The organism is Neobittarella massiliensis (ex Bilen et al. 2018) (genome assembly GCF_014269355.1).
GTDB lineage: Bacteria > Bacillota > Clostridia > Oscillospirales > Ruminococcaceae > Neobittarella > Neobittarella massiliensis.
The window spans coordinates 1-57,671 of the sequence record NZ_JACOGI010000002.1 but is presented as its reverse complement, the minus strand read 5'-3'; the positions used below and the strand labels follow the sequence as shown (position 1 = coordinate 57,671).

Below are 57,671 nucleotides of genomic sequence, written 5' to 3'. Positions count from 1 at the left end.
AGCTGCTGGTCGTCGACGCTTTCCTCGCCGGCGTCTTCCTCTTCCTCGCGCTCGGCTCTGGCCACGGTGACCACCTTTTCGTCCTCGGCCACCCGCATGACCCGCACGCCTTGGGCGTAGCGGGACTGGATGCTGATGTCGGAGACGTTCATGCGGATGATGACCCCGTTGGAGGAGATGATGATGAGATCGTCGTCCTCATCGACCACCTTGATGCCGCAGACGTCGCCGCCCTGACCGCTGACTTTGTAGTTGGTGATGCCTTTGCCGCCGCGGTTTTGCAGGCGGTACTGGTCGAGATCGGTACGGCGGCCCAGACCGTGCTCGGTGACGGTGGCCAGTGTGGCCCCTTCGCGCACCCGGGCCATCCCCACCACCTCGTCGCCGTCTTGCAGCGTGATGGCCTTTACGCCGTGGGCGGTACGGCCCAGGGGACGGGCGTCGTTTTCGTCGAAGCGCAGCGCGCGGCCCTTTTTGGTGGCCACGATGAGCTGGTGGTGGCCGTTTGTCTGCCGCACCCAGGCCAGCTCGTCGCCGTCTTCCAGCGAGATGCAGATGATGCCGCCACGGCGCCTGGTCTGGTATTCGCTGAGCGGGGTGCGCTTGACGATGCCGTGCTTGGTTACCATGACCAGGTATTCGTCGTCTTTAAACTCGGACACGCGGATCATGGAGTTGACCTTTTCTCCCTCCTCCAGCGGCAGGAGGTTGACGATGTTGATACCCTTAGAGGTGCGGGAGCCCTCGGGGATCTGGTAGCACTTCTGGCGGTACATACGGCCCTTGTTGGTCATGAACAGCACATAGTCGTGAGAGGAGCAGATAAACAGCTCGTCGACGAAATCCTCGTCGCGGCGGGTCATGCCGGCAATGCCGCGGCCGCCGCGCTTTTGCGCCTTGTAGGTGCTGACCGGCTGGCGCTTGATGTAGCCGAAACGGGTGAGGGTGAGCACGCACTGCTCGACCGGGATGAGGTCCTCGATATCCACCTCGCCGCTGACGGCGGCGATCTCGGTGCGGCGGTCGTCGCCGTACTTCTCGCGGATGGCGTTGGCCTCATCTTTGATCTTCTGCATGAGCAGGCTCTCGTCGCCCAAAATGGCCTCTAACTCGCCGATGAGGGTCATGAGACCAGCCAACTCTTCCTCGATCTTTTCGCGCTCTAAGCCGGTGAGCTGGCCCAGGCGCATAGCGACGATGGCCGATGCCTGCACGTCGTCGAAGCCAAAGCGCTCCATGAGCCGCTCTTTGCCCTCGGCAATCGACTTGGAGGAGCGCAGGATATCGATGACCTCGTCGATATAGTCGAGCGCGGTGTGCAGCGCCTCGAGGATATGGGCCCGCTCCTGGGCCTTGCGCAGGTCGTACTTGGTGCGGCGGGTGACCACGTCTTTTTGAAACTCGATGTAGTTTTCGAGCATCTCTTTTAAAGTGAGCACCTTGGGCTCTCCCTTACACATGGCCAGCATGATGACGCCCACCGTATCCTGCAACTGGGTGTAGGAGTACAGCTGGTTTAAGATGACCTGGGGGATGGCGTCTTTTTTGAGCTCCACCACGATCTTGATACCGGCCATGTTGGACTGGTCGCGCAGGCCGGAGATGCCCTCGACCCGCTTTTCTTTGACCAGGTTGGCGATGCTCTCGACCAGGCGGGACTTGTTGACCATGTAGGGGATCTCGGTGATGATGATCTGGCTGCGGCCGTTTTTGCCCTCTACGATCTCGGCCCGGCCCCGCAGAGTGATCTTGCCGCGGCCGGTGGCGTAGGCCGCGCGGATACCGGAGTAGCCCATGATGATGCCGCCGGTGGGAAAGTCGGGGCCCTTGATGTAGTCCATCAGCTCGGCCACCGAGGCATCGGGGTGGTCGATGAGGAAGTCCATGCCGTCGATGACTTCGCGCATGTTGTGGGGCGGGATGTTGGTGGCCATACCCACGGCGATACCGGTAGAGCCGTTTACCAGCAGGTTGGGAAAGCGGGAGGGCAGTACCTCCGGCTCCTGCAGGCGGTCGTCGTAGTTGGGTTTAAAGTCGACCGTCTCTTTTTCGATATCGGTGAGCATGAACTCGGCCATCTTGGCCATCTTGGCCTCGGTATAACGGTAGGCGGCCGGGGGATCGCCGTCGATGGAACCGAAGTTGCCCTGACCGTTGACCAGCGGATAGCGCAGCGAGAAATCCTGTGCCAGGCGCACCAGCGCATCGTACACGGCGGCGTCGCCGTGGGGGTGGTAGCTGCCCAGCACGGCGCCGACGGTATCGGCGCATTTTCTAAAGCCTTTGGATGCGGTGAGGCCGCGCTCGAACATGGTGTACAGGATGCGGCGGTGCACCGGCTTGAGGCCGTCGCGCACATCGGGCAGCGCGCGGCCCACAATCACGGCCATCGAGTAGTCGAGGTACGACTTTTTCATCTCTTTTTCGATGTCGACTACTATGACCTTGGTCTTATCGTTCTCCATAGTTCTCCCCATTTCTCTAGCGATCCTGCCGGCCGGGCCCCCGGCTGGGGGGTGCGGCCGACCCGTGCGGTGATCGGTGCCGAATGTACATGTATGTGCAAAGACAGGCCCGGGGCGGCCGTTTGGCGCCCGCTAGCGGCCTGTATGGCGCCTGGCGGCGCCCGGTGTTACTTTTTGTCGCGGCTGCGGTCCTCGGTGAGGCCGAATACCTTTTGCATCTCCACCTCTACGTTGGGGCGGCCGTTTTTGATAAACCACTTACCCAGATCCCGGGTCAGGACCCGGGAGAGCGCGGCGAAATCCTCTCTCTTCATGAGCGATTTGGGGATGGGCACATACTCCTGCTTGCCGGTGATGAGCAGGAAGTAGTGGTCGTTCTCGTGGGCCTCGTACAGCTTTTCGTAGTCGAGATAGATCTCTTTGACACGGCTGCTGGGCGTTTGGCCGCGCTCGCTCTGCGCGAGCAGCGCATCGTAGCTGCCGGGACGGGAGGAGACGCTGCGGTAGCGAAAGCTCTCGGCCCCCAGGACGATGGTGTTGTCGGAAAACTGCTGCTCGAGCAGGTCGATCATCTCCTCCCGCCGGCGGCGGGAAAAGGCGTGGTAGAACAGCGCCAGACAGACGCAGACCACGATGACGAAAGCCGAGGACATGATGCTCTGCCAGTCGGCCCCCATAAAGGTGTTTTGGCCGGAGCCCACTTTTGTGCGGGTGGTGATGATATAGAGGATGTTGCACAGAAAGCCAAAGGCCAGAAAGCCAAACATCCAAAAATAGAGTTTTTTCTCTTTTTTGCCGCCCACGATCATATAGATCTCGCGGGTCTGATCGCGGTCGAGCTGATAGTGCAGCTGTATGGGTAATGCCATGGATCTACCTTCCTCGTTAAAAGGGGCGGCGCCGGCCCGTTATTTTTTGATGTGCCCGTCGATGAGCGACTTTACCTGCTCGAGGGTGGCGCGCTCGATCTGGTCGCCGGGCAGGATGTAGCCGCCGGTCTCGGACAGGCTGAGGATGAGGTTCTCGCCCAGCCAGTAGGCGTCTTTGATCTCGCTGTATTGGAGGCTTCCCTCACCGACACAGGAGCGCTCGCTGACTGCATCGCGGTAAAAGGTCAGCTGGACCGGCTCTTTAAAATAGTCGTTTTGCTGGTAATTTTTTTTGACTGCCTTGGCCATCTGCCGCTCGAAAAAGAGCGGATAAAAGAAGATGGAGAACAGGCCCATGGCCAGCATGGATACCGACAGGATCATGAAAAAGGCATTTTGGTCTTTGGTGACGAGATTGGTGACCATAAAGACGATGGCCATGACCACCTCGAGTATGCCGAAGGTGGTGACCTTTTTTTTGCTCTTTTTTATGAGGCCGGCGGTGACGTGCTGGTTAAAGGCGTAAAAGTCGGCCAGAGATACCTGAAACTGTACCTGTAGGAGCGGCTCTTTTTTATCTGGTGTTGGTCGTTGCATGCTGTGAGACCTATCCTCTCTCTTTGGTGGGCAGCACCAATTTATTCATCACCTCGTCGGGGAGCAGCTGGGGGATATGATACTGGGCCTTTTTCTCGTTTAAAAGGGCCCAGAGCTGCTCGAGCTTTTGCGGGAAGATATAGCGCTTGGAGATGATGAGGCGCTGGAAGCCCTGCAGATTTTTTTTGTTGGAGGCGCGGATGCGCAGGATGATGAGGTTGTCGGTCTCCTGGATGTACTCCACGTCCTCCCACTCGAAAAAGCGGCGGTACTCGTCGGTGCGGATGTTGATCTCTCTGTCGCCGAAATCGACGGTGAGTTTCTCGTCGTAGATGTTGACGATGTTGTGGTCGCGCAGGTTCTCGTAGAGCCGTTTCATATTTTTGTAGTCGGCGTCGTAGCCGGAAAAGTACTCGAAAAAAAACTTGATAAAGAACATGGCCGAGGCCACCAGCGAGATCCAGAGGTAGTTTTTATCGATAAAGGGGGCAAAGGTGAACAGCACCGTGAACCCCAGCACGAAAAACATTTGGATCATCAGGCTGCGGGAGGCGTGATCCCGATCGTCGAGACAGCTCCAGTACTGCTCGAACAGCGAGAACTCATACCAGTCGTCCTGGTCGTTGATATAGGTCAGTTGCAGGTTTTCTTGCATAGTGGTACTCCAAACTGTTAGATTTGCCGCGAAAAAAGGCTGCACGCCGGCGGATATCAGATATCCAGGTCGGTGACGTATTTGGCGTTTTTCTCGATGAACTCCTTGCGGGGGGCCACCTTGTCGCCCATCAAGATGGTGAAGATCTCGTCGGCGCGGGCGGCGTCCTCCACCTCCACCTTGATCATGATGCGGTTTTCGGGGTTCATGGTGGTCTCCCACAGCTGCTCGGGGTTCATCTCGCCCAGGCCTTTGTAGCGGGCGATCTCCCATTTGCCCTCGAGATTTGCCATGTAGTCGTCGCGCTCTTTGTCGCTGTAGGCGTAATAGACCTTTTTGCCGCGGAAGATCTTGTAGAGCGGCGGCTGGGCCAGATATACCCGCCCGTCCTCGAGCAGGGGGCGCATGTAGCGGAAAAAGAAGGTGAGCAGCAGGGTGCGGATATGGGAGCCGTCGACATCGGCATCGGCCATGATGACCACTTTACCGTAGCGGATCTTGCTCATGTCGATGTCGTCGCCGATGCCGCAGCCCAGCGCCAGCACGATGGGGGTGAGCTTGTCGTTGCCGTAGACCTTATCCATGCGGGCCTTTTCGACGTTGAGCATTTTGCCCCACAGCGGCAAGATGGCCTGAAAGCTGGAGTCGCGGCCCATTTTGGCCGAGCCGCCGGCCGAGTCGCCCTCCACGATGTAGATCTCGGTGTTTACGTTGTCGGTGTTGGCACAGTCGGCTAGTTTGCCGGGCAGCGCGGCGGTCTCGAGCGCGTTTTTGCGGCGGGTGAGATCGCGGGCGCGGCGGGCCGCCTCGCGGGCGCGGGCAGCGGTGAGGGCCTTGTCGAAGATGAGCTTGACGGTGGCGGGGTTCTCCTCGAAATAGGTGGAGAGCTTGTCGTACACCAGACTGTCGACCATGGAGCGGATCTCGGTGTTGCCCAGGCGGGCCTTGGTCTGGCCCTCGAACTGGGCCTCGGTCACCTTGACGCTGATGATGGTGGTGAGCCCCTCGCGCACGTCTTCGCCGGAGAGATTTTTGTCGGCGTCTTTCAGGATGCCGTTTTTGCGGCCGTACTCGTTGAATACGCGGGTGAGCGCAGCCTTAAAGCCCTGCTCGTGGGTGCCGCCGTCGGTGGTGTGCACGTCGTTGGCAAAAGAGAGCATGACTTCGTTGTAGCTGTCGTTATACTGCAGCGCCACCTCGACCATGGCGTCCTCTTTTTGACCGGACAGGTAGATGACGTCGGGGTGGACCACATCGAGGCCTTTTTTCTTGTGGATGTACTCGACGAAGCTGCGGATGCCGCCCTCGTAGTGCATCACCTCGGTGACCGGATCCTCCTCGTCGCGCTTGTCTTCCAGCACGATTTTGACGCCGGCATTCAGGAAGGACTGCTCGCGCAGCCGGGACGCCAGATCGTCGAACTCGAACTGGATGTCCTCGAATACCTCGCTGTCGGGGTGAAAGAGCACCGTAGTGCCGCTCTCGTCGGCGCCGCAGTCGCCGATGACCGCCAGATCGCCGATCGCGACCCCTTTTTCAAAGCGCTGGTAGTAGATCTTGCCCTCTTTGCGGACCCAGACTTCCAGGTACTCGGACAGGGCGTTGACTACCGATGCGCCCACGCCGTGCAGGCCGGCAGAGACCTTGTACCCGCCGCCGCCGAACTTGCCGCCGGCGTGCAGCACGGTGAACACCACCGTGACTGCCGGGATGCCCATTTTGGGCTGGATGCTGACCGGGATGCCGCGGCCGTTATCGGTGACGCGGATACAGTTGCCCGGCAAGATCTCGACGCCGATGCGGTCGCAGTACCCGGCCATGGCTTCGTCGATGGCGTTGTCGACGATCTCGTACACCAGGTGGTGCAGGCCGCGGCTGCCGGTGGAGCCGATATACATGCCCGGCCGCTTGCGAACTGCCTCCAGCCCCTCGAGCACCTGTATCTGTTCGCCGTCGTAGGCCCGATTCTCCTGCTTGATGTTCTCTGGCATGTTTTCCAAAGTGATCCCTCCGTGTAAAAGTCCGCCCCTGGGGCAGACGGTATTATCGATGTTTGGCGCGCGGGAGCCGCCGCCTGGCCGCCACCCGTTTTTTTAAGGTGGCCGGCGAGATAGGGCTTATATAGGTGATGGGCCCGCCGGGGCCGGTGATGACCACGAACGATTTGGGCAACCCGATATCGAGGATGTCGCCGCTGCCGCACACGTTGCGCACCTGGCCGCGCGTGCCGGATCGTTTGAGATAATTTTTGGTGTCTTTGGAGACCGAGGTGTTGTCGATATCGAAGATGCCGACGATATCGCGGGTGCGCACCACGGTATCCTGCCCCAGATGGATATACACGTCTAGTCCTCCTCGCTGCCGCAGGGCTCGAGATGGCCGCTTTTCATATAGAAGGCGCGGCCGGTGAGCAGCTGCTCGATGGGGGCCCGGTCGCAGCAGGTGATGAATACCTGTGCGTCTTCCAGGTGGTTGAGGATGTAGTTTTGGCGGCTGGGGTCGAGCTCGCTCATCACGTCGTCTAAGAGCATCACCGGCGTTTCGCCGATAAACTCGCGCAGCAGGTAGCCCTCGGCCAATTTGAGGGCCAGCGCCACGCTGCGCTGCTGCCCCTGAGAGCCGTAGAGACGGCAGTCGAGCCCGCCGATGAGAAAGCGCAGGTCGTCGCGGTGCACCCCCACGGTGCTGTAGCCGGCGCGCAGGTCGTCTTTTTTGGCCTCTTGCAGGCGCTGGCTGTAGAGCTGCTGCAGCTGTGGGGCGTCGAGCGCCTGCTCGTCGCCGGAAAAGACGCTGTCGTAGCACAGGGTGAGCGTTTCCCGGCCGCCGGAGAGACCGCTGTAGATCTGGCCGGCCCAGTTAGACAGAGCGGCAAAGTAGCGCCGCCGCATCTGGTATACCCGCACCCCCAGCTGGCAGAGCTTTTCGTCGAACACCGCCAACAGGTCGTAGAGCTCGGCGTTTTTATAGAGGTCTTTGATGAGGGCATTTTTTTGGGCCAGCGCCTGGCGGTACTGGTACAGGGCGGTGATGAACTGGGGGCGTATCTGGCAGATGGCGCCGTCGAGAAAGCGGCGCCGCAATTGGGGGCCGTCTTTGACGATGGAGAGGTGGGCGGGGGAGAACACCACGCAGCAGAAGCTGCCGGCCAGCGCGCTGGCGCTTTTTTTCTCGACCCCGTTGAGCTGCACGCCCCGCTTATCGCCCAGGGTGATGGCGGCGGTCTGATGCCGGTCCTGGGCAAAAAAGGCGCCCTCTACCCGGGCCTGGGCGGCCCCTTTTTGGATGAGGTCGCGCTCGCGGCCGGGGCGAAAGCTCTTGGCCCCGGTGAGCATCCAGATGGCCTCGATCAGGTTCGTCTTGCCCTGGGCGTTGTCCCCAAATACGATGTTTACCCCCACGTGGGGGGTAAATTGCACCTCCTGCAGATTGCGGTAGCCGCACAGCCGGAGACTTTCTAATCGCACGCCGTTACCTCGATCTCGCGGCCCTGGAGACACACTGTGTCGCCGGGGTAGATCTTTTTGCCGCGCTGGGTGCAGACCTGGCCGCCGACGGTCACTTCACCCTGGGTGATGCGGATCTTGGCCTCGCCGCCGGTGGCGCACAGGCCGGCAAATTTGAGCAGTGCATCCAGCTTGATGAACGGGGTGTGGATCGGTATCTCAGTTTTCATTTTTGAGCCTCACCGGCAGCACCAGGAAGAGGAAGCTGTCCCCCTCGGGCGGGGTGATGGTCATGGGGGCCAGCGAGCCGCCGAAGGAGAGCTTGACCTCGTCGCAGTGGGTGTATTTGAGGGCGTCGAGCAGGTATTTGTTGTTGAAGCCGATCTCGACGTCGTCGCCCTGCTTGTTGGCGGTAAAGGCATCTTGCACCTTGCCCAGCGGCGTTTTACACAGCACCGAGACGGTGGAGCCCTCGAAGGTGATCTTGAGGGGATTTTTAAAGCGGTCGCTGATGATGATGGAGGCGCGCTCTACGCTGTCGATAAAATCGCGGGTGGAGCAGAGGACGGTGGTCTCGGACTCTTTGGGGATGGAGTTTTTATAGTCGAGGAAGTTGCCCTCGAGCAGGCGGGAGATGATGTGGTAGCCGTTTACTTTAAAGAGGATGTGTTTGTCGGAGAGGTAGATCTCGGCCACCTCGTCGGAGTCTTTGACCAGCTTGGATATCTCGCTGGCGGCTTTGCCGGGGACGATGAACTGGCAGTTCTGGTGGGTGTCGGCGTGCTCGCGGCGCAGGGCCAGGCGGTAGCCGTCGACAGTGACCAGGGTGAGCATGCCGTCCTCGGCCTCGAATTTGATGCCGGTGTGTACCGGTTTTTGATCGGTCTGGGCCACGGCGTACAGCGTCTGGTCGATCATCGATTTTAAGGTGAGCTGATCCAGCGAGAGGGTGATTTCGCCGTCGAGGTCGGGCATTTCGGGGAACTCGTCGGCGTCGATACCGATGATGGTGAACTCGGTCTGCTGGGTCTTGATGGTGGTGAGCAGCTGGCTGTTGACCTCGACTGAGACTTGTTGGTCGGACAGTTTACGGATAATGTCGGAAAACAGGCGCGCCGATAGGACGATGGTGCCGTGCTCGCTGACCTCGGCCGGGATGCGGGTGGTGATGCCCAGCTCGAGGTCGTAGCCCGACAGCGTGATGCCGTCTTCCTCGGTGCGCACGAGCACGCCTTCGAGGGCGGGGATGTTGGATTTGCCCGGCACGGCTTTTTGTACGTTCAACATCGCTTCGCTGAGAGATTGCCGGTCACAGACGAATTTCATGGAAACGCTCCTTTCTGGTGAGAAGAAAATATATAAGAAATAGTAATAGTAGTAGTGTCGGTGGAATTGTTAGGCGGGGGTGGAAATAGGCCTGTACAGCCCAGTTTTTCACTTTTTTTGGACATGTAGAATGTCTGTTTGTGAAATTGTGGAATATGAGGGGGAAAAGAGGATGTCCACATTTCGGTGGAATATCGGTTGTTAAATGTTAAAGGATGGTGAAAGAAATGGTGGAATGATTATGCGCATAAAATTGCATGGACGGCAGAGGGCGACACGAAATATCGCACCGCGGTATAGGAACACTTTTTCCCCTGCCAGCTTTACTTTTTGATGTTTTTGATGATGTCCTCAATGGTCTCGGCAAACTTCTGGTTGTGCTCGAGTTTTTGTTTGACTTCGCCCAGCGAGTAGACGATGGTGGAGTGGTCGCGGCCGCCCAGCTCGACGCCGATGGCCTTCATGGGCATTTGGGTCACCTCGCGGATGACGTAGATGGCCACCTGACGCGCGCTGGAGATGTTGGCCGATTTCTTTTTGGATTTGATGTCGGCCGGGGAGACGTTAAAGGTGCGCGAGACCTCGTTGATGATGCGCTCGACGGTGACCGGGATGGGCTGGTTGTCGCTGAGGATATCTTTGATGGCGGTGTGAGCCACGGCCACGGTGGGGGAGATGCCCTCGAGCATTTTGTAGGCGTTGAGCTTTTTGACGGCGCCCTCCAGCTGGCGGATGTTGTTTTTGATGCGGTTGGCGATGAACTCGGTCACTTCGGGCGGCAGATTGAGGCCCAGCAGCTCCGCTTTGCGGCGGATGATGGCCACTCTGGTCTCGAAATCGGGCGGCTGGATATCGGCCAGCAGGCCGGACTCGAAGCGGGAGCGCAGCCGGTCCTCCAGTGTTTTGATTTCTTTGGGAGGCCTGTCTGAGGAGAGCACGATCTGCTTGCCGGATAAAAACAGTGTTTCGAAGGTGTGAAAGAACTCCTCCTGGGTGGAGATCTTACCGCCGATGAACTGGATATCGTCGATGAGCAGCACGTCGGCCACCCGGTACTTGTTGCGAAAGTCCATGGTGGTGCCGGCGGCGATGGCGGAGATCATCTCGTTGGTGAACTCCTCACCCTTGACGTAGACCAGATTGGTGGAGGGGTCGTTTTTCTTGATCTCGTTGCAGATGGCAAACAGCAGATGAGTCTTGCCCAGGCCGGAGTCGCCGTAGATGAACAGGGGGTTATACACATTGGAGGGGTTGGCCGCCACCGCCATGGCCGCCGCGTGGGCGAAGTTGTTGGAGGAGCCGACCACGAATGACTCGAAGGTGTAGTCGTAGTCGCCGCCGCCGGTAAACTCTTTGGTAAAGGTGGCCGACGAGGAGCCGGCGGCGATGGAGGGGGCCGCCACTGCCGGAGAGGCCGGGTGCTCCACATGGCCCTCTTTGAGCTTGGCGTCGCAGCTGATCTTTACCTGTACGTCAAAGCCCAGCACGTTTAAAAAGCCCTCTTTGATGATGTCGAGGTATTTTTCCTCGATCAGCTCCTGCTGGAATTTGCTGCGCACATAGAGCAGGGCGGTGTCGCTCTCGAATTTGATGGGTTCGATGCACTTGATCCACAGATCGTACACCATATCGCTGAGTTGGGTCTTGCAGTGGTGCGCCACCAGTTCCCACACGTCGCTAAATGATTCCATAGGTTTTCCATCCTCCAAAAAGGTCATAGTAATTCACTCTCCCATTCTAACACAAAATCCACATAGTTATCAACAATTAAACACCAAAACCCCGCGGTATATATAATAGGAAAAAACAGGGCAAATCGGGCAGATTTTGGCGGGAATGTGGAAAAGACAGCAGGGGGGCATCGGCAGCGGCAACGGGGTGATGGGGAAAAGAAGCGGGGGCAGAAATGCCCGCTGCCCGGTCATCGCTCGACAGCCGCTCGGCCGCCCACCAGAGGTGTGCCAGGCAGACTGCGGGCGCACGGCGGCTGCTAGGCTGCCGCGGGGACCCGGGGCAGCTGGGGCGTGCTGTGGGGAGCTGTGGAAGAGGACGAGCGGCCCCGCCGGGCCAAAACGGGGGCCAAAAGAGACGACAACAGGCGGCCGGACCCCCGAAAAACGCGGTAGTCATCGGTTTTTTTAGAAAAAAAGATTGACAGAACGGTGAGCAGCCTATATACTAATTAAATGCAAGGTTTCGCCTCGAAAGGAGGGTTTACAAGTGCTCAGAACCTATCAACCCAAAAAGAGACAGAGAAAAAAAGAACACGGTTTCCGCAAGAGAATGAGAACCAGCAACGGCCGGAAAGTGCTCGCTCACAGAAGGGCAAAAGGCAGAAAACGTTTAAGCTACTAATCGATGGCCACAATGTGTTGCGTTGTGGCTATTGTTTTTCTGTGCGGAGTATTTTTGTAAGTCGGCCCTGCGCCCCGCTGCCACATAGAGCTGGCATTGGGGCGCAGAGGTGTATTTGCCCCATTTTACCCAGAATAAAGAGAAATACATGGACGGTGTAATGCGCGACAGCGCGCCGGCTGCGGCCGGTGACAGAATAGAAAACACGGCGCCGGGCGGGAAGATCATCACCCTGACCCAGAACTTTGAGTTTTTGCGCACTTACAAGAGGGGACGCTCGGTCGTGCATCCCCTTATTGTCACATATATTTTTAAAAACCGGCTGGGATATACCCGGGTGGGCATCACCACCAGCAAGAAGATCGGCGGGGCGGTGCAGCGCAACCGCGCCCGGCGGGTGATCAGGCAGGCCTACCGGGCACTGCTGCCCCAGATAAGACCGGGCTACGACATCGTTTTTGTGGCCCGCGGCAAGACCCCCCACGTAAAAGAGTGGGCCATCGAGAGCGCCATGAAGAAAAATTTAAAAAAGGCAGGCCTTTTAAAACCTTGAAAAAGCTGCTCACGGCGCTCATCCGCTTTTACCAGAAGCACATCTCGCCGGCGACACCACCCAGCTGCCGCTTTTACCCCACCTGCTCGGCCTACGCCATCGAGGCCATCAGCACCCACGGTGCACTCAAGGGCAGTTTGCTGGCGATCTGGCGCATTTTGCGCTGTAATCCCTTTTCTAAGGGTGGGTACGACCCCGTGCCGCCCCCTAAACACCATCGGGCAAATTCCAAACGGAGGAATTGTGAATGAACTTTATCAGCGAAATATTCGGCTACCCGCTGGGGTATATCATGCAGGGGTGCTACTACCTCACCCACAATTACGCGCTCTCCCTGCTGCTGTTTACTCTGGTCACCAAGGTGCTGCTCTTTCCACTGGCGGTCAAACAGCAGAAGTCGACGGCGCAGATGGCTGTATTTCAGCCCAAGATAACCGAGATCCAGAAGAAATTCGCCAACGACAAGAAAAAACAACAGGATGAGATGATGAAGCTGTACTCGGACTACGGGTACAATCCGGCCGGCGGCTGCCTGCCGATGCTGATCCAGTTCCCCATTCTGTTTGGTCTTATCGACGTGATCTACAAGCCCCTGACCCACATCATCCGCATCCCGTCGGACGTGATCACCAAGGGCATAGAGATCGCCAAGGAGCTGCCGGGCATCACCGTCAACTCGATCAACCCGCAAGTCAGCCTGATCTCGGCGGTGCAGACGAGCCCCGACGCCTTCGGCAAGATCTTCTCGGCCGGGCAGATGACCAAGATCCAGGAGATCAACTTCAGCTTTTTTGGCCTGGACCTGTCGCAGATGCCGCAGCTGGCCTTTAATGCGGCGCTGCTCATCCCCATTTTGGCCGGCCTGTCGATGATCCTGTCGTCGGTGTGCTCGATGAAATTCAGCGGCTCCGGACAAGCTATGGCGGCCGGCGCCGGCGGCAACACCTCGAAATTCATGCTGTACGGCATGAGCATCTTCTCGGCGGTATTTGCCTTTCAGGTGCCCATGGGCGTTGGCCTGTACTGGATCTTTCAGAACGTGATCCTCATCGGCCAGAGCTACCTGCTCAACCGCATCTATAACCCCAAAAAGCTGGCAGTGGCCTACGAGGAAAAGATGAAGGCGGTGCAGGAGAGCAAGAAGAAAAAGGTAAAGATCGAAGTGGAGGACAAAAAGACCGGCAGCAAGAAGGTCGTGGAAAAAACTCTGTCTGAAAAGGAGATCAACCGGCTGCGGCTGGCCAAGGCCCGCGAGCTGGACGCCAAGAAATACGGCGATATAAACGAGGACCCACAGGAAAAGTAGGGCTGCACTTCCAGGGGGGAGAAGATCATGAGAGAGACGATCAAAACGGCAGGTACCGTGGAACAGGCTATCCGGCTGGGCTGTGAGGAGCTGGGCCTGGAAAAGGACGAGGTGCTCATCGAGGTGCTGGAGATGCCCCAAAAGCGGCTGTTTGGCCTGCTGGGCAGCACGCCGGCCAAGGTGCGGGTGTACATAGAGGATCCCGGCGACGGACAACCCGCCCCGGCGCCAGCTGCGGCGAGCGCGCCGGCAGCTAAGGAGCAGAGCGCCCCGACAGCGGCCGGCGAGCAGGAGCAGCCGGCCCCGGAGCGCGACCCGGCCGAGGTGGAAGCGAACCGACAGCACAAAGCCCAGATCGCCTGCGATTACATTGCCCGGCTGCTGGAGAAGATGCAGATCGAGGACGTGAGCATCGAGCAGCAGCTCTGTGACAGCAACCTGACGCTCAACTTGAAAGGCGGCTCGGTGGGCATGCTCATCGGGCGGCGCGGCGAGACGCTGGACGCCATCCAGTACCTGACCGGGCTGTGCTGCAACAAAGGCGGCGGCGACTACCTGAAGGTGACGGTGGACAGCGGCGACTACCGCGAGAAGCGCCGCCAGACGCTGGAAGCGCTGGCTAAGAAGATCGCTGCCAGCGCAGTGAAGAGCGGGCGCTCGACGACGCTGGAGCCCATGAACCCCTATGAGCGGCGGATCATCCACTCGGCGGTGCAGACGGTAGAGGGGGCCACCTCGCGCTCGGTGGGGGAGGACCCCTACCGCAAGGTGGTCATCAGCTCGCAGAACCCGAGAAAGCCGGACCGCCCGGAGCGGCGCGATCGCCGCAGCGGCAGCCGCGGGAGAGGGCCCAGACCGCCCCGCCGCGAGTTCAGCTCCCGCGATCACGTACTGCCCCAGGATAGCGGCCAAAAGCCGGTGACGGCGGCGCCCAAGTCGGATCTGGACGACGCGGACATCGACCTGCCGCTGTACGGCAAGATCGACCTGTAAAACTGGGCGGCCGGCGGGCGCCGGCAGAGCTGTAGACCGGCTCGCATCACGTTACAAAACAAGTGGGAGCAGACAGCTTGGTGTCTGCTCCCTACTTTTTGCCAGGAGATACCGGTGCGCGGCAGCGCACAAAGAGGAGGGAATACCTATGGATACAACCATTGCAGCCATCGCCACCCCGCTGGCGATGGGCGGTGTGGGGATGATACGCATTTCCGGCCCCGAGAGCTATGAGATCGCCGGCAAGGTGTTTAGCCCGGTATCGGGCAAAGATGTGCGGCAGCAGAAGGGTTATACCGCCCTGTTTGGGCACATTCATGACCGGGGGCGGACCGTCGACGAGGCGGTGGCGCTGTTTTTTCGCGCCCCGCACAGCTATACCGGTGAAGACGTGGTGGAGCTGAGCTGCCACGGCGGCGTGGCGGTGCTGCGCGAGGTGCTGCGCTGCGTGCTGGACGCCGGGGCGGTGATGGCCGGGCCGGGCGAATTTTCGAAGCGGGCGGTGCTGGGGGGCAAGATGACCCTGACCCAGGCCGAAGGGGTGATGGAACTCATATCGGCCAAGACCAGACAGGGGGTGGCGGCGGCGCTATCGGCCATGGACGGGCGGCTGTACCGCACCACCAGCGCCATTAAGCAGTCGCTTTTGGAGGTGGCGGCGCAGATGGCCGCCTATGTGGATTACCCCGACGAGGACATCCCCGACCTGGAGGGACAGGTGCTGGGAAAGACGCTGGGGCTGGCGGAGGACAGGCTGGCGGCGCTGCTGGATAGCTTTGATACCGGCAAGATGCTGCAGCAGGGTATAGAGACGGCCATTGTGGGGCGGCCCAACGTGGGCAAATCGACGCTGATGAACCTGCTGGCGGGCTGTGACAAGAGCATCGTCACCCAGATACCGGGCACCACCCGCGACGTGGTGGAGGAAGTGGTGGAGCTGGGCGAGGTGGTACTGCGGCTGGCCGACACCGCCGGACTGCGCGAGACCGACGACCCGGTGGAGCGCATCGGGGTGGAGCGCTCGGTGCAGAAGCTGGACCGAGCGGCGCTCATTTTGGCGCTGTTTGACTACTCGACCCCACTGGCCGGCGAGGACTGGGAGCTGCTGGAAAAGATAGCCGGCCGGCCGGCCGTAGTGGTGGTGAACAAGACCGACCTGCCCTGTGCCATCGATCTGGATGAACTGCGCGAAAAAGTTCCCCAGGTGGTGCTGATGCAGGCCAGCAGCGGCCAGGGGCTGGAGGAGCTGCAGCAGGCCATCTACACGGCTACTGCGCTGGGACATTTGGATATGGACAGCGGGGTGCTGGTGGGCGAGCGCCAGCGGCAGAGCGCCGTACAGGCGCTGGCGGCGGTGCGCGGAGCACGACAGGCCCTGCAGATGGGCATGACCTATGATGCGGTGGCGGTGGATATCGATGCGGCGGTAGAGGCGCTGTCGGAGCTGACCGGCGAGAGCGCCAGCCAGCAGGTGATCGACACGGTGTTTGCCAACTTCTGTGTGGGCAAATAGAGGATATATACAGTTACAGCGCGAGACGGAGGCAGTTATGGAGACACTACACATGGGCGATTACGACGTGGCGGTCATTGGGGCCGGGCACGCCGGAGTGGAGGCGGCGCTGGCCGCAGCCCGACTGGGCTGCAGCACGGTGCTGTTTACCATATCGCTGGACTTTATCGCCAACATGCCCTGTAACCCCTCGATCGGGGGGACGGCCAAGGGCCACCTGGTGCGGGAGATCGACGCGCTGGGGGGGCAGATGGGGCTGGCCGCCGACGCCACCTTTTTGCAGAGCCGCATGCTCAACCGCGGCAAAGGACCTGCGGTGCACAGCCTGCGGGTGCAGTCGGACCGGGTGGCCTACCACACCTATATGAAACAGGTGGTGGAGAGCCAGCCGGAGCTGGAGGTAAAGCAGGCGGAGATCGTGGATATCGTGGTGCAGGACCACCGGGTGACCGGGGTGGTGACCAAGTTGGGGGCGGTGTACGGCTGCAAGAAAGTGATCATTGCCAGCGGCACCTTTTTAAACGCTGTGGTGTATGTGGGCGACAGCGCCTACCGCAGCGGCCCGGACGAGAGCCGCGGGGCGGATGAACTGTCGGCGGCGCTGGTGCGGGAGGGCCTTGTGCTGCGCCGCTTTAAGACCGGTACCCCGGCCCGGGTGCACCGCCGCAGCATCGACTTTTCGAAGCTGGAGCCCCAGGATGGGGACGAGCAGGTAGTGCCGTTCTCGTTTGCCTGCCAGCGGCAGTTAAAAAACCAGGTGCGCTGCTATGTGGCCTACACCAACGAGCGCACCCACCAGCTCATACGCGAAAACATTCATCGCTCGCCGCTGTACGGCGGCAAGATCGAGGGCATTGGACCCCGCTACTGCCCCAGCATCGAGGACAAGGTGATGCGCTTTGCCGACAAGCCCCGGCACCAGATCTTTGTGGAGCCCTGTGGTCTATCTACCGACGAGTACTACTTGCAGGGGATGAGCTCCTCGCTGCCGGTGGATGTACAGCTGCAGATGTACCGCACCATCGAGGGCTTTGAGCACATCGAGATCATGCGCCACGCCTACGCCATCGAGTACGACTGTGTGGACCCCACCCAACTGGACCCCACGCTGGCCTGCAAACAGATAGAGGGGCTGTACGGGGCCGGGCAATTCAACGGTTCCTCCGGCTATGAGGAGGCGGCGGCCCAGGGACTGGTGGCGGGCATAAATGCCGCCCTGACGGTAAAGGGAAAAGAGCCGCTGGTGCTGGACCGCTCCAGCTCGTATATCGGCACACTGATCGACGATCTGGTGACCAAAGGGGTGAGCGACCCCTACCGCATGATGACTTCGCGCAGCGAGTACCGGCTGATCTTGCGGCAGGACAACGCCGACAGCCGGTTGACCCCTATCGGCCATGAGATCGGCCTTATATCGGAGGAGCGGTATGCGGCGCTGCGGGAGAAGGAGCGGATGATCGCCCAGGAGATCGCGCGGTTGGCGGCGGTATCGGTGGGGCCGACGGCGGCGGTGAACAGCCTGCTCGAAGAGCTGGGGACGGTACCGCTGACCAGCGGGGCCAAACTGGCCGACCTGCTGCGGCGGCCCCAGGTGTGCTACGACGCGCTGGCACCCATTGACCCCCAGCGCCCGCCGCTGCCGGCAGCGGTGCGCGAGCAGGTGGAGATAACGCTGAAGTACGAGGGGTATATACGGCGGCAGAAACAGCAGGTGGAGCAGATGCAAAAGCTGGAGAAAAAGTTGCTGCCACCAGATATAGATTACACGCAGATGGCCGGATTGCGGCTGGAGGCGCGGGAAAAGCTGCAGCGCATACGGCCGCTGAACGTTGGCCAGGCCTCCCGCATATCCGGCGTGTCGCCGGCCGATATATCGGTGCTGCTGATCTGGATGAGCCAGCGCGCACAAGGGGGGCAGTAGGATGATCGACACAGCGTATATGCACCGCATAGCGGCGGCAGAGGACATAGAGCTGAGCCCGGCCCAGCTGCAGCAGCTGGACACCTACGCTGCATTTTTAGTGGCTTATAACGAGAAGGTGAACCTGACGGCCATCACTGGCGCCGAGGAGATCGCCCAGCGGCACTTTTTGGACAGTTTGCTGTTTTGCAAACTGCTGCCGACCGGGACTGCACTGATCGATATCGGCACCGGGGCGGGATTTCCCGGCATGGTGGCAAAAATATTTGACCCCAGCTTGCAGCTGACGCTGCTGGACAGCCTGCAAAAGCGGCTGGTGTTTTTGCAGCAGCTGGCAGAAAAGCTGGGCTTTGGCGATGAGGTACAGCTGGTACACGCCCGCGCCGAGGAGGCGGGCCGCGACCGGATGTACCGGGAGCAGTACCCCTGCGCCACCGCCCGGGCGGTGGCCAACCTGGCGGTGCTGTGCGAGTACTGCCTGCCCTACGTGCAGGTGGGGGGGACCTTTTACGCCCTGAAGGGGCCCGACGGCGAGCAGGAGCTGGCCCAGGCGCAGAGGGCTATAACGCTGCTGGGCGGACAGGTGCAGGAGGTGCGGCACTGTGCGCTGCCCGACGACAGCCGCCGGACCATCATCGCGGTGAAAAAAATATCGCAAACCCCGACAAAATACCCGAGGAACGGGGGAAAAATCAAAAAATCCCCGCTGTAGCGGCGGCAGCTGATGACAAAATGGGGGAGCTGTTGTCGGTATTGGTAGATGGAAAATAATGGAAATCTTATTTCCCGTGTGATACACTGAAACTACAGAAAAAAGCTGCATGAGCTTACACCTTTTGCCCGGTGGCGACAAAAAGGTCACCGAGGTGGACAGGCCAAACATAGGCCAGACTTTGACCGGTCCAGCCCAAAATGCGGACAGAATAGGCCAGAGTAGGCTAAATATGGTGCAGCAGCAGGAAAAAAGAGACAGTAGAGCAGTAAATACGGCTGGTAAAAGGCGAATTTCCCCGGGAAAAGGGGAGAGGCTGCAGCTGTTGAGAGAGCACACGGAGGGAAGTACAGATGTCTATGGTTTTTAGCCGCAAAAAAGTGGTGGGTAAGGTAGTATCGCTGCCGGTATCGCAGATCCGGCCCAATCCGGCCCAACCCAGGCTGCGCTTTGACGCCTATGAGCTGATCAGCTTGGCCGAGAGCATTCGCCAAAATGGGCTGTTGCAGCCCATTACCGTGCGGGAGGTGGGCGACGGCTACGAGCTGATATCGGGTGAGCGGCGGCTGCGGGCTACCAAACTGGCCAAGCTGCGGCAGATAAACTGCATCATCGTGGATACTGACGAGCAGCAGTCGGCTGTTTTTGCCCTGCTGGAGAATATTCAGCGGCAGGATCTGGATTATTTTGAGCAGGCCCGGGGCATTAAAAAGCTGATCGAGTGCTGGGGCATTACCCAGGAGCAGGCGGCGGCCCGGCTGGGTATGGCCCAATCGACGCTGGCCAACAAGCTGCGGCTGTTAGGGCTGGAAGAGGACCTGCAGAAATACGTGGTGGAACAAAAATTATCGGAGCGGCATGCCCGGGCACTGCTGACGGTGGACCGCGCCCACCGCATGGAGGTGGCACAGACGGTGTGTGCCCGGCACCTGAACGTGGTGCAGACCGAGGAGTATATTGAGAAGATGGAGATGGCCGCAAAGAAGCCCCAGCGGCGCAACCTGTTTATTGTGAAGGATGTGCGCATCTTTTTGAATACCGTGGGTAAGGCAATCGATATGATGAAGCAGGCGGGGGTAGACGCGGTGGCCAATACCACCCAGTGCGGCGACTACATCGAGTACAACATTCGCATACCGCTGGCCAAGTAGAGTGGCAGTTTGCCGCGATGAAGATCGTGACGAGGAGCAGCCGTCGGCTGCTCTTTTTTTGCGGGCAAATAGGTACGGCGGGGAAAAGCTGGGTTTTTCAGGTAAAGAGGGGAGACAGTAGCGCACAGAGTGGGCAATGCTTGACAGTGCCGACCGGCGAGTGCTATACTGAAAACGCCTATGCATCGCGTGCTATGTACTGCGTACTGGGTACTGGGTACCAGTGGTACGCCAAAGCCCCCTATACCTGTGTTTGGGGACTGCTGATGCGGTACAGAGATGGATAGCAATCTACACACAAAGGAGCAGACTTGATATGACTGGACCAAAGACAACTGCCGCGTAGCAGGGGCAGAATAGAGAAAACTACAAAGATACAGGAACCCGCACAGCGGCGGGAGGCCCCTGCTCGCTCTCTATAACCTGAACACCAAGTTACCGAGCGAGGAGAGCAGGCATGAGTTACATAAAAGCGGCGCAGATACTGCCCGAGGACCTGTTGCGACAGGTACAGGACTATGTGGACGGCGCCTATATCTACATCCCCCGAGTGGCGCAGAAGCGAGGCAGCTGGGGGAGCAATACGACTTTGCGAGACGAGCTGGCTCGCCGGGATGCCGCCATCTACCGCGAGCACCAGAGCGGCTGCCCAACCCGGGCGCTGGCGAAGAAGTACTTTTTGTCGGAGAAATCTATTCAGCGCATTTTGCGCAGTCAGCGGCAGCAAAAGCAGGTAGAAGAGTAAAAGTAGAAGAAGATGGATGATGCGCCGGTACGGAGAAGATCTGTGCCGGCGCATGTTTTTTTGCGAAAAAACTGTGCGGGTCAGCAGGACCCCTGACTGTGGTATGCTATATGCTAAAGAACAAAATAGAAATTGGAGGAAATAAGATCTTGTATATTACTGCTTTTTATCTGCCGCCATTTTGCGATCTTCTCTTAAACAAAGTTTGGAGAAGGGAAGAGCTATGGAACATATCGATTGGGAGGTACAGTACCTCTCGCTGCCGGCGGTACGACGACACTGCCAAAAATGCGGCGGCCCCAGCCGCTTTGTGTGCAGCGGCAACTTTCGGGTAAATGCCCAACGCAAGAGTTTAGATATTTGGCTGATCTACCGCTGTGCCTGCTGCCACACCACCTATAATATGGATGTGTACAGCCGGGTGCGGCCGGACAACATACCGCCATCAGAGCTGGCCCGCTTTTTGCAAAATGATGAGCAGCTGGCCTGGCAATATGCCACTGACAATAGCGTGTTGCAGAAAAATGGAGTGGTGTTGGACACGGTGGATTACCGAATACAGGGGTTGCTGCCCACTCCCCAGATGGGAAAAATACAGCTGCAGTTACACAGCCGCTATGCGTTGCCGGTGCGAGTGGGAACAGTGCTGAGAAAAAAGATGGAGTTTTCGGCCGGTGAACTGAAGATACTGGTAGAGAGCGGCCGTATTTGGATGGACGAAAGTGACAGGCGCTGGATACGGCGCAAATTGTTTTACGGGTGTACACTGTATATGCAGTTGCCGCCAAAAGAGTACTAAAAGTGGGAGCGGTGAGCGATCATCGCTCTCGCTTTTTTTAATATTTGAATGTTCCACGTGGAACAAATAGACGGGGGAGGGGGGAAATGTTTCACGTGGAACACTGGCAACAATGATATAGCCAGCATATGGAAACAATAAGTTTACTAGTGAGCGCCTTTTTTTTGACGCAGCCCTGTGCTATAATGGCAATACAAACTACAGAAGCGGGGGAGAGGTAAGATTGGGTAAGATCATCGCCATAGCGAACCAGAAAGGCGGCGTGGGAAAGACTACTTCGGCGGTCAATCTGGCGGCTTCACTGGGTGAATTGGGCAAAAAGACGCTGCTCATCGATATCGACCCCCAGGGAAACGCCACCAGCGGGCTGGGTGTAAACAAGCGCAACGTAAAAAAGACCAGTTATGAGCTGATGGTGGCCGACGCCCCATTTGGCGAGGTACTGGTGCACACACCTTTTAAAAATGTAGACTTGTTGCCGGCCAGCATCGATCTGGCAGGGGCGGAGATCGAGTTGGTGGAGTTTGCCGACCGGCCCTCTCGGCTTAAAAAGGCTATTGTGGGCCAGCGGGAGCAGTATGACTATATCCTCATTGACTGCCCCCCTTCGCTGGGGCTGGTAACGCTGAATGGGCTGACGGCGGCGGATACGATACTGGTGCCCATTCAGTGTGAGTACTACGCGCTGGAAGGACTGTCGCAGCTGATGAGCACGGTGCGGCAGGTAAAGCGGTTGTATAACCCGCATCTGGACGTGGAGGGTGTGCTGCTGACCATGTATGACAGCCGCCTGAACCTGACCATGCAGGTGGTGGAGGAAGTAAAGAAGTACTTTGGCGGCAAGGTGTACAGCGTGGCTATTCCCCGCAATGTGCGGCTGTCGGAGGCCCCCAGCTTTGGCCAACCAGTGCTGTATTACGACCGCAGCTCGAAAGGTGCACGAACATATTTGGAACTGGCAGAAGAACTGCTGGAGAAAAACAGCGAGAAGGCGGTGGTGTAAATGGCCGGCAAAAAAAGAGGACTGGGCAAAGGCTTAGACGCTCTGTTTGTAGACAATGCTGTAGATAGTGACAGCGCTGTGACGGCACTGCCGGTGGCCGAGATAGAGCCGCACCAGGGCCAGCCGCGGCGGGCTTTTGACCAGCAGGCGCTGGATGAGCTGGCGGCCTCGATCGCCGAGCACGGGGTGCTGCAGCCTATTTTGGTGCGGCCGCTGGCTGGCGGCGGCTACCAGATCGTGGCCGGTGAGCGGCGCTGGCGCGCGGCCCGCCTTGCCGGGCTGGGCCAAATACCGGCTGTAGTGCGGGAGATGACCGACGAGCAGGTATACCAGGCGGCACTGGTAGAAAATCTGCAGCGGGAGGACCTAAACCCGGTGGAGGAGAGCCTGGGTTACCAACAGTTGGTGCAACAGTACCATATGACCCAGGAGCAGGTGGCCCAAAAGGTATCGAAATCGCGCTCGGCGGTGGCCAATGCACTGCGCCTGCTGTCGCTGCCCCAGCCGGTGATCGACCTGCTGGCCGCCGGCAAGCTGAGCACCGGCCACGCTAAGGCGCTGCTGATGGTAAAAGATGCCGACACGCTCTGCCGGGCTGCCGAATATGTGGTGCAATATGAGCTGACGGTGCGCCAGACCGAGCGCTATTGTAAACAGCTGGAGGCGGGGCAGAAGCCCAGGACCGAAAAGCTGGTAGCGCCCATTTTTAAAGAGGTGGAGCTGAGCTTGACCGAGACGCTGGGGCGCCGGGTAAAGGTGACCACCGACGGCAAGAAGGGCAAGCTGGAGATCGAGTACTTCTCGAAAGATGATCTGATCCAGCTGGCCGGCATTTTTAACGAGAAAGTATGAGCTGACCGGCGGACGGCCGAGACGAGGTGACGACGCGATGTATACCATGGAGCTGACAGTGCCCGAGCACCAGTGTGATACCCGATGCCGTATGAAACTGGGCTATGTGCTGCGCAACTTGCAAGAGGCGGCCACCAACCACTTTTCGCTGGTCAACGATCTGCACGATAAGCTGGCCTGGAAAGTACACTTTTTTATTGCCAGCATGCACCTGCGGGTGGCACAGCTGCCTAAGATGGGACAGCCGGTGGTGTTGCGGACCTATTTTTCGGGCCCCAAAGGCGTATTTTTGGTGCGCAACACCGAGATACTGGATGCTGACGAGCGGCCCCTGGTGCAGTGCAGCTGCAATTGGTTTTTGGTGGACGCGGCCAGCCGCGGGGTGGTAAAGCCCAAAGACAGTCCATATCTGCTGCCGCAGGAGCCCCACGATTTTCCCATTACCAGCCCGCGGCGCATCCGCGTTGAGCAGCCGCTGGAGCTGACCGACCGGCGGCGGGTACACTATTCGCAGCTGGACTCGAACGGGCATTTGAACAACGCTGTGTATGGAGATCTAATTGAGGACCTGTTGTGGGAGCGCCTTGATGAGCGGCCGCTGGCAGATCTGGAGATCGTATACCACCACGAGGCCAAACTGGGGCAGGTGATAGAGCTGTTTACGGCCACCGGCGCCAACAGCAGCGATATCGTGGGCCGAGTGGGACAGACCGACTGCTTTACCGCCCGGGTGACCCTGCACCGGTAATAGAATTTGTATCTTATAAAGGCAGTGGCCTTTTTAATAGGAGGAAATGTTATGGATATCACTTCGCTTTTTAACATCAGCTACGGCATCTACTACATCAGCGCCGAGCACCAGGGCCAAAAGAGTGCCTGCCTGGTAAATACCGTGTTTCAGCTGACGGCTGAGCCCATTCGGGTGGCAGTGAGCGTATCGAAACAGAACCAGACCCACGACACCATTTTGAACAAGGGCTCAGTGGCGGTGACGGTGGTGGGCACCGAGGCCGAGACGGCCAACTTGGGCCTGTTGGGTTACCGCACCGGCCGCGAGGTGGATAAGTTTGCCGCGCTGCACACCAAGACCGACTGTTTGGGCAACCCGGTCATCCTCGACGACTGCGTGAGCTACTTTAGCTGTAAGGTGGAAAAGACGGTGGATCTGGACACTCACACGGTGTTTATCTGCTCGGTAGAGGACGGGGAAGTGGTGGACAAAGAGGCCGTGCCCATGACCTATAACTACTACCGCCAGGTAAAGAAACTCAAGTCGAGCAAGTTTGCCCCGACGTATGTAGACGAATCGAAATAGAGAAGAGAGAAAAAAGAGGACTGGGCGCTATGCCCAGCCCTTTTTTGGCAATAGAGACCGCCGTATATACAGCTGTGTTTGCCCCCTTAAAATCGTGTTTTATGCATGGGCCTTATAGGTCGCCGCTTTTTCTCATTTGCTGGTTTTTATACGGATCGGCGATCTGCTGTGTGGCCCGACAAGACACTATGCGGCACAATAAGAACAGAGACTAAGGTGTGCGGCAGGGGAGAGAAGGTACCGCGGTGGCGGCAGAAAGACTGAGTGGAAAAAAAGGACCGCAGAAGGGACGGCGGGACCCGCCAATACTCCCGCTGAAGCTACCTTTTCGGGCGGTTTTAGAGCCGCGGCAGCAGCTGTTTTTAGAGGGATTGCACAAAGCGCCGGGAATGGGGAAAAACAGGTTGCGCCGCACCAATAAAGGTGTTAGAATATATTCAATTTACACAAACGCGTGAGAAGTGCAGGAGGGCGAAAATGGGTTTTTTGGATTACAATTACAAGTTCGCAAAAGAGGGCCTCACCTTTGACGATGTGCTGCTGATCCCCGCCAAGAGCGAGGTGCTGCCCAGCGATGTGGATACCTCCACGGTGCTGGTGGGCGATATTCGGCTGAACATCCCGCTGGTGACTGCGGCTATGGACACCGTTACCGAGTCGGCGATGGCTATTGCGATCGCCAGAGAGGGCGGTATCGGCTTTATCCACAAGAACATGACCATCGAGCGCCAGGCCGAAGAAGTGGACAAGGTAAAGCGCAGTGAGAACGGCGTTATCGTCAATCCCTTTTTCCTGGCTCCGGAGAACCTGGTGTCGGAGGCGGACGCGCTGATGGCCAAGTACAAGATCTCGGGCGTGCCTATCTGTGAGGGCAAAAAACTGGTGGGCATCATCACCAACCGCGACCTGAAGTTTTTGACCAACTACAATGTACCCATCAAAGAGGTCATGACCCATGAGAACCTGGTGGTGGCCCCGGTAGGCACCACCCTGGAGACCGCCAAGAACATCCTGTGGAAAAATAAGATCGAAAAGCTGCCCCTGGTCGACGACGAGGGCAACTTGAAAGGCCTGATCACCGTAAAGGATATCGAGAAGGCCGTTATGTACCCCAATACCGCCCGCGACAAGAAATCCCGCCTGCTGTGCGGCGCCGCCATCGGCGTCACCAAAAACGTGCTGGAGCGCGCCCGCGCGCTGGCCGAGGTAGAGGCCGACGTGTTCTGCATGGACTCGGCGCACGGCCACTCGAAAAACATTATGGACTGCGTGTACAAGGTGAAGAACGCCTTCCCCGACATCCCGGTCATTGCCGGCAACATCGCCACCGCCGACGCGGCCCGCGACCTGATCGAGGCCGGCGCCGACGCGGTGAAGGTGGGTATCGGCCCGGGTTCTATCTGCACCACCCGCGTGGTAGCCGGTATCGGCGTGCCCCAGCTGACGGCTATCTTCGATGTGGCGGAAGTCGCTTCGCGCAAAGGCATTCCGGTGATCGCCGACGGCGGTATCAAGTACTCCGGCGACATCGTAAAAGCGCTGGCTGCCGGTGCCAACAGTGTGATGATCGGCTCGCTGCTGGCCGGTTGTGACGAATCTCCCTCAGAGGAGGAGATCTACCAGGGCCGCCGCTTTAAGACCTACCGCGGTATGGGCAGCGTGGGAGCCATGTCGGGCTCTCAGGGCAGCAGCGACCGCTACTTCCAGGAGAACAACAAGAAACTGGTCCCCGAGGGTATAGAGGGCCGTGTTCCCTACAAGGGGCCGCTCAACGACACCGTGTACCAGATGATGGGCGGTCTGCGCTCCGGCATGGGCTACTGCGGTGCAGCCACAGTGGATGACCTGCGCAAATACGCCCAGTTCATCAAGATCTCGGGTGCGGGGCTGAAAGAGAGCCATCCCCACGATGTGTATATCACCAAAGAGGCGCCCAACTACTCGGTAGGCGATTGATCCAGACCGATAAAATAGAAACAGGAGCATTTGCTGCGGCAGGTGCTCCTGTTTTTTGATCGAGTTTTCCACCGATGTGTAAAACTGTGTGGAAAAGAGAACATATGGCTTAAAACAGACCAGAGTTTTGCACATTGAGTGACGGTGAGGTGGAAAACAGCGGTAGAAAAATGACTAGCAGATCTTGTTGGATTTAATTGTAGGATACGGGGATAATAGACAGCTGATTTTACAGATATTGGAAAATTTGTGGTGTGTACAAAAGGTATGGTTGCCGTAAAAAAGGCAACACTATCAGGGTAGCCAGCACTGCCGGTGCCGCCGCCGGATTTGGAAAAAAGTGTTGACAAACCCCGTAAAATACAATATAATAATGCTTGTTCCCATGACGGGATGTCGGTGACCACGTCCCGATATTTTGGGAACTTCTTATGGCGGTATAGCTCAGTTGGCTAGAGCATGCGGTTCATACCCGCAGTGTCATTGGTTCGAATCCAATTACCGCTACCAACTTTGGCCCGATGGTCAAGAGGTCAAGACACCGCCCTTTCACGGCGGTAACGGGGGTTCAATTCCCCCTCGGGTCACCATAAAAAAGCTTTGTCCCTGGGGGAGGGACGAGGCTTTTTTTCTTATGTGCATTTGGGTGGTGAAAAGTACGGTCTGCACGAAGGCAGCCGGCAGGATAGAAGCGGCGTGGTGCTCATTTTCGGGAGCGCGCCAGGTGCGGTCTTACGGTATATATGCAACTTGGCAGTAGATAGGGCCGGGTTATAGGTGATACCGGCCCTGGACGGGGTACGGGTGCAGAGCATGGACATTGCGGCGGCAATATGGGTGTGGGGCAAATGACAGATGGGCGAGCTGGTAAGTGCCGTGTGTGTTTTGTATGGGTAATGAAACGGCCCCGACATGATGGGCTTTGAGGAGAGAATGTGCGGCCCAGCTCCTGATTCCTGGAAGTAAAGACGGCGCTGCCGGCCTGACGGGAGCTAATCTGGGTGCTATCTGGGATGCCTTGTTCTGCCTTGTTCTGCCGCGTTCTGTTGTGTTCTGCTGTGGTCTGGTTTCGTGGCCGGTGGCAAAAAGGGGCGGTACCAGAAAAGGCGTTTTGGGAGGCATTGGGCCACTACAAGACCGCTGCATGGCCGCTGCCGGACAGCTGCTGGGCGCATGGCATATTTTGGTATATAGCCGGTGCAGTGGCGGCGGTGATACAGCAGATCTATATGATGGCGGCAGCACCCGAATAGATGGTGAGATACAGGTAGAAGTGGGTCAAAAACGTATGAGGTACATCAAGGCAAAGAGTGAGAGCGAGACAGCTGCCGGTGAGATATGAAAACAGTGTGGGGTGGCGATAGATGAAGATGCTTAAAAACAGGTGGCTGCTGGCGACCCTGCTGGCAGTGCTGAGCGCATGTGCAGTGCTTGGTTGGGCGCGATTTATAGAGCCGGCTATGCTGCGCCATGTGCAGCAGACGCTGCCCCCACTGGACAAACTGGGGGAAAAGAGCGGCGGGGAGGAAAAGACGGTGCTGAAGATCGCCCTGTTTGGCGATACCCATTTTAGCAGTGTCTACCCGGTCAGCCGCATGAGGCGCATTGCAGAAAAGATCGATCGTGAAAAACCGGATGTGGTGATCTTTACCGGCGACCTGATCGACAGCTTGGCCAGTGACCCGGTAGACACGGCAGCCATTGCCGCCGGACTGGCCGAGATCGAGGCGCCGCTGGGCAAATTTGCGGTATTTGGCAACCATGACTACGGCGGGGGTGCCCAGTACACATATGAAGATGTGATGGCGCAGGGCGGGTTTGTGTTGCTGGTAAACGACAGCTACCAGCTGACCGACCAGGTGTGCCTGACCGGTATGGACGATTACCTGCTGGGCAGACCGGACCACCAGCTACTACAGAGATTGGGAGACGACAGCTACCAGATCGTGATCTCGCACGCTGCCGACGCGGTGGCCAGCATACAGGATGGCCGGCAGGACCTGATCTTGAGCGGGCACACCCATGGGGGACAGGTGCGGTTGCCGTTTTTCACCAAGGCGTTTTTGCCCACCGGCGGCAAAAAATACGACCGGGGACTATACACCTTACAGCAGGGGAGCCGACCGCGCCTGCTGTATGTGACCAGCGGTATCGGCACCACCAAGGTGCCGCTGCGGTTGGCCTGCCCGCCGGAAGTGGTGTTTTTAGAGGTGGAGCTGCCGGGCAGCAGAGAAGTGGACAGCAGGTGAAAAGAGAGGGTCGGACCTCTCTTTTTTTAATACCAGATATAGTGGTATAATAAATAGAAAGTGAATGTTTTCCACAACTTGTGGAAACAGTGTGGAATATGTGACGGAGATACCTGACAGCCCTTTAAAAAAAGCGGTTGACGGTGGGGGCTGCAGGTGGTATAGTCTATACAGACCGTTAGTCGGTATGAGGGGGATCACCATGAGCAGGAACAAATATCCCGAGGAGACGGTACACGCCATCCTGGAGGCGGCAATGCATCTCTTTGCGCAAAAGGGGTACGACGGTACCTCGATGCAGGATATTATGGATAAGACCGGGCTGTCGAAAGGGGCCATCTATCACCACTTTTCCTCGAAGATGCAGATCTTCGAGACCATCTGCGACCAGCTGTCGCGCGAAAATGTACAGGCGCTGGCACAGGTGGTGCGCGACCCCCATATGTCCGCCCCGCAAAAGATGAAAGCCATGTTTCGCACTGCTCTGGCAAACCCCAACCAGGACTTTTTTATCTCCACCAGCCCCAGTCTGCTGAAGAACCCGCGCTTTTTAGCCGCCCAGGTGAATGAGCTCTACACCATCGTGGCGCCTGACTTTGTGCAGCCTATTTTGCAGCAGGGGATGGAGGAGGGGTCGATCCCGGTAGAGAACCCCAAGGAGCTGGCTGAGGCCATTATGGTGCTCACCAATCTATGGCTCAACCCACTGGTCCACGAGACCGACGAGGCGGGCACCCGCCGCCGCTGCCAGACCTTTTGCAGCATGATGCAGGGCATCGGCATCGACTTGATGGACGACGAGCTGGTCGAGCGGTATGTGGGCTACTGCAGCCTGCGGGATAAGTTGCCCCCGAGCCAGCAGCCGGCAGAATAGAAAAAAGCGCCCCGGAGCGGGCGCATCTTTTACCGGATATACAAACCGACGGTCGGTCTTTTAAATCGTCACAATGGATCTGTAGGAGGATTACAATGGATACAGCACCCCGCAACAATACCCCGCCCCGGGCCCGGTCGGCCCCGTTTGGACGCGACTTTATTTTGGTGGTCATCGGACAGATCATCTCTCTTTTTGGCAACGCCATCCTGCGCTTTGCGCTGCCGCTCTACCTACTGCGGCAGACCGGCTCGTCGGAATTGTTCGGCGTGGTGACGGCCTGCTCGTTTTTGCCCATGATCGTGCTCTCGCTGATGGGCGGCGTGCTGGCTGACCGGATAAACAAGCGCAATATCATGGTGGCGCTGGACTTTACCACCGCCGCGCTGGTACTGCTGTTTTACCTGGGTCTGGGCGAACTGCCCACCGTGCCCATCATGATCTTGTTTTTGATGATGCTCTACGGGATATCGGGTACCTATCAGCCGGCGGTACAGGCCAGCATCCCCATTTTGGTGGCGAGTGATAAGCTGATGGTGGCCAACGCCATCATCAACCAGGTGAGTACGCTCTCGGGCCTGCTGGGGCCGGTGATCGGCGGGCTGCTGTTTGGCACCTGGGGCATTACCCCCATATTGATGGTGAGCGCCGGATGTTTTGCGGTGTCGGCCATTATGGAGATCTTTATTCACATCCCCCATCAAAAGCGGCCCCGTACAGTGGGTGTTTTGGCGGTGGTGCGGGATGATCTGGTGGAGAGCTTTCGTTTTGTGCGGGAAAAGCGGCCGATCTTTTTTTCAGTAGTGGCCATCGTGGCAGCATTTAATCTGGTGCTTAGCGCCATGATGGTGGTGGGCATGCCCATCCTCATCGTGCAGGTATTACAGCTCAGCGACAGCATGCTGGGCTACGCCCAGGGCATTATGGCGCTGGGAGGGCTGGCCGGCGGACTGCTGATGGCGGTCGTAGCCAAGAAGCTGACCATGCGCACCGCACACCGGCTGCTGATCATCTGCGCGCTGTCGGTGGGCGTGATCGGGCTGGCCCTGCTGATGGACCTGCCGGTAATGGCCACTTACGCGGTGATCACCGGCATGAGCTTTGTGGCGATGGCGGTATCCACCCTGTTTTCGGTGCAGATGCTGACGGTGGTGCAGCAGCAGATCCCGCCGGCGCTGGTGGGCAAGATCATGGCGGTGATGATCGCCATATCGATGTGCGCCCAGCCTGTAGGGCAGGCTATCTATGGTGTGTTGTTCGGCGCGGCGGCGCATTCCTCCTGGGCGGTACTGTTGGGAGCGGCAGTAGTGTCGGCGGTTATTGCCCTGCTGTCAAAAAACACCTTTGCACGGCTGCACCAGCAGATGGCTGGCCCGACGGCCGCTCAGCCAAGACCGGCAGGCCGGTGACTGGTTGGGCTGTCCGGCGGCGAGCTTTGGATCAGGACTTACCGCCGTTTTTGGCAGTGCGGGTCTACTGTATACTCTATATTTGTACGGCTGCCCCATACAGCCCAGAGCTGATCTGTTGGTGTTGAGACAAAAAATGAGCGCCCCTGCACATGCGTGCGGTGGGGCGCTTTTTTGTTGGTGAGAGATAGCGGAGAAGGGGAGAAAAAGGTCAATATTTAGTTATAATAGTAATATTTTAATAAAATATTACAAAATGTATTTATTCAGTGACTGAGTTTTGCCTTGTCGAAGAGCTAAAAGCCGTTTGGCCGCTGCTCGTCGGACGGTAGGGAAAGGAGAAGATAGAGTAGGTAGATACCGAAACGGAGAGGCGAGAATAGCCCAAAAGGAACAGAGCACACATGGATAGGAGAGAGCGTGCGTAGGTCAGGTTTAGGTTGCCGCCGTTATTTGCCCTAGGCGGCGGGGACCTAAATGAGGGTGCGGTACCGGCTGCCGGTTAGCAGGCAGAACGACATCAGAGCTCCCGCACCAGCGATTTGAGCGAAAAGCGGTGGCGCTTGCGGGGATCCAGGCCAAACAGGCGGCAGACCTCCTGCCGGGGCAGGTTTTTCAGGTGGTGCCGGGTAAGGCCCTCACCGTAGGTGTAGATGAACACGTCACAGGCGTCGTCGCCCATTTGGATGATGCTCTGGCGGCAGCGCACCCGGGCGATCTTGTCCCGGTGCACCACCACGGTGTGGAGCGTAAAACCCTTGGAGTAGCGCAGGGTATAGCAGTCCTTTTGCACGCCGATGCCCGACTGTAAAAAGTCGGCCACCCGCAGACACAAAAACCAGAGGATGGGCACCAGCAGAAGCAGGGCCACCACGGTGATGAGCGACTCCCAGCTGGGGAGCAGTTTGCAGAGCACCCACCACAGCAGCGGGTCGGCCAGCAGAAAGCCCAGCGGGTCGATGATGAATTTGAAGATGGAAAACAGGTTGGGACCGATGGTGCGCTCGGAGAGCAGGAACTCGGGCACCAGTTTTTGCAGATACTGGCGGTAGGCTTTTTTGCCGGCGGCAGGGATGATCACCGGACGGATATCGTCGGATTTACCGTAGCCTGAACACTTGATATAGGCCGAGTAGATACCCAGTATTTTGGTAAAGAGCGTCTGCTGGATATCGAGAAAGTGGATCTTATTGAATAACACAGAGTATTCACGCTGCACAAAAATACCACCTGTTATAAATAGGCGGTGCGGCGCACGGGTGATACAGAAGTTGTAGTAGCGGATGAGGTTGCGCGCAAAGCTGATGGCCCAGCCCAGCAGCAGCAAAACCGCCAAAAACACAGCCACCGGCGGAATGCCCAGCGCCACCAGCTGGGCCACATGGGCCAGCGTGCCGTATACCCGGCCGGCGATCTCCTCCCCCAGGATATCGCCGACCTTGGTGATGAAGACCGAGAGAAAGGTGACCCCGGCAAAGTAGTTGGTGGTGATGAGGGAGAGGATGACCACATACAGGTTGCGGGACATAAAGATCTGCTGGTGGGTGAGCGACTCAAGGCTCTGGCGGATGCCGCCCATCTGCAAGAGCTCCACTGCCGCCGACTTTTTGAGCACCAGGATGGCGTCGTGGGACTTGACCGAGCCGGCATCGGTGTCTAAACGCAGCGTGACCGCACCGAAGGGGCGGTACCAAAACGGATCTTCGAGGTAGATGGAGCTGAGTTTCTGGTAGGGGATGGAGCGGGTGCGCACCAGCAGAAACCCATCGTGGATGTGGATGGCCGACGGGGTAAAATAATAGTAGATGCACCACCAGCGCAACACCGCCAGGGCTAAAATAAACAGCAGGACGATGATGTCGACCCAGGCGCCCTCCAGCCAGGCAAAAAAGCCAGAGCGGATATAAAACAAACTGCGCACCAGCGGCACCAGCAGCAAAAACAGGAAGCGGCCGATGTTGGCAAAAATGGTGACCGGATGAGTGCGCCTAATCACGGCTCTCCTCCTTGGGCGGCGGGGCCAGCAGCGAGGCCAGCAGCACCGCTCTGCTGTGGGGGATAGAGTGTACCGACACCCGCGACCCGGCGGCAAAGACGGTGAGGTCGGCCACTCCGAACAGCAGCTGCAGCGGTGTGCGCGAGACCGAGACCATCTGTATCAGCCCGCAGGGCAGTGCATTATAGTGGGTGTACACCACGCCGCTGGTGACATACAGCACCCCGTCTTGCAGCTTGTAGCGGTGCTTAAAGTACTTGACCGGGTAGTAGATGAGCCACAGCAGTAAAAATACTACCGCCCACAGCCCGGCGGCGATCTGCCACAGGGTGGTGTGGGCGCGCAAAAAGAGCCAGACCAGCAGCATGTAGACAAAGGAGACGCAGATGGTGCGGATGTAGTAGATACACACGCAGACGATGCTGGGGCGCAGATAGCCCGCGTCTGTTCGGTCCTCCATAGCGCCCCTCCTCTCTAAAGATCGGCAGCTACTGCCGACATGTACTTTGCAGCTATTTTACCACAAAATGGCCTGCTTATCAAAACGGGTGCTGTCGAACGGTGGCGGGGCCAAACAGCCCGCTTTTTTAATGGAAAAAGAGCGGCGGCAGATTTACACAGACCTTACAGTAGCTTTACGAAAGCGTGCTGTCGCCGCCGCTGCGGCAGCAGTATAGTAAAGGTGCGTTCAAGAGAGAGAAAAATCTAAAAGCAGTGAGGAGCGTTTTATCCATGAAAAAGTTAGTTTCTGTGCTCATGGCCTCGGCTCTGGCCCTGGCTGTTCTGGCCGGATGCGGCGACAGCGCCAGCACCGGCAGCGGCTCGGATACGGGCAGCAAGACCATCAAGATGTCGGGTTCGACCTCGATGGAGGAGCTGGCAAAAGGCTTTTCGGAGGCCTACGGCGAAAAGGCCGGGACCACCATCACCGTTGAGCTGGGCGGTTCGTCGGTGGGCTTTAAAAATGTGCAGGAAGGCGTGTCGGATATCGGCAACATCTCCCGCGAGCTGAAAGAGGAGGAGAAGGCCGAGGGCCTGACCGAGACGGTGGTGGCCATCGACGGGATCACCGTGATCGTCAACCCGCAGAACAAGGTGGCCGACCTGACCAGCGATCAGCTGAAAAAGATTTTTACCGGCGAGATCACCAACTGGAAGGATGTGGGCGGCGCTGACGGCGAGATCGTGGTCATGGGCCGTGAGGCCGGCTCGGGCACCCGCGGCGCCTTTGAGGAACTGCTGGGCGTCGAGGACGCCTGCAAATACGCCGAGGAGCTCAACGAGACCGGTGCGGTAAAGACCAAGGTGGCCTCTACCCCGGGCGCTATCGGCTACGTGTCGATGTCGGCGGTAGACAGCACCGTGACCGGTATAAAGGTAGATGGGGTAGAGCCCACCGAAGAAAATGCCAAGTCGGGCAGCTACGCTCTGAAACGCCCCTTCTTAATGGTGTCGAAACCCGACGCCTCGCAGGCCACGAAAGACTTTCTCGAGTGGGCGGTGAGCGACGAGGGTCAGGAGATCGTGACCCAGCTGAAGCTGATCTCGGTCAAATAGTGTACCCGTTTCTTCTTCTCTCATAAGCAGGCACTGGTACCTGTACGTACACATTCACGTACATGTATACATCCCAAAACACAGATACGGACCCAGCGGTCGAATGCACCCGCCACGGACGGTCCGTATTTTGTGCTGTACCGAGGATGGGGTAAAATCGGCGTAAAGGCCATGTAAAACGGCAAAGGAGAGACCCTTATGGCGCGTGTTGTAACCAGTGGGCAGGCGGCGTCGACGGCAGCGCCGCTGCTGACCGACCGCAAGACCACCAAGCAGCGCATCGAGACGCTGATGAGCGGTATTTTTAAGGTGTGCGGCTACCTGTCGGTGGTGGCGGTGGCGCTCATCACCATCTATATGGTGGTGTTGGGGGCGCCGGGTATCGGCAAGATCGGGGTAGGCGAGTTTCTGTTCGGCACCGAGTGGTTCCCCGCCGCCACCACTAGAGATCCCAGCTTTGGCATCCTGCCCATGATCTTGTCTTCTATTATGGCCACAGTGGGGGCGGTGATCATTGGCGTACCCATCGGCCTGTTCACCGCCATCTACCTGGCCGAGTTCTCGAAGGGAAAGATTACCACCGTGCTGCGCACCGTCATCAGCCTGCTATCGGGCATTCCCTCGGTGGTGTATGGTCTGGTGGGCATGATCGTGGTGGTGCCGGCGGTGGCCAAGATCTTCGGGCTGCCCTCGGGCTCCTCGCTGTTTTCGGCCATGCTCATTTTGGCGATCATGATACTGCCGACCATCGTCTCGATCAGCGAAAATGCCATCCGGGCGGTGCCCAAGGAGTACCGCGAGGCCTCGCTGGCTATGGGTACCACCCAGGTGTACACCATCTTTAAAGTGGTGCTGCCGGCGGCCAAATCGGGTATTGCCGCCGGGATCGTGCTGGGTATCGGCCGCGCGGTGGGCGAGACTATGGCAGTGATCATGGTGGCCGGCAACGCGGTGAACATGCCAGGCCTGTTTAACAGTGTGCGGCTGATGACCACCGGCATCGCCATGGAGATGGGCTACGCGGCCGGCCTGCACCGGCAGGCGCTGTTCGGTATCGGCCTGGTGCTATTTATGTTTATCATGGTCATCAACATCGTGCTCAACCGCATCATCAAGTCGGAGGATAAGGAGGCCCGCTCATGAGAGATTTTACCGGGCGGCGCAGCAGGCTGGGCGAACACCTGCTGAAAGCGCTCATCTACCTGTGCGCCTTTTTTACCGTGGCGCTGGTGGTGGCCATGATCGGCTACATTTTTGTGCGGGGCCTGCCGTCGGTGAGCTGGGAGTTTTTAACCTCGTCGCCCAGCGTGCTCAAAGGTACCATCGGCATCCTGCCCAATATCGTCAACACGCTGCTGATGATCGCCGTCAGTCTGGTGTTCTCGGTGCCGATCGGTATTGGGGCGGCCATCTATCTCAACGAATACGCCCGGGGCGGCCGATTGGTGCGCATCATCGAGTTTACGGTAGAGACGCTGGCGGGCATCCCCTCGATCATCTACGGGCTGTTTGGCCTGATGTTCTTTGTCACCATGATGAAGCTGCAGACCTCGATCATCGCCGGGGCACTCACCCTGACCATCATGCTGCTGCCCACCCTAATCCGCACCACCCAGGAGGCGCTGAAGGCGGTGCCCGACTCGTTTCGCGAAGGGGCCATCGGCCTGGGGGCGACCAAGTGGTACACCATTAAAACGGTGCTGCTGCCCTCGGCTAAGGCCGGCATCGTCAGCGCGGTCATCCTCAGCGTGGGGCGCATCGTGGGCGAATCGGCGGCGCTCATCTTTACTGCCGGCATCGGCGACAAACTGACCGGCGGCTTTGTCAGCCAGCTGTTTTCCTCCGGCGGGACCCTGACCGTGGCGCTGTACACCTATGCCATGGGCCGGGGCGAGAGCGCCGACCTCACCTTTGCCATCGCCTCTATCCTGGTGCTGATCGTGCTGCTGATCAACATCTTTACCATGGTGCTCGGCAAAGAAAAAAAGACCGAACGAGACTAGCGCGGCCCACCGGCCCGGCAGAAAGGCGGAAGCATTTATGAGTACGACGACACAGGACCCGCGCCCGGCGGCGCTGGGTATTTCGGTAAACGACCTGCACCTGTATTACGGCAAGAGCCACGCCCTGAAAGGGGTGAGCATGGAGATAAGCCCCAACGAGATCACCGCGTTCATCGGTCCCTCGGGCTGCGGCAAATCCACCTTTTTAAAGACGCTCAACCGCATGAACGACCTGGTGGACGGGGTGTCTATCACCGGCGAGGTGCGCATTGGCGGGCAGAACATCTACGACCCCAAGGTGGATGTGACGCTGCTGCGCAAAGCGGTGGGGATGGTGTTTCAAAAGCCCAACCCGTTCCCCATGAGCATCTACGACAACATCGCCTATGGGCCCCGCTGTCACGGCATCAAAAACAAACGCCAACTCGACGAGATCGTTGAGGAGAGCCTGCGCGGAGCGGCGCTTTGGGACGAGGTGAAAGACCGCATCAAAAAGTCGGCGATGGGGCTCTCGGGCGGGCAGCAGCAGCGGCTGTGCATTGCCCGGGCGCTGGCGGTGCAGCCGGATATCCTGCTGATGGATGAGCCGACCTCGGCGCTGGACCCCATCTCTACCATGAAAGTGGAGGACCTGATGAGCAGCTTAAAGCAGCGCTACACGGTGGTCATCGTCACCCACAACATGCAGCAGGCGGCCCGCATATCGGATAAGACGGCATTTTTTTTGCTGGGGGAGATGATCGAGTACGGCGAGACCGAACAGCTGTTCTCGATGCCCCAAAACAAAAAGACCGAGGAGTACATCACCGGCCGGTTCGGCTGACACCGGCGCCCGAAAATGGGCGGCAACGCATTTACACCCGCCCGGCGGGTAGGTTATACTGGGGGTGTGGCCCCCACGTCGCGAGAGCAGGAGGAGAGCATGGCCATTCGTTTGCATTTTGAAAAGCAGCTGGAGCTGCTGCATATGGATCTGGTGAAGATGGGCAGCATGGTAGAACAGTCTATCGAGGACGGCATCGGGGCGCTGATGCGGCGCGATACCCAGCTGGCCCAGCGGGTCATCGAGGGCGACAAACAGGTCGACGATATGGAACAGCAGATCGAGAACACCTGCCTGCGGCTGCTGATGCGCGAGCAGCCGGTGGCGGGGGATTTTCGCATCGTGTTCGCCGCCCTGAAGATGATCACCGACATGGAGCGCATCGCCGATCAGGCGGCGGATATCGCGGCGCTGTCGTTCCGCTTTGAGCGGCAGACCTTTGGCGACATGGTCTACCACATACCGGCCATGGAGCGGGTGGCCAAAGATATGGTCAGCGCCGCCATCCGCAGCTTTGTGGGCCGCAATTTAGAGCTGGCGCTGGAGACTATGGAGCGCGACGACGAGGTGGACGACCTGTTTGACGTGGTGAAAAACGATCTCATCGAGCTGCTGCGGGAGGACGACGGCGGCAAGTCGGCCGACCAGGCCATCGATGTGCTGATGATCGCCAAGTACTTAGAGCGCATCGCCGACCACGCAGTGAATATCTGTGAGTGGGTGGAGTATTACATCACCGGCGTGCACCGGGGCGGCGAGGGAAAAGAGGACCTGCTGCCAAGCAGCCGGGAAGCATAGGAAGGGGAGAGAGCTATGGCAGAGCGCATATTTATCGCCGAGGACGACGACAGTATACGGGAGCTGCTGCGCTGCACGCTGGAGAGCTTTGGCTATACCGTGAGCGATTTTGCCGACGGACAGGCGCTGCTGGACCAGATAGAGCCCGCCTGTCTGCCGGACCTGGTGATCCTGGACATCATGATGCCGGTAAAGGACGGCCTGCAGACGCTGAGCGAGCTGCGCCAGCGGGAGGAGACCCGCGACCTGCCCGCCATTATGGTGACGGCCAAAGACGCCGAGATCGACAAGGTGCGGGGACTGGACCTGGGGGCCGACGACTACATCACCAAGCCGTTTGGTATACTGGAGCTCTCTTCCCGGGTAAAGGCGGTGCTGCGCCGCAGTGCCCGGGGCGGGCGGCCGGCCCAGGTCATACAGATCGGAGATATCGTTTTAGACAGCGGCAAAGTGGTGGTGTATCAGGGCAAACAGGAGCTGGAACTGACCAACAAGGAGTTTAAACTGCTGAGCCTGCTGATGCGCAACTGCGGGATCGCCCTGCCCAGAGAGGAGATCTTAAATAAGGTGTGGGGCTATGATTACATCGGCGAGACCCGCACGCTGGATATGCACATCCGCTCGCTGCGGCAGAAGCTGGGGGACGACGCCGAGACGCCCCGCTACATCAAGACCGTGCGCTCGGTGGGTTATAAATTTATGGAGCCCAGCCGCACAGCAGGGGGGGACGGCGCTTGAAAAGAGAGATATTTCGCCGCGGATTGCTCTGCTCAGTGGCGGCGGTGCTCATTTGTGCGATCTTCTCGGCGTTTATCCTGCAGCGGGAAAAGAAGAGCGAGTGGGAGACCTCGCTGCAAAATGGGCTGACGCTGGTCAGTGAGACCATGGGCCAAAACCCGGTGGCCGAGGACTACACCACTGCGGCCAAGACCTTTGCGAGGACTTTTGCGGGGGCCCGGCTGACCATTATCGACCGGGAAGGCAAGGTGATCGGCGACTCGCATCAGGACCCGGCTACCATGCAAAACCACGCCGACCGGCCAGAAGTGCAGCAGGCCCTCAAGACCGGGATAGGCGTCAACCACCAGCGCTTTTCGCAGACGCTGGGCACCGATATGAGCTATATTGCCATTCTCGGCAGCGATGGCTACGTGTACCGGGCGGCCCAGCATGTGGGGGGCATCGACAAGTCGTTCACCGCCATATTGCCGGCCATTTTGGCCAGCGTGCTGCTGGCGGTGGCGGTGGCGGCCTGGGGCGCCGGCCGTATGGCCAAAAAGGTGGCGCAGCCGGTGGAGCTGGCGGCCCAGGGGCTGCGCGACATCAATGCCGGCCAGTACGACAAGCACCTCACCTTGCCCGAGTACGACGAGCTGGCACCGCTGATCGTGAGCATCAATTCGCTGGCAGAAAACATTGAGAACACGTTACAGGACCTGGAGGACGAGAAGAAAAAGAGCCGCTTTTTGCTGGATAACATCGCCGATGGCCTCATCGCGGTGGACACCGACGGCCATATCGTCACCATCAACCGGGCAGCCAGAGAGTACCTGCAGGCCGGCGGCGATCTGAGCGGCAAGACGCTGTCGCACGCCACCTATGACCGCCAGATCTTAGAAGCGGTGCAGAGAGTATGCCAGGGTCAGGGCAGCGGCCAGGTGTTTGACCTGACCGGCACCCAGCAGGAGGGGCCGGGGGCACAGGTGCTCTCCTGCAGTGTGCTGCCGGTGCGCGACAGCTGGCTGGCCGGCCGTCAGGGCGGCACCCGCATGGGGGCCATCATCGTGCTGCGGGCGGTGACCGAGGAGCGGCTGCGCCAGCAGATGCGCAGCGAGTTTTTCCAAAACGCCTCCCACGAGCTCAAGACCCCCATCACCTCTATCGGTGGATTTGCCCAGCTGCTGCAGAGCGGGATGGTAAAAGACCCCGTCACCCGGCAGCGCTACCTGGACAAGATCGTGGCCGAGAGCGAGCGCATGGGCGAGCTCATCGGCGATATCTTAAAGATCTCGAAATACGAGGAGAGCCCCGATCGGGACCGGGACCAGCGGGTAGACATCCCCGCCGTGGCCCAGGAGGTGCTGGAGCGGCTGCAGCCTGCCGCCGCCCGTGCCCAGGTAAAGACGGCGCTGCACCTGGACGGCAGCGACCTGTGTATCGCCGGCTCTCGCAAGGACCTAGAGGAGCTGCTCTCGAACCTGTGCGACAACGCCGTCAAGTACAATCGGCCGGGCGGCACGGTGGACGTGCGGCTGCGCAGTCTGCCCGACGGGGTACAGATCACGGTGGCCGACACCGGTATCGGTATTGCTCGGGTACACTTAGACCGCATCTTCGAGCGGTTCTACCGAGTGGATAAAGACCGCAACAAACAGGTGGGCGGCACCGGCCTGGGGCTGTCGATCGTCAAGCATATCGCCAACCGCTACGGCGGCACGGTGGAGATCCAGTCGGCCGAGGGCCGGGGGACTACCCTCACAGTGACCCTGAGGCGGTAGGTGATGTATAAAAGCGCTGTGGAAATTTTCCACAGCGCTTTTTTGTTGGGGTGCTGTCACTGGCTGGCCGCCGTTAGGGCCGGTGGTGCTGGTGGGCGATGGGGATGGGCTGTACGGCCGGCCGGGTGGCGAGCGGTAGCTCGGGGCGCCGGTGTTCCTGCTGGATAGCGGCGGCCTGGGCGTCTTGCTCTTCGGCCTGCTGGCGGGTGATCGTGTGGGATAAAAACAGCGAGGCTTTGGCGCAGGCCGGACCCACAGTCTCGTACAGCACTGCCGAGGAGAGGATGATGGTGGAGAGCAGCGTGCCGTATTTGCCCGGCAGCAGCCGCTGCCCCAAGACGGCCAGACCGATAGATACACCGGCCTGGGGGATGAGGGCCAGCCCCAGGTAGTTGCGGATGTTGCTGCTGGCGTGGCTGACGGCCGCCCCCAGCCAGGCGCCGGCGTATTTGCCCAAGATGCGCACGAAGAAATAACCCACCCCGGTGATGCCGGCGGTCAGCAGCATGGGTACATTCAGGTTGAGGCCTGAGAGCACAAAGAAGAGCAGGAGGATGGGCGGGGTAAAGCTGTTGACCTGCTTAAACAGGTTTTTGTTGCCGCTGACGTTGATGTACACCGTGCCCATAGCCATACAGGACAGCAGCGGCGATACGTCCAGCGCCGCACATAAGCCCGACAGGCCCAGGATCATGGCGCAGACCAGCACCAGCTTGTGGTCCTGCGAGCGGCGCTCGGTGATGCAGTGGTGCAGCAGCCAGCCCATAGCACCGCCGGCCAAAATAGCGGCAATGTTGGTGAGTACCGGCAGCAGAAATACGCTGGGATCGATATGGCCGCCGCCGTCGAGTACCTGCACCACAGCGGTACAGATGCTAAAGGCGATCAGCGCTACGGCGTCGTCGAGGGCCACCACCTGCAGGATCATATCCACAAAGGGCCCCTTGGCGTGGTACTGGCGGATGGTCATGATGGTGGAGGCGGGGGCGGTGGCACAGCCGATGGCCCCCAGCAGCAGCGAGAACGAGACCGGCAGCCGGAAGATGAAGATCATGGCCAGCGTGATGACCACCCCGGCCAGCAGCGACTCGAACAGGGTGACGATGAGCACCTGCTTGCCGCTGCGCTTAAGGGCCTCCAGCTTAAAGTAACGGCCCACCCCAAAGGCGATGAACGACAGGGCGATATCGGTGACGAAGCTCATGTTGGCGATGGTCTGCTGAGGAATGGCCCCCAACAGGTAGGGGCCTAAAATGATACCGGCGAAGATGTAGCCGGTCACGTTGGGCAGTTTGCATTTTTTTGTCAGCCGGGTCATCAGAAAGCCAGCGATCAGCATGATGGCCAGGCAGAGGATGACAGCGGCTGAACCACTTAAGGAAGATAGCCATTTTGCCATGATTTCTGCACATCCCTTCTTGAAAATTGTCTACTGTTGATTTTATGTAAAATCAGTGATAAAATCAAATTAAGATTTTTGCATATAATATAAAATTAATTTATAATAGGGCAGATAAAAGCGTCGACTATAAAAAAGACAGATCAAAATGAGGGGGGAGCAGAGATGGTAGAGGCGAAAATACACACGTTATTGACGGTGATCTCCACCGGAAGCTTTACAGAGGCGGCTAAAATGCTGTCGCTCACCCAACCGGCGGTGAGCAACCACATAAGGCAGCTGGAGCAGAGCTACAGCATAAAGATTTTTTATAAGAGCAAAAAAAAGTTGTTGCTCACTCCCGAAGGGGCGGTGCTCGAAAAGTACGCCCGGCGGGCGGTGGCAGTAGCGGCAGCGGCGCGGCAGGCCATCCTGGACCGACAGAAAAACATCCGCCATCTGTCGGTGGCCATCACCCCCACGGTGGGCGAACACCTGGTGCCCCAGGTGATGGCGGCCTACTGCGGGCGCCACCAGGACGTGCACATGCACATCCAGACAGCGGGACTCAAAGATATCCACGACCTGCTGCGCACCTTTGAGGTGGACCTGGCCGTGATCGAGGGGGAGCTGTCGGACGACAGCCTGATATCGGTGCTGCTGGACACCGATTACCTCTGTCTCATCGCGCCGGCCGACCATCCTTTTGCCGGCCGGGCCAGCGTGCGGCTGGAGGAGCTGCAGGGGGAGAGGTTCATCCTGCGCTCGAAAGGAGCGGGGACCCGCAAACTGTTCGAGAGCTATCTGCTGGGGAACTTTCACACCATTCAGGACTACAATGTGATGATCGAGATGGACAACGTGGCCACCATCAAAGAGCTGGTGGAGCAGGGGCTGGGGGTATCGGTGATCGGACATAGCGCCTGCATACAGGAGCAGCGCAAAGGTAAGCTGGCAGTGCTGCCCATCGAAAATGCCAGCATGGTGCGCAAGGTGAACATGGTGTACCGCAAAGACTTTGCCCACCCCGAGGTGGCAGAAGAGCTGCGGGAGCTGTATAACGGGTATGTGGTGTAGGGGGCCCGGTACCGCCGAATAAAAAAGAGAGCAGGCACCTCGATCTGGTGCCTGCTCTCTTTTTTATTTGCACAGATGCGTGCCTACCCCCGAGTATACCCGTATTTTTTGAGCATCTCGTCGGCGAAGGCCATGCTCTGGCGGGCAAAGTCGTCGGGGTCGCCGATGATATCGCGATAGATGTACTTACAGGTGGTATCGAACCCCTCGAAACCCAGGTAGCCGTTAAAGCCCACCTGCAAAAAGCCGTGGAACACGCCGTCCCAGTCGATGATGTCGTCGTAGCCGGGTCGGCCCCGGTCGTTGCCGCACATGTGGAAATAGCCCAGCTTGTCGCCGGCGGCCACCACCGCCTTATAGAAGTCGCGCTCCTCGTAACACATGTGGAAACTGTCCAGGTGCAGGATGGTGTTGGGCTCGTCCACCTCGGCTAAAAAGTCGAGCCCCTGCCCGGTGGTGTTTACCAGGTGATTAGAAAACCGGCTGGCCGGTTCGATGCCCACGGTGATGCCGAACTGGGCGGCGTAGCGGGCGATCTCTTTTACGGCGGCGGCACAGCGACTGCGCTCGGCGCGCGGATCGTAGCCCGGCGGCACCTGCTTAGAGGGCAGGCAGTAGCACATGCCCGAGAACACAGTGGCCCCCACGTCGCGGGTCTTGTCGATACAGCCCTTTAAAAAGTCGATGCCCAGCTGGCGGCAGGCGGGGTCCTCAGAGCCGATGTCCCAGTGGGGATCGGGGATGATGGTGGAGCAGGTGGGCTCGATGGCGCCCTCCAGTCGCGCCTTTACCGCAACCGGGTCAAAGGCATCGATCTCCATCAGCGGGAACTCGATAAAGTCCATCCCCAGCTGTTTGCAGCGGTCGATGATGTACAGAGTATCGCCACCAAAATGGCCGCCCCAGGCGTGCGTGTGTATGCCGAGTTTCACAACAAGACCTCCTTAATGGTGCCGCAGCCGGTTTGAGCAGCGGCAAAAGTAAAATGCGGTTTATGTCAGCTGCACGGGCAGCAGTGTACCGTTACGGAAAGTGTCTGCATATCAGCCGGGGCTTTACCGGTAGAGAGGAGGCCGAGATCCGATCGCCTGGCGGAGACGGCATAGAGTGCTGGGGCCTCCGGGCGGCAAAGATCAAAAACTACAGGTTTGCTTTTCGCCTGGTACCGGTCTTTGACCGGGGAGCAAAGGACGGTGAACAGACCTTGGGTCAGCAGTGGCCAGCAACGCCGAAAGACAGGACCATACGGGCCGGTGCCACTTATAGTATAGCAGCAAAAAAGCAGGTGTGCACAAAAATATTGTCGCAAACACCTGCTTTTTGTTGTGTTCGGTATAAAATGACCTGCTTCTCTTTATTGGTCTGTCTATACGAGGTGGATCAAAAAGTCGCTTTTTCCCACTGTCCGGCTACCTCGATCATCTTTTGAGCGTAGTCTTTATAGTCGGTGGGGTTTTTCTCCTCAACCGTCTTGATCCAGTCGGGTCTGAAGGAACCGGCCCCGCCCACGGCTCCGGCAATAGCGCCCACCATACAGGCGTTGGTGTCGCAGTCGCCGCCGCAGTTGACGCAGTACTCCAGCGTTTTTATGGTATCGCCGCCAGCCAGCGCGTACATGCCCACCGCCAGAGGGATGCTGTCGGCGCACAGATCGCAGCCGCCGATCATCTCGTACAGCTCCCGCATGGTCTGGCGGTCGTCGGTGGCGTGCAGGGCGGTGTCGATAGCCCACTTCATACGGGTAGAGACCCGAGCGCCAACCCAGGGCTCGCCGTACTTTTCGCCCTCTATACAGGCGGTGACCATCTCATCGAGCAGTGCCCGGTAGTCGCTCTCGCCCTGAATGGCTTTGGCGATGCCCCAGGCGATAGCCGCCGCCGAGCCGATGGCGGCTGGGGTGTTGTGGGTGGGCTTGCACACCAGCACCAGGTCGGGCATCATCTCCTGCAGGGTGGAGCCCAAAATACCGTGCACGATGCCCACCGGTGCGATACGCATGGCCGAACCGTTGGTGTTGCCGCGTTTGCCGGTATCCTCATAAGAGCCGCCGGCTTTGATTGACTTGAGTGCCCGTTCGGTGCTGGGGCCCAGGGGAGAGGCGTATTTATCTTTTACCCGCTCGGCCCAGGCCAGTATCTCACTGACGATATCTTCGGGCACCACCTTATGGTATTTGATGAAGGAGTTCATGATGGCCACCGTCTGCTCGGTGTCGTCGGTGTACTCGCCGGCTTTTAGGCCGTCGTGGAAGATGTGGCCGGGCTCGGGGTCGTGAAAGGTATCGACCCAGTCGCCAAACTGTTCTCTGATCTGTTCAGGGGTCAAAAACGAGGTGGCCATGCCCAGTGCATCGCCTACAGCTACCCCGTAAATGCTGCCCAGTACACGGTCGTACAGGTTCAAATGTTCGCTCATATCGCTGCTCCTTTTCTGGTCTCTATATAAATGGATGGCGTGTGCAAAATAAGTCAGTGCAGGCGGGGCAGCAGGTGCGAAAACTGCTGCGCGAACCGGTCGCGGGCCATAGCGGCTGAGGGCAGACCTGTTTGCCCTCCCAGCTGCTCTACCACAAAACTGGCCACCACCGCCCCAAAATGGGCGGCGGTCACCGGGTCGCTGCCGCGCATCAGCGCGTGCACCGTACCGGTAGCAAACGAGTCACCGGCGCCGGTCGACTCGGTCACCTGCTGTGGGCGGGCAACCGGTACCGGAGTGTCAAACCCCTGTTGCCACACTGTGCTGCCGCGGGCCCCGTCGGTGACGAACAGCAGCAGATCGGGGTACTGTGCCTGCAGTTGGGCAGGACCGCTAAAGCCTCCGGCCTGCATGAGCAGATCCAGCTCGTGGCTGTTGAGAAATAGCGCCGCTGCCGCAGGCAGCCAGGACAGCAGCGCCGGGCCGGTAATGCCGGAAAAGACCACCTTTTTGCCCTGCTGTACCGCCTGCTCGAGCAAATCGATACAGAAATCGCCCAACACCGGGGTGACGATCACCCAGTCGTCGAGCTGGGCAGGCTGCCGGTAGCGGGCCACGGCGCTGGCGCCGGGGTAGGCAAAGCACATGGTGGTGCCGTCGGGCTGCATGTACAGGTGGGCAAAACCGCTGGGCACATCGGGCACGTGTACCAGCTGCCGGCAGTCGACCCCCTGCTGCTCAAAGGGATTTTGGCCGGGGGGATAGCAAAAGTCGTTTCCCACCGGGTAGAACAGCCGCGGCGTAAAGCCGCCCAGCCGGGCAAAGCCCACGGCCATGTTGATGGCGCAGCCGCCAAACAGCGGTTTTTGACAGGGCTGATCGATAAATACGATATCCCCAAACCGGGGCAGAGCATCTACCGTATAGGCCCAGTCGTATACGGCGGCCGCCCCCACGATCGAGATACAGGACATATGAACACCTCCTGCTGGTTAACTTGTATTAAGAATAGCACAAGTTAAAGCCGGCTGTCAATGCCCGCATTGCATTTTCTGGTGTGTTCTGCCATAATAAAAAATAGCCGACATACGGCATACCGCGGCCAAGGCCGCTCTCTGTATGGGGCGCAGGGCCCCCATACAGTACATTTTTTAAAAACGCCGGCAGCTGTCTATCGCCAGCTGTGCGACCGCTCCCAAGATCGCAGATCTTGGGAGCTTGTGTTACAAAATTACCCGGCGACTTTTGCGTTCAGCCGGGGTGTATAGACATATGACTGCACCGCCTGGCAAGCACTTTTTTGTGCGTGTGCTTTTGCCTTTACCCGATAGTGCCGGCATCCGCAGATTCGGCGGTGCTGTGCGCTACTGCGAAAAAGTTCAGCGGTTCAGTTGGCACTGGCCGGTCGAGGGCATCTCTGCCACCATCAAACCTACAAAATGAGGAGGCTCTTTATGGCAGCCGTCGGTATCGATAAAAATGATCCTACCCCTCTGTACTACCAGATCGCCCAGGATATGCGGGCGAAGATCGCCTCCGGGCGCTGGGGACCGGAGGACAAGCTCCCCTCTGAAAATCAGCTCACCGCCCAATATGGGGTCAGCCGTATCGCCGTGCGCCAGGCGCTGGCCGAGCTGGAGAAAGACGGTCTCATCGTCAAGCGCCGCGGTAAAGGCAGCTTTCTCACCCGGCGGGCGGTGCCGTTCGTGCACGCCATGGACTACACGCTTACCTCCTCCCAGCGCTTTGCCGGAGAAGGGGTATCCCTCACGGCACAGGTGCTGTGCTGCCGACAGCTGACCGCCGGGCAGCTGGCCGACAGCCGCACCGGCTTTGTGTTGGAGGAACCGGCAGTGTTTTATCGCCGCCTGTTTTTGCTGGAGGGCCGGCCGGTGGCGCTCTCCTGCTCCTGGCTGCCGCAGCAGCTGGTGCCGGGACTGGGCGACAGCCCGCTGCCCCAGGGGCGCATCTCCCCCCAGCTGTACCGCCGTTATGGGCTGCAGGCCTCGCGGGTGGAGGACTATCTGGAGGTGGTAGCCCCCACCGCCAGTGAGGCCCAGCAGCTGCAGATCACCCGCGAGAGCAGCCTGTTGCTGCTCAAAGGCACCGCCTACCTGCTGGATGGCCGCGCGCTGGAGCACTCGGCCACGCTGTGGGTGGGGGACCGGGTGCGCTTTAAATTCGGCTACAGCCTGTAGCGATGTCGTAAACAAAAAATGGTGCGGTTGCCGCCGATCCAAATAGCCACAACAAAAGAGAAAAACAAAAAAGGGAGAATTCCACACTCTGTAAAAAGATGTGGAATACTCCCTTTTTAATTTGCAGATCTGTACGCGCCCTAAATGGCGGTAAAGCGAACTAGTCGCCGCAGATGAGGGTAAAGCACTCGTAGGGGCGCAGCGTCACGGTGCCAGACAGCGCTAAGTCGGGGTAGTTTTGCAGCAAGACGGTGACATTTTCGCCGGTAAACGCCGCCGGCAGATCAAAGCTGACCTCGTGGTCGGTAAAGTTGTTGGCGCACAGCAGGTCCTGGCCGTCGCAGTGGCGGGTGTAGCAAAACAGCTCGGTGCTGTCGGGCTGCAGGAGGGCAAAGTCGCCGTAGGCGATCACGTCCCACTGCTTTCTCTTGGCGATGAGCTCCCGGTAGAAGTTTAAGATCGAATCGGGGTCTTTCTCCTGGCTCGCCACGTTGATGCGGGGGTAGTTGTCTACCACCTCGATCCAGGGCTCGTCGGCGGTGGTAAAGCCGGCGTTTTTGCTGTCGTCCCACTGCATGGGGGTGCGGCCGTTGTCGCGTGCCCGGTCGCAGAACAGCTGCAGCCATTTCTGCGGGTCCTCGCCGCCCTCGATCACGTGCTCCCGGTAGGTATTATACACCTCGACATCGCGGAATTTATCCACGCTGTCGTAGTGGACGTTGGTCATGCCAATCTCGTCGCCCTGGAAGATGTAGGGGGTGCCCTGCATCATGTAAAAGCAGTTGGCCAGCATTTTGGCCGACTGTTTCCAGTACTTGCCGTCATCGCCAAAGCGGCTCACGGCGCGGCACTGGTCGTGGTTGCCCATAAACAGCGCCAGCCAGCCGCTATTGTGCAGGCCGGTCTGCCAGCGGGCCAGTTCCGACTTGAGCAGCGGCAGATCCAGCGGCTTGGGGGCGAATTTGTCAAACCCCTCCTGGTCGACATTGAGGATATCAAAGGGGTAGAGCATGTCCAGCTCCTGACGGTCGGGGCCGCAGTAGCCGCGGGCGGTGTCCATGTCCACATAGGCCACTTCCGCCACCGTCATGGCCCCGTATTTAGAGAATACCCGCCGGTTCAGGGTGTTAAAATGCTCGTGTACCCGGGGCTTGTTGGCGTAGTGCTCGGTGGCAAAACCGTACTTGGAACCGGGCAGCGGCTCCACGTCGGGGTAGCCGGGCTCTTTGTAGAGGTAGTTGATGGCGTCGAGGCGGAACCCATCTACCCCCAGCTCGATCCAGAAACGCATGATGTCCACTACTTCATCCACCACTTTGGGGTTTTCCCAGTTTAAGTCGGGCTGTTTGACCGCAAAGGTGTGCAGGTAGTACTCGTCGGTAGCGGGGTTTTTCTCCCACATGCTGCCGCCGAACACCGACATCCAGTTCGAGGGCTCGCTGCCGTCTGCCCGTCCGGGCTTAAAGATGTAGTAGTCGTGGTAGGGGCTGTCTTTTGACTGGCAGGCCTGGCGAAACCAGGGGTGCTCGTCGCTGGTGTGGTTGCCCACAAAGTCCATCACAAAGCGCATGCCCCGCCGGTGCACGCCGTCCACCATCTCCCGCCACTGCTCCATGGTGCCAAAGGCGGGGTCGATATCCCGGTAGTCGGCCACGTCGTAGCCGTTATCGGCCTTGGGCGACACGAAGTAGGGGCAGGACCACACCACGTCGACCCCCAGGCTCTTGATGTAGTCGAGCTTGGCGGTGATACCGGCCAGGTCGCCCTCGCCGTCGCCGTTAGCGTCGAAAAAGCTGCGGGGGTAGATCTGGTACACGGTGGCGTTGCGCCACCACTTTTCCTCGTGTTTAAGTCTCTCGTTCATGGGTTCTCCATTTCTCCGGCGATAATCCGTGCGGCGGGAAGAGATTTTGCCGCAGGTGAAAAATAGAAAAGCACATGCTCCTTTTCGGCCCTTTTCTACCGCCGGGAAACGATAAAGGCCGACACACCTCTAGTATAGTGGCCCGCCGCCCATTTGACAAGGCGGCGCGGTGGTTTTTTGGGTTTTTGTGCGCTTTCGGGGACGGGTGCTATCAGTCGGGGCCCACCATGCTCAGCGATATGCGCCCGCGTCCGGTATCCACCTCCAGCACCCACACCGTCACGATGTCGCCCACCTTCACCACGTCCAGCGGGTGCTTGACAAACGACTTGGACAGCCGCGAGATGTGCACCAACCCGTCCTGGTGTACCCCGATATCCACAAAGGCGCCAAAGTCGATAACGTTGCGCACCGTCCCCTGCAGCTGCATGCCCGGCTTTAAGTCGGCGATGTCCATCAGGTCGCTGCGCAGAAGCGGCGGGGGCAGTTCGTCGCGGGGGTCGCGGCCGGGGGTCAGCAGCTCGTCTATCATGTCCTGCAGGGTGTAGTCGCCGGCGCCGGTCTCCCGCTGCAATGCCTGGCTGCCCAGCTCCGCCGCCCGCTGCCGCAGCTGGCTCAGGTCGCCGTGCAGCAGGTCCTTTTTGCTGTACCCACACAGGGCCAGCAGCTTTTTTGCTGCCGGGTAGCTCTCGGGGTGCACGGCGGTGGTGTCCAGCGGGTCTTTGGCGGCCGCCGGGTCCAGCCGCAAAAAGCCCGCCGCCTGCGAAAAGGCTTTTGGGCCCAATCCCTTGACCTTTTTGAGTTGTGTCCGGCTGGTAAAGGCGCCGTTTTCCTCGCGGAATGCGACGATGTTTTTGGCCACCACCGGCGATAGCCCCGCCACCCGCCGCAGCAGCGAGGGAGAGGCGGTATTTAGGTCCACCCCCACCGCGTTGACGCAGTCCTCCACCACCCCGTCCAGGGCATGATCCAGCTGGGCGGCGGGCATGTCGTGCTGGTACTGGCCCACACCGATGCTCTTGGGGTCTATTTTCACCAGTTCGGCCAGCGGGTCCTGCAGCCGCCGGGCAATAGAGATGGCACTGCGCAGCGACACGTCGTACTGGGGGAACTCCTCGGCCGCCAGCTTGGAGGCCGAGTACACCGAGGCCCCCGCCTCGCTCACCACCAGGTAGGATACGTCCAGCTTGTTTTCCCGTATCAGGTCAGCCACAAAGATCTCCGACTCCTTCGAGGCGGTGCCGTTGCCGATAGCAATGGCTCGCACCCCGTGCTTACTGATGAGGTCCAGCAGCGTCTCTGCGGCCTGCCGGGTCTTTTTTTGCGGCGGAGTGGGGTAGACGACGGTGGTGGCCAGTACCTTGCCGGTATCGTCGACCACCGCGATCTTGCAGCCGGTGCGGTAGGCCGGGTCAAAGCCCATCGTCACCATCTGGCGCACCGGCGGCTGCATCAGCAGCTGTTTTAGATTTTGGCCAAACAGATTGATGGCCCCTTCCACCGCCCGCTCGGTCAGTTGGGAGCGGATCTCGCGGGTGACCGAGGGCAGGATCAGCCGGTCAAAGGCATCCTCCGCCGCCCGGTACAGGTAACTGCTGTAGGGGTGCCGCCCCGGCAGGCAGCGCTGTAGCGCCCCCAGCGCCCGCGGTCGGTCAAATTGCAGCGACACCTTGAGCAGGCCGGCCTTTTCACCCCGGTCGATGGCCAATACCTGGTGCCCGGCCAGCCGCTGCAGCGGCTGCGAGAAGTCCTGATAGGTGCGGTACACGCTCTCCTGGCAGCCCTCTTTGCCCTGACAGCACAGCGCCGCCCCAGAGAGCAGCAGCTCCCGCAGCGCATGGCGCACCTGGGCGCTGTCGGATATCTGCTCGGCCACGATGTCCATGGCCCCGGCAATGGCCGCCTGTACGGTGTCGAGGGCGTTTTCAGCCGTGTTCTGTGGGGCGGTGAAGGCCAGCGCCACCCGCTCAAGGTCCGGCCCGTCACTGCCTGCCGGCCGCCTGCCGGTGAAGATACAGTCGGCCAGCGGCTCCAGCCCTTTTTCCCGGGCAATACTGGCGCGGGTGCGGCGCTTGGGCCGGTAGGGACGGTACAGATCCTCCAGTTCGGTCAGAGTGGTGGCGGCATCTATTTGGGCCTGCAAGGCAGCCGTCATGAGCCCCTGCCGGCCGATGGCCTGTCCTACCTCGGCGCGGCGGCTGTCCAGCCCCCGCAGATATTCCAGCCGGTCGCTCAACTGGCGCAGCAGCTGGTCGTCGAGGTTGCCGGTGCGCTCCTTGCGATAGCGGGCGATAAAAGGGATGGTATTCCCCTCATCGATCAGCTCAACGGCCGCTGCCGCACTCTTGAGTGGGATGTGCAGTTCCTGGCTCAGTCTCTGTGTGATGTCCATGGTGATTGCTCCTTTATGCGGTGTGTTGGTATACTGGTGTGTTGCTATGTTGGCGCACCGGTGTATCGGGCCGTCAAAAACAGTGATACCCAGTCCTGCGACCGGGTATCACTCTGCCCCCGACGGGGGATCTTTTACTTGTGGTCCGGGCGCTCTGCCGCCCGGGCAGCGGGGCGCAGTGCCGGCCGCCGGCCGGTATGCGCTACCACTGTTTAGAGACTTGTTTGCCGGCCTGCAGGTTTTCGACCCCCTGTTTGAGGGCATCTAACAGCGCCCGGCGGGCAAGCCCCAGGTCCTGCCCGTTTTTCTGCACCAGCAGCTTGCGGCTCTCGGTACTAAACAGGGCCATCACGTCCTGGTTGCCGTCGTTATAGGTAAAGGTGATCGCAGCCACCTGCTCGCCTTTTTGGGCGCTGCCGATCTGTTCCTCCGGCCGGGCGCTGCAAAGCAGCTGGTACATCTCGCCAAATAGTTTGGCGTCTGTCGCCTGCCCGTTGCAGGTGCCGGTCCTGGTGGCGGCATCGGTCACCGCCAGCACCGTCTTTTCGCCGTCAATATCCAGCGTCACCTCGCGCACCTGATCCATTGCGGGGGCGGTGGCGTATTTGTTGAGGATATCAAAGGGGGATATCTCCAGCCAGTTGACCACGTAGTCGGCCAGCTTGAACACCACCGGATAGCCGTCGCGCATGGCGTAATAGATATCGCCGTCGGCCCTGCCGATGAGTACCTTGATGGCGCTATCTCCTTCGCCCAGCAGCAGGTAGCTCTGGGGGGCGTCCAGCCCATAGCCGGCCAGCTGTTCCGGCGTGGGGTCGACCGCTATGGCGCTCGAGGCTCTGAACTGCACCAGATTGGTGAAGTTCTCGGCAAAGAAGGCGGGGTCGACATATCCCTGGGCCGCGCCGGAGACCCGGTATTTAAAGAAGTTGCCATACCCGTCGGTCACCTGCTGCGACTGGATGTTCTCGATGACGAACACTCCGCTGGCATTTTGAAACTCCGCCCGCTTCAGGTTGTCTGAGGAGGTGGAGTCGTACGGCGACAGCTCCAGATCGATCAGGTCCAGGTCCTGCCCGGTCAGATAGGCCAGCGCGTTGGCGCTGCCGGCGTAGATGGCGTCTTTGCCGGCAATGCGGAAGTAGCGCCCGCCGCCGTCTATCTCGTCGCCGAACTCCAACTTGACGCTGGTGCCGTCGGTATAGGTGACGGTGGCGGTACCCTGTATCTGGTCCAGTCCGTACTTGGCATTGTCGTCGGCGCTGTCGCTCACCTTTTGGGTGGCGCTGATCTTGGCCGCGGTCTTTGAGCACTCGTAGATCTTATTTTTGCCCAGGGGGATATCGCCCAGTGACGGCACCTGCCAGCTGCCGGTAGTTACCTGTATAAACTGATAGCTGCCCTTTTCATTCTCTACCGCCAGCGAGGCCACCTCGTCTACCGGCCGATCAGTCAGCACGAACGAGGGCCCATCCTGCCCCCCCTCCTCTTTTTCGGGGAGCAGTAGCAGCACGGCAATAGCCGCCGCCACCACCAGCAGCGCTCCCAGCAGCAAAAAAATGGTCCGCTTTTGCTTTTTGCCCATTTACAGGTGCCTCCTGCGCAGGTATACGAATATGCCGCAGCCAAGCACCGCCACCGGCACGATGACGATAAACAGCGCAAACATCATGTTGCTCTCGTCCTGCTTGATGTCGAGATAGCCGCCCGAGACCCGTTTGGGCTCGATGGTGACCATATCGCCGCGGTCGGTCACCGTGTTGGCCAGGCTGGTCAGCAGCTTGGCGTTGCCCAGGCTCGACTCGGCCAGCAGCGACTCGTTGATAAAGTTGACGCTGCCAAACACCGCCACGTAAGAGGACTTGTCGCTGATGGTCTTGGTGCTGATGGCCGCCGCCGTGGGGTACTGCACCATGTCCTGGGCGGTGGCCTTCCAGTTGCTGGGGGCGTCCTCGGGGTAGATGCCCGCCTGGTCGCCGTAGCGGATGAGCGTCGACACCTTGATGGCGTCGCTGGTGTTGGTTTCTTCCAGCGGCACGCAGTAGGGGATAGAGGGGAACAGATTTTTCTCGATGAGAGCCGAGGTAAAGCTGTTCTGGGTAAAGTCGGCGATGGTGTTGAAGCGGTCGCTCTGGATCACGCGGGAGTTGTCGCCCTCAAACAGCACGCCCGGCTTTACGGTAATGCCCCACTCGGCCAGATAGCTCTCCAGCTTGGGCAGTTCGGGCTGCTCGCTGTCGGCAAAGTATAGGAGCGTTTTGCCGTAGTCGCCGCCGTTGGTCAAAAAGGTATCCAGCTTGTCGATCTCCTCATCGGTAAAGTCGCGTTTGGGGCCGCAGAGGATGAGGATCGAGCTCTCGGGGCGGATGGGGTCGCTGTTGCCCACGATGTTCTGGGTGTCCACATCAAAGCTGTTTTGCTGCAGCAGGTTCGACAGCGGCTCGGCGGTGAACTCGTCGTGGCCGGTGAGCACCGTGACCTTGGTGGCCTCTTTCGAGGTGGCGATCAAAATGCCCGAGGCCAGCGTGCTCTCGGCTTTGGAGGAGATGATGCGGCTGCCGTAGGCCGTGGTCTGCAGGTTAAACAGGTCGGCGCCGCCGATGTGCACGTTGCGGGTGCTCGAAGAGATGATCACGTCGTTTTCATTGAGCTCCAGGTCGGGGAACTTCGATTTGAACGACGGGTCTTTGACCATGTTCACGTACTCCAGCGTCACGTTTTTGTTGCCGGCAAACAGTTTAAACATCTCGTTGGCCTGCGAGTAGTTGGGGTCCAGCCCCGTCTGGCCGCTGCCGGCCACATAGGTGCTCTCGTCGTTGAGCACATAGATGGTCACCGGCTCGGTCAGGGTGCCCAGCACCTCTTTGCTCTCGTCCGACAGCTTAAAGGCGGTGGACGGAGTCAGGTCCAGCGTCAGCGAGAACCGGTCGCTGAGCAGGCCCATCACCACGTTGACAGCTACCGCCAGCACAATGACGCCGACGGTGAGGAGGGTGGCAAAGCTTCCGTAGCGAAATTTCCTGCTTTTTGCCGTTTTGGGTTGTTTCATCAGTTAGATTCCTCCGTAAATGTCTTGTTTGCGCACGCGCGGGTACACAGTGTCAGCTCCAGCGCCGCTTGTCGATGATGCGGACGGTGAAGAAGATGAACAGCGCGGCAAAGCTCACAAAGAACACCACCGAGGCTATGTCGATGACGCCAATGGTGAAGTTTGCGAAATTCTGTACCACCGACAGGCTCAGCAGCACCTGGCGGAGGCCCGCCATCGGGATCTGCTTGACCAGGGTGTCAAAAAAGGTCAGTAGGAAGAGCGATGCGACAAAGCTGGCGATGGCGGCGATCATCTGGTTTTCGGTCAGTACCGAGATGAACATGCCCACCGCGATCAGCGCTGCGCCGGACAGCGCGTAGCCGATAAAGCAGCCCAGCACCATAGACCAGCTCACCGACGAAAAGGCCGACATGAACAGCGCGTATACCAGCGTGATAGCGCTGCCGCACAGGTACAGCGCAAAGGAGGAGAGGAACTTGCCCAGCACCAGCTCGCTCAGTGTGATGGGGGCGGTGAGCAGCGCCTGGTCGGTCTTGAGCTTTTTGTCCTCGCTGAACAGGCGCATGGTCAAAATGGGGATCAAAATGATGCCCGCGCTGCACAGCGATACGAACAGCGGCCGCATATCAGTCGAGGTGGCCTGCAGGTTATTGATGTAAAACAAGATGCCCGAGTACACGAACACCGCCGCCAGATAGATATAGCCCAGCGGGGAGGTGAAGTAGGCGCGAAATTCCCGTTTGAATATGGCTCTCATGATCTACTCTTCGCCTCCTGTGTGCTTTTTACTCTTTTTGGAAAACCGGCTCTTTTTCTCCGGCTCGGTCTTTTCCTGGCTGGTCTGGGCGTCGTCGCTCACCAGCCGCAGGAAGATATCCTCCAGCGTCATCTCGCTGCCCTTGAGGCCGATCAGCTGCCAGCCGTGGCGCGACAGCGTCTCAAACAGCGCGCCGCGCACGTCTTTGCCCTCTTTGGGCTCGATAGAAAACTCGTACGAGCCGGCCTCTTTCGAGCCCAGCGGGGTGCACGACTGCACGTCCGGCAGCTGGCGGATGGCCGCCAGCACTTCCTGCTCGTCGCCCACCACCCGCGCGGTCACCTTGCTCGAGCCGCTGAGCACTTTCGACAGGTTGTCCGGGGTGTCGTCGGCCACCAGCCGGCCCTTGTCGATGACGATGACCCGTTCACATACCGCCTGGATCTCGGGCAGGATGTGCGAGGACAGGATCACGGTGTGCTTTTGGCCCAGGTCTTTGATCAGATTGCGGATGTCGATGATCTGCTTGGGGTCCAGGCCAACCGTGGGCTCGTCCAATATCAGCACGTCGGGGTTGCCCACCAGCGCGCCGGCCACGCCCACGCGCTGCCGGTAGCCTTTAGACAGGTTCTTGATCAGCCGGCCGGCCACGTGGTCGATCTTTACGGTCTTGCAGATCTCCTCGATGTGTTCGGCCCGGGGCAGCTTTACCTTTTTCAGGTCGTAGAGGAAGTTCAGGTACTCGGTCACCGTCATGTCCACATACAAAGGCGGCAGCTCGGGCAGGTAACCGATGTGGCGCTTGGCCTCCAGCGGCTCCTCTAAAATGTCGTGCCCGTCCACCAGCACCGTACCCGAAGTGGAGGATAGATACCCGGTGATGATATTCATGGTCGTCGACTTGCCGGCGCCGTTGGGCCCCAAAAAGCCCAGGATCTCCCCCTTGTTGATGGTGAAGCTGATATCGTCCACCGCGGCTTTTTTGCCGTAGCGCTTCACGAGGTTTTTGACTTCTATCATGTTTGCAAACCGTGCCTTTCTCTTGCCGCGGTCAGACCAGCGCGGCGAAATCGTAATGGAAAAGCGGCAGCGCCGCCGGCCGGCGGTCGTCTGCGCGCTGTCTGCACATAGCTCTATCCTAGCAAAAATGCCGCCGCTATGTGTTAAAAAACTAGAAAAGTTTCTTTCCCATTATAAACGAATACCGGCAGTAGCACAATGCGTAAGCGGCCAGAAACCGCCGATTTGTGGTGCTGTTTAAAAAATCTTGGGGCCCATCGGTCTAACTGCACAAAGAAAGCCGCCAAATGTGACCTCCAGGTGAAAATACTGTGTACAAGCTGCAAAGTAAACTTTGTTCCTATATAATAGGCCGCAGAGGTTTTACACTTTCTGTCAAAAGGCGATCTCTCGCAACAAAAAGGAAAATATTGCATTCTGTAATGTTATCGTCCCACATAGCCCATCTTTTATAACCCCAAGTATAACTTGTAAAGTTTTTTGTCGTATTTGCAAAAAAGATGTAAAAAAGGCGTTGACAGGCGGTAAGGGGTGTGGTAATATAAACAAGCTGTCAGCGACAGGGGGCCGAGAAAACGGCCTAACAGTCGGGTTTGTCGGCGGGGGCGAAAAGCTCCGGCGAAAAAAACATCTCAAAAAGGTGTTGACAAACTGGCGGTCGCGTGATAGAATAAGGAACAGCGCTAAACGAGGCGCTGGACCACACGGACCTTGAAAATTGAACAATACTAAAGCTTGAACGGAACCCAAGATTCTAGATTTCTAGATAAAGAAATCATTCA

50 protein-coding genes and 2 tRNA genes (1 of these 52 running past the window's edge) are annotated in these 57,671 nt (G+C 59.0%); 30 read left to right on the top strand and 22 right to left on the bottom strand.

The features are described from left to right. The 10 genes from gyrA to dnaA all read right to left on the bottom strand — a co-directional run. A protein-coding gene (gyrA, locus tag H8K20_RS09405) for a DNA gyrase subunit A (RefSeq protein ID WP_186488261.1) crosses the window boundary here: on the bottom strand, positions 1-2,465 show its 5' portion. It extends 64 nt beyond the left edge of the window; the window shows 2,465 of its 2,529 coding nt (coding positions 1-2,465); it begins with the start codon at positions 2,463-2,465; its stop codon lies beyond the left edge, outside the window. A 167-nt stretch (positions 2,466-2,632) separates the two neighbouring features. Further along, positions 2,633-3,334, bottom strand: coding sequence for a YcxB family protein (locus H8K20_RS09400; RefSeq protein ID WP_186488260.1), 702 nt, complete (start codon positions 3,332-3,334; stop codon positions 2,633-2,635). A gap of 39 nt (positions 3,335-3,373) precedes the next feature. After that, the gene (locus tag H8K20_RS09395) at positions 3,374-3,931 is read right to left on the bottom strand and encodes a hypothetical protein (RefSeq protein ID WP_154866524.1); all 558 of its coding nucleotides are present in this window, start codon (positions 3,929-3,931) and stop codon (positions 3,374-3,376) included. Positions 3,932-3,941: 10 nt separating this feature from the next. Beyond that, positions 3,942-4,586, bottom strand: coding sequence for a YcxB family protein (locus tag H8K20_RS09390; RefSeq protein WP_105205864.1), 645 nt, complete (start codon positions 4,584-4,586; stop codon positions 3,942-3,944). A 56-nt stretch (positions 4,587-4,642) separates the two neighbouring features. Then, the gene (gene gyrB, locus H8K20_RS09385; protein ID WP_186488528.1) at positions 4,643-6,577 is read right to left on the bottom strand and encodes a DNA topoisomerase (ATP-hydrolyzing) subunit B; all 1,935 of its coding nucleotides are present in this window, start codon (positions 6,575-6,577) and stop codon (positions 4,643-4,645) included. Between the two features lie 52 nt (positions 6,578-6,629). Continuing rightward, positions 6,630-6,929, bottom strand: a complete 300-nt coding sequence (gene remB, locus H8K20_RS09380) for an extracellular matrix regulator RemB (RefSeq protein WP_105205918.1) — start codon at positions 6,927-6,929, stop codon at positions 6,630-6,632. A gap of 2 nt (positions 6,930-6,931) precedes the next feature. After that, positions 6,932-8,050 (bottom strand): DNA replication/repair protein RecF, encoded by a 1,119-nt coding sequence (recF, locus tag H8K20_RS09375; RefSeq protein WP_105205919.1) that lies wholly within the window; start codon positions 8,048-8,050, stop codon positions 6,932-6,934. Next, the gene (locus H8K20_RS09370) at positions 8,041-8,259 is read right to left on the bottom strand and encodes an RNA-binding S4 domain-containing protein (RefSeq protein ID WP_105205920.1); all 219 of its coding nucleotides are present in this window, start codon (positions 8,257-8,259) and stop codon (positions 8,041-8,043) included. Before H8K20_RS09370 ends, recF begins: the two co-directional genes overlap by 10 nt. Further along, complete coding sequence (dnaN, locus tag H8K20_RS09365) at positions 8,249-9,355, bottom strand: DNA polymerase III subunit beta (protein WP_186488259.1); 1,107 nt, start codon at positions 9,353-9,355, stop codon at positions 8,249-8,251. The genes H8K20_RS09370 and dnaN overlap by 11 nt, the downstream gene beginning before the upstream one ends. A gap of 323 nt (positions 9,356-9,678) precedes the next feature. After that, positions 9,679-11,046 carry a chromosomal replication initiator protein DnaA gene (gene dnaA, locus H8K20_RS09360; RefSeq protein ID WP_105205961.1) on the bottom strand — a complete coding sequence of 456 codons (1,368 nt, stop codon included), beginning with the start codon at positions 11,044-11,046 and terminating at the stop codon, positions 9,679-9,681. A 529-nt stretch (positions 11,047-11,575) separates the two neighbouring features. Between dnaA and rpmH the strand changes: the two genes are divergently transcribed. From rpmH to H8K20_RS09255, 21 genes are all read left to right on the top strand, one after another. Further along, positions 11,576-11,710: a 50S ribosomal protein L34 gene (gene rpmH, locus H8K20_RS09355; protein WP_105205922.1), complete on the top strand. Its 135-nt coding sequence runs from the start codon at positions 11,576-11,578 to the stop codon at positions 11,708-11,710. Between the two features lie 148 nt (positions 11,711-11,858). Further along, the gene (gene rnpA, locus H8K20_RS09350; protein WP_243206431.1) at positions 11,859-12,263 is read left to right on the top strand and encodes a ribonuclease P protein component; all 405 of its coding nucleotides are present in this window, start codon (positions 11,859-11,861) and stop codon (positions 12,261-12,263) included. Then, on the top strand, positions 12,260-12,514 hold the full coding sequence (gene yidD, locus H8K20_RS09345) for a membrane protein insertion efficiency factor YidD (RefSeq protein ID WP_207204839.1): 255 nt from the start codon (positions 12,260-12,262) through the stop codon (positions 12,512-12,514). The genes rnpA and yidD overlap by 4 nt, the downstream gene beginning before the upstream one ends. Next, complete coding sequence (locus tag H8K20_RS09340; RefSeq protein WP_105205924.1) at positions 12,511-13,569, top strand: YidC/Oxa1 family membrane protein insertase; 1,059 nt, start codon at positions 12,511-12,513, stop codon at positions 13,567-13,569. Before yidD ends, H8K20_RS09340 begins: the two co-directional genes overlap by 4 nt. 27 nt (positions 13,570-13,596) lie before the next feature. Next, on the top strand, positions 13,597-14,562 hold the full coding sequence (gene jag, locus H8K20_RS09335; protein ID WP_243206430.1) for an RNA-binding cell elongation regulator Jag/EloR: 966 nt from the start codon (positions 13,597-13,599) through the stop codon (positions 14,560-14,562). Between the two features lie 148 nt (positions 14,563-14,710). Further along, a complete protein-coding gene (gene mnmE / locus H8K20_RS09330; RefSeq protein WP_186488258.1) occupies positions 14,711-16,075 on the top strand; it encodes a tRNA uridine-5-carboxymethylaminomethyl(34) synthesis GTPase MnmE in 1,365 nt (454 codons plus the stop codon). 37 nt (positions 16,076-16,112) lie between these two features. After that, positions 16,113-17,996, top strand: coding sequence for a tRNA uridine-5-carboxymethylaminomethyl(34) synthesis enzyme MnmG (mnmG, locus tag H8K20_RS09325; RefSeq protein WP_243206429.1), 1,884 nt, complete (start codon positions 16,113-16,115; stop codon positions 17,994-17,996). A 1-nt stretch (position 17,997) separates the two neighbouring features. Continuing rightward, on the top strand, positions 17,998-18,708 hold the full coding sequence (gene rsmG / locus H8K20_RS09320; protein WP_105205928.1) for a 16S rRNA (guanine(527)-N(7))-methyltransferase RsmG: 711 nt from the start codon (positions 17,998-18,000) through the stop codon (positions 18,706-18,708). A 353-nt stretch (positions 18,709-19,061) separates the two neighbouring features. After that, a complete protein-coding gene (locus H8K20_RS09315) occupies positions 19,062-19,859 on the top strand; it encodes a ParB/RepB/Spo0J family partition protein (protein WP_243206428.1) in 798 nt (265 codons plus the stop codon). Between the two features lie 457 nt (positions 19,860-20,316). Next, entirely contained in the window at positions 20,317-20,604 is a 288-nt protein-coding gene (locus H8K20_RS09310) for a CD3324 family protein (RefSeq protein WP_186488257.1), read from the top strand. A gap of 223 nt (positions 20,605-20,827) precedes the next feature. Next, entirely contained in the window at positions 20,828-21,403 is a 576-nt protein-coding gene (locus H8K20_RS09305; RefSeq protein ID WP_186488256.1) for a DUF1062 domain-containing protein, read from the top strand. Between the two features lie 223 nt (positions 21,404-21,626). After that, positions 21,627-22,406, top strand: coding sequence for a ParA family protein (locus H8K20_RS09300; RefSeq protein WP_186488255.1), 780 nt, complete (start codon positions 21,627-21,629; stop codon positions 22,404-22,406). Then, positions 22,407-23,258 (top strand): ParB/RepB/Spo0J family partition protein, encoded by an 852-nt coding sequence (locus tag H8K20_RS09295; protein WP_186488254.1) that lies wholly within the window; start codon positions 22,407-22,409, stop codon positions 23,256-23,258. It abuts the gene before it with no gap. A gap of 37 nt (positions 23,259-23,295) precedes the next feature. Then, complete coding sequence (locus H8K20_RS09290) at positions 23,296-24,006, top strand: acyl-[acyl-carrier-protein] thioesterase (RefSeq protein ID WP_186488253.1); 711 nt, start codon at positions 23,296-23,298, stop codon at positions 24,004-24,006. A gap of 51 nt (positions 24,007-24,057) precedes the next feature. After that, positions 24,058-24,573: a flavin reductase family protein gene (locus H8K20_RS09285; protein WP_186488252.1), complete on the top strand. Its 516-nt coding sequence runs from the start codon at positions 24,058-24,060 to the stop codon at positions 24,571-24,573. A 477-nt stretch (positions 24,574-25,050) separates the two neighbouring features. After that, entirely contained in the window at positions 25,051-26,529 is a 1,479-nt protein-coding gene (guaB, locus tag H8K20_RS09280) for an IMP dehydrogenase (protein WP_105205936.1), read from the top strand. A gap of 433 nt (positions 26,530-26,962) precedes the next feature. Continuing rightward, a tRNA-Met gene (locus H8K20_RS09275) sits at positions 26,963-27,039 on the top strand. Positions 27,040-27,044: 5 nt separating this feature from the next. Continuing rightward, positions 27,045-27,119: transfer RNA gene (locus tag H8K20_RS09270), tRNA-Glu, on the top strand. A gap of 774 nt (positions 27,120-27,893) precedes the next feature. Next, a complete protein-coding gene (locus H8K20_RS09265; RefSeq protein WP_186488251.1) occupies positions 27,894-28,778 on the top strand; it encodes a metallophosphoesterase in 885 nt (294 codons plus the stop codon). Between the two features lie 202 nt (positions 28,779-28,980). Further along, a complete protein-coding gene (locus tag H8K20_RS09260; protein WP_186488250.1) occupies positions 28,981-29,652 on the top strand; it encodes a TetR/AcrR family transcriptional regulator in 672 nt (223 codons plus the stop codon). Between the two features lie 95 nt (positions 29,653-29,747). Then, positions 29,748-31,061: an MFS transporter gene (locus tag H8K20_RS09255; RefSeq protein ID WP_186488249.1), complete on the top strand. Its 1,314-nt coding sequence runs from the start codon at positions 29,748-29,750 to the stop codon at positions 31,059-31,061. Positions 31,062-31,581: 520 nt separating this feature from the next. Here the strand turns inward: H8K20_RS09255 and H8K20_RS09250 are convergent. Together H8K20_RS09250 and H8K20_RS09245 are read right to left on the bottom strand one after the other, a co-directional pair. Beyond that, positions 31,582-33,057 (bottom strand): PH domain-containing protein, encoded by a 1,476-nt coding sequence (locus H8K20_RS09250; RefSeq protein ID WP_186488248.1) that lies wholly within the window; start codon positions 33,055-33,057, stop codon positions 31,582-31,584. Next, positions 33,050-33,517 (bottom strand): PH domain-containing protein, encoded by a 468-nt coding sequence (locus H8K20_RS09245; RefSeq protein ID WP_186488247.1) that lies wholly within the window; start codon positions 33,515-33,517, stop codon positions 33,050-33,052. The genes H8K20_RS09250 and H8K20_RS09245 overlap by 8 nt, the downstream gene beginning before the upstream one ends. A 272-nt stretch (positions 33,518-33,789) precedes the next feature. Here H8K20_RS09245 and H8K20_RS09240 point away from each other — a divergent pair, with 272 nt between their 5' ends. The 7 genes from H8K20_RS09240 to H8K20_RS09210 all read left to right on the top strand — a co-directional run bounded on the left by H8K20_RS09240 (position 33,790) and on the right by H8K20_RS09210 (position 40,736). Beyond that, positions 33,790-34,614 carry a phosphate ABC transporter substrate-binding protein gene (locus H8K20_RS09240; protein WP_105205942.1) on the top strand — a complete coding sequence of 275 codons (825 nt, stop codon included), beginning with the start codon at positions 33,790-33,792 and terminating at the stop codon, positions 34,612-34,614. A 198-nt stretch (positions 34,615-34,812) separates the two neighbouring features. After that, complete coding sequence (pstC, locus tag H8K20_RS09235; RefSeq protein ID WP_154866499.1) at positions 34,813-35,757, top strand: phosphate ABC transporter permease subunit PstC; 945 nt, start codon at positions 34,813-34,815, stop codon at positions 35,755-35,757. Next, positions 35,754-36,617: a phosphate ABC transporter permease PstA gene (gene pstA / locus H8K20_RS09230; RefSeq protein ID WP_105205944.1), complete on the top strand. Its 864-nt coding sequence runs from the start codon at positions 35,754-35,756 to the stop codon at positions 36,615-36,617. Before pstC ends, pstA begins: the two co-directional genes overlap by 4 nt. Positions 36,618-36,654: 37 nt before the next feature. After that, positions 36,655-37,440, top strand: coding sequence for a phosphate ABC transporter ATP-binding protein PstB (gene pstB / locus H8K20_RS09225; protein ID WP_105205945.1), 786 nt, complete (start codon positions 36,655-36,657; stop codon positions 37,438-37,440). A gap of 99 nt (positions 37,441-37,539) precedes the next feature. After that, complete coding sequence (gene phoU, locus H8K20_RS09220; RefSeq protein WP_105205946.1) at positions 37,540-38,238, top strand: phosphate signaling complex protein PhoU; 699 nt, start codon at positions 37,540-37,542, stop codon at positions 38,236-38,238. Positions 38,239-38,253: 15 nt separating this feature from the next. Further along, a complete protein-coding gene (locus H8K20_RS09215) occupies positions 38,254-38,976 on the top strand; it encodes a response regulator transcription factor (protein WP_154866497.1) in 723 nt (240 codons plus the stop codon). Next, on the top strand, positions 38,973-40,736 hold the full coding sequence (locus H8K20_RS09210; RefSeq protein WP_186488246.1) for an ATP-binding protein: 1,764 nt from the start codon (positions 38,973-38,975) through the stop codon (positions 40,734-40,736). Before H8K20_RS09215 ends, H8K20_RS09210 begins: the two co-directional genes overlap by 4 nt. Before the next feature lie 73 nt (positions 40,737-40,809). On the opposite strand, the gene H8K20_RS09205 is transcribed toward H8K20_RS09210, so the two are convergent. Continuing rightward, a complete protein-coding gene (locus H8K20_RS09205) occupies positions 40,810-42,135 on the bottom strand; it encodes a cation:proton antiporter (protein ID WP_186488245.1) in 1,326 nt (441 codons plus the stop codon). A gap of 165 nt (positions 42,136-42,300) precedes the next feature. Between H8K20_RS09205 and H8K20_RS09200 the strand changes: the two genes are divergently transcribed. After that, the gene (locus tag H8K20_RS09200; RefSeq protein WP_186488244.1) at positions 42,301-43,191 is read left to right on the top strand and encodes a LysR family transcriptional regulator; all 891 of its coding nucleotides are present in this window, start codon (positions 42,301-42,303) and stop codon (positions 43,189-43,191) included. A gap of 83 nt (positions 43,192-43,274) precedes the next feature. Here the strand turns inward: H8K20_RS09200 and H8K20_RS09195 are convergent, their stop codons facing one another. The 3 genes from H8K20_RS09195 to H8K20_RS09185 form a co-directional block, all read right to left on the bottom strand. Continuing rightward, entirely contained in the window at positions 43,275-44,123 is an 849-nt protein-coding gene (locus H8K20_RS09195; RefSeq protein ID WP_154866491.1) for a sugar phosphate isomerase/epimerase family protein, read from the bottom strand. Between the two features lie 448 nt (positions 44,124-44,571). Next, complete coding sequence (locus H8K20_RS09190; protein ID WP_105205952.1) at positions 44,572-45,606, bottom strand: ADP-ribosylglycohydrolase family protein; 1,035 nt, start codon at positions 45,604-45,606, stop codon at positions 44,572-44,574. 53 nt (positions 45,607-45,659) lie between these two features. Then, a complete protein-coding gene (locus tag H8K20_RS09185) occupies positions 45,660-46,580 on the bottom strand; it encodes a PfkB family carbohydrate kinase (protein WP_186488243.1) in 921 nt (306 codons plus the stop codon). Positions 46,581-47,060: 480 nt separating this feature from the next. Here H8K20_RS09185 and H8K20_RS09180 point away from each other — a divergent pair, with 480 nt between their 5' ends. Beyond that, positions 47,061-47,804, top strand: a complete 744-nt coding sequence (locus tag H8K20_RS09180) for a GntR family transcriptional regulator (protein WP_186488242.1) — start codon at positions 47,061-47,063, stop codon at positions 47,802-47,804. Positions 47,805-47,964: 160 nt separating this feature from the next. On the opposite strand, the gene H8K20_RS09175 is transcribed toward H8K20_RS09180, so the two are convergent. From H8K20_RS09175 to H8K20_RS09150, 6 genes are all read right to left on the bottom strand, one after another. Next, the gene (locus tag H8K20_RS09175; protein WP_186488241.1) at positions 47,965-49,668 is read right to left on the bottom strand and encodes a glycoside hydrolase family 13 protein; all 1,704 of its coding nucleotides are present in this window, start codon (positions 49,666-49,668) and stop codon (positions 47,965-47,967) included. A gap of 211 nt (positions 49,669-49,879) precedes the next feature. Continuing rightward, positions 49,880-52,060 carry a Tex family protein gene (locus H8K20_RS09170; RefSeq protein WP_186488240.1) on the bottom strand — a complete coding sequence of 727 codons (2,181 nt, stop codon included), beginning with the start codon at positions 52,058-52,060 and terminating at the stop codon, positions 49,880-49,882. A 202-nt stretch (positions 52,061-52,262) separates the two neighbouring features. Then, on the bottom strand, positions 52,263-53,645 hold the full coding sequence (locus H8K20_RS09165) for a DUF4340 domain-containing protein (RefSeq protein WP_186488239.1): 1,383 nt from the start codon (positions 53,643-53,645) through the stop codon (positions 52,263-52,265). Continuing rightward, the gene (locus H8K20_RS09160; RefSeq protein ID WP_105205958.1) at positions 53,646-55,109 is read right to left on the bottom strand and encodes a GldG family protein; all 1,464 of its coding nucleotides are present in this window, start codon (positions 55,107-55,109) and stop codon (positions 53,646-53,648) included. 52 nt (positions 55,110-55,161) lie between these two features. Next, positions 55,162-55,869: an ABC transporter permease gene (locus H8K20_RS09155; RefSeq protein WP_105205959.1), complete on the bottom strand. Its 708-nt coding sequence runs from the start codon at positions 55,867-55,869 to the stop codon at positions 55,162-55,164. Positions 55,870-55,872: 3 nt separating this feature from the next. After that, on the bottom strand, positions 55,873-56,889 hold the full coding sequence (locus tag H8K20_RS09150) for an ABC transporter ATP-binding protein (RefSeq protein WP_105205960.1): 1,017 nt from the start codon (positions 56,887-56,889) through the stop codon (positions 55,873-55,875). Between the last annotated feature and the right edge of the window lie 782 nt (positions 56,890-57,671).

Excerpts from the sequence above, each read along its gene's own strand:
- H8K20_RS09245 (WP_186488247.1), bottom strand. The coding sequence starts at position 33,517 with ATGGAGGACCGAACAGACGCGGGCTATCTGCGCCCCAGCATCGTCTGC.
- jag (WP_243206430.1), top strand. The coding sequence starts at position 13,597 with ATGAGAGAGACGATCAAAACGGCAGGTACCGTGGAACAGGCTATCCGG.
- H8K20_RS09260 (WP_186488250.1), top strand. The coding sequence starts at position 28,981 with ATGAGCAGGAACAAATATCCCGAGGAGACGGTACACGCCATCCTGGAG.
- rnpA (WP_243206431.1), top strand. The coding sequence starts at position 11,859 with ATGGACGGTGTAATGCGCGACAGCGCGCCGGCTGCGGCCGGTGACAGA.
- H8K20_RS09295 (WP_186488254.1), top strand. The coding sequence starts at position 22,407 with ATGGCCGGCAAAAAAAGAGGACTGGGCAAAGGCTTAGACGCTCTGTTT.
- H8K20_RS09305 (WP_186488256.1), top strand. The coding sequence starts at position 20,828 with ATGGAACATATCGATTGGGAGGTACAGTACCTCTCGCTGCCGGCGGTA.
- H8K20_RS09290 (WP_186488253.1), top strand. The coding sequence starts at position 23,296 with ATGTATACCATGGAGCTGACAGTGCCCGAGCACCAGTGTGATACCCGA.
- pstB (WP_105205945.1), top strand. The coding sequence starts at position 36,655 with ATGAGTACGACGACACAGGACCCGCGCCCGGCGGCGCTGGGTATTTCG.
- H8K20_RS09205 (WP_186488245.1), bottom strand. The coding sequence starts at position 42,135 with ATGGCAAAATGGCTATCTTCCTTAAGTGGTTCAGCCGCTGTCATCCTC.
- H8K20_RS09315 (WP_243206428.1), top strand. The coding sequence starts at position 19,062 with ATGTCTATGGTTTTTAGCCGCAAAAAAGTGGTGGGTAAGGTAGTATCG.
- H8K20_RS09400 (WP_186488260.1), bottom strand. The coding sequence starts at position 3,334 with ATGGCATTACCCATACAGCTGCACTATCAGCTCGACCGCGATCAGACC.
- phoU (WP_105205946.1), top strand. The coding sequence starts at position 37,540 with ATGGCCATTCGTTTGCATTTTGAAAAGCAGCTGGAGCTGCTGCATATG.
- pstC (WP_154866499.1), top strand. The coding sequence starts at position 34,813 with ATGGCGCGTGTTGTAACCAGTGGGCAGGCGGCGTCGACGGCAGCGCCG.
- rsmG (WP_105205928.1), top strand. The coding sequence starts at position 17,998 with ATGATCGACACAGCGTATATGCACCGCATAGCGGCGGCAGAGGACATA.
- H8K20_RS09180 (WP_186488242.1), top strand. The coding sequence starts at position 47,061 with ATGGCAGCCGTCGGTATCGATAAAAATGATCCTACCCCTCTGTACTAC.
- H8K20_RS09160 (WP_105205958.1), bottom strand. The coding sequence starts at position 55,109 with ATGAAACAACCCAAAACGGCAAAAAGCAGGAAATTTCGCTACGGAAGC.
- mnmG (WP_243206429.1), top strand. The coding sequence starts at position 16,113 with ATGGAGACACTACACATGGGCGATTACGACGTGGCGGTCATTGGGGCC.
- H8K20_RS09285 (WP_186488252.1), top strand. The coding sequence starts at position 24,058 with ATGGATATCACTTCGCTTTTTAACATCAGCTACGGCATCTACTACATC.
- H8K20_RS09340 (WP_105205924.1), top strand. The coding sequence starts at position 12,511 with ATGAACTTTATCAGCGAAATATTCGGCTACCCGCTGGGGTATATCATG.
- H8K20_RS09175 (WP_186488241.1), bottom strand. The coding sequence starts at position 49,668 with ATGAACGAGAGACTTAAACACGAGGAAAAGTGGTGGCGCAACGCCACC.
- mnmE (WP_186488258.1), top strand. The coding sequence starts at position 14,711 with ATGGATACAACCATTGCAGCCATCGCCACCCCGCTGGCGATGGGCGGT.
- H8K20_RS09185 (WP_186488243.1), bottom strand. The coding sequence starts at position 46,580 with ATGTCCTGTATCTCGATCGTGGGGGCGGCCGCCGTATACGACTGGGCC.
- H8K20_RS09200 (WP_186488244.1), top strand. The coding sequence starts at position 42,301 with ATGGTAGAGGCGAAAATACACACGTTATTGACGGTGATCTCCACCGGA.
- guaB (WP_105205936.1), top strand. The coding sequence starts at position 25,051 with ATGGGTTTTTTGGATTACAATTACAAGTTCGCAAAAGAGGGCCTCACC.
- H8K20_RS09265 (WP_186488251.1), top strand. The coding sequence starts at position 27,894 with ATGAAGATGCTTAAAAACAGGTGGCTGCTGGCGACCCTGCTGGCAGTG.
- H8K20_RS09170 (WP_186488240.1), bottom strand. The coding sequence starts at position 52,060 with ATGGACATCACACAGAGACTGAGCCAGGAACTGCACATCCCACTCAAG.
- H8K20_RS09255 (WP_186488249.1), top strand. The coding sequence starts at position 29,748 with ATGGATACAGCACCCCGCAACAATACCCCGCCCCGGGCCCGGTCGGCC.
- dnaA (WP_105205961.1), bottom strand. The coding sequence starts at position 11,046 with ATGGAATCATTTAGCGACGTGTGGGAACTGGTGGCGCACCACTGCAAG.
- H8K20_RS09155 (WP_105205959.1), bottom strand. The coding sequence starts at position 55,869 with ATGAGAGCCATATTCAAACGGGAATTTCGCGCCTACTTCACCTCCCCG.
- dnaN (WP_186488259.1), bottom strand. The coding sequence starts at position 9,355 with ATGAAATTCGTCTGTGACCGGCAATCTCTCAGCGAAGCGATGTTGAAC.
- H8K20_RS09215 (WP_154866497.1), top strand. The coding sequence starts at position 38,254 with ATGGCAGAGCGCATATTTATCGCCGAGGACGACGACAGTATACGGGAG.
- pstA (WP_105205944.1), top strand. The coding sequence starts at position 35,754 with ATGAGAGATTTTACCGGGCGGCGCAGCAGGCTGGGCGAACACCTGCTG.
- H8K20_RS09390 (WP_105205864.1), bottom strand. The coding sequence starts at position 4,586 with ATGCAAGAAAACCTGCAACTGACCTATATCAACGACCAGGACGACTGG.
- H8K20_RS09395 (WP_154866524.1), bottom strand. The coding sequence starts at position 3,931 with ATGCAACGACCAACACCAGATAAAAAAGAGCCGCTCCTACAGGTACAG.
- H8K20_RS09165 (WP_186488239.1), bottom strand. The coding sequence starts at position 53,645 with ATGGGCAAAAAGCAAAAGCGGACCATTTTTTTGCTGCTGGGAGCGCTG.
- H8K20_RS09310 (WP_186488257.1), top strand. The coding sequence starts at position 20,317 with ATGAGTTACATAAAAGCGGCGCAGATACTGCCCGAGGACCTGTTGCGA.
- H8K20_RS09370 (WP_105205920.1), bottom strand. The coding sequence starts at position 8,259 with ATGAAAACTGAGATACCGATCCACACCCCGTTCATCAAGCTGGATGCA.
- gyrB (WP_186488528.1), bottom strand. The coding sequence starts at position 6,577 with ATGCCAGAGAACATCAAGCAGGAGAATCGGGCCTACGACGGCGAACAG.
- H8K20_RS09150 (WP_105205960.1), bottom strand. The coding sequence starts at position 56,889 with ATGATAGAAGTCAAAAACCTCGTGAAGCGCTACGGCAAAAAAGCCGCG.
- H8K20_RS09190 (WP_105205952.1), bottom strand. The coding sequence starts at position 45,606 with ATGAGCGAACATTTGAACCTGTACGACCGTGTACTGGGCAGCATTTAC.
- H8K20_RS09240 (WP_105205942.1), top strand. The coding sequence starts at position 33,790 with ATGAAAAAGTTAGTTTCTGTGCTCATGGCCTCGGCTCTGGCCCTGGCT.